The organism is Mycobacterium sp., assembly GCF_019247635.1.
Classification (GTDB): Bacteria; Actinomycetota; Actinomycetes; order Mycobacteriales; family Mycobacteriaceae; genus Mycobacterium.
In genome coordinates, this window is sequence record NZ_JAFBAR010000128.1 from 1 (window position 1) to 57,671 (window position 57,671).

General features: G+C 65.3%; 54 protein-coding genes, 1 tRNA gene and 2 pseudogenes (1 of these 57 running past the window's edge). 33 read left to right on the plus strand and 24 right to left on the minus strand.

Annotation, left to right across the window (positions count from 1 at the left end):
• The 6 genes and pseudogenes from JO236_RS21385 to rdgB all read left to right on the plus strand — a co-directional run.
• Positions 1-153, plus strand: a pseudogene (locus JO236_RS21385) (hypothetical protein); the annotation flags it as partial.
• Between the two features lie 58 nt (positions 154-211).
• Positions 212-901: a rhomboid family protein gene (locus JO236_RS21390; protein ID WP_293335670.1), complete on the plus strand. Its 690-nt coding sequence runs from the start codon at positions 212-214 to the stop codon at positions 899-901.
• Complete coding sequence (murI, locus tag JO236_RS21395; RefSeq protein ID WP_293335292.1) at positions 898-1,716, plus strand: glutamate racemase; 819 nt, start codon at positions 898-900, stop codon at positions 1,714-1,716. The genes JO236_RS21390 and murI overlap by 4 nt, the downstream gene beginning before the upstream one ends.
• Positions 1,717-1,787: 71 nt before the next feature.
• Entirely contained in the window at positions 1,788-2,573 is a 786-nt protein-coding gene (locus JO236_RS21400; RefSeq protein WP_293335295.1) for a cyclic nucleotide-degrading phosphodiesterase, read from the plus strand.
• Between the two features lie 23 nt (positions 2,574-2,596).
• Positions 2,597-3,376: a ribonuclease PH gene (gene rph, locus JO236_RS21405; protein ID WP_293335298.1), complete on the plus strand. Its 780-nt coding sequence runs from the start codon at positions 2,597-2,599 to the stop codon at positions 3,374-3,376.
• Positions 3,373-3,987, plus strand: coding sequence for an RdgB/HAM1 family non-canonical purine NTP pyrophosphatase (gene rdgB / locus JO236_RS21410; RefSeq protein ID WP_293335673.1), 615 nt, complete (start codon positions 3,373-3,375; stop codon positions 3,985-3,987). Before rph ends, rdgB begins: the two co-directional genes overlap by 4 nt.
• Before the next feature lie 224 nt (positions 3,988-4,211).
• On the opposite strand, the gene JO236_RS21415 is transcribed toward rdgB, so the two are convergent.
• Both JO236_RS21415 and JO236_RS21420 read right to left on the minus strand, forming a co-directional pair.
• The gene (locus tag JO236_RS21415; protein WP_293335301.1) at positions 4,212-4,529 is read right to left on the minus strand and encodes a DUF3817 domain-containing protein; all 318 of its coding nucleotides are present in this window, start codon (positions 4,527-4,529) and stop codon (positions 4,212-4,214) included.
• The gene (locus tag JO236_RS21420; RefSeq protein ID WP_293335304.1) at positions 4,526-4,906 is read right to left on the minus strand and encodes a hypothetical protein; all 381 of its coding nucleotides are present in this window, start codon (positions 4,904-4,906) and stop codon (positions 4,526-4,528) included. Before JO236_RS21420 ends, JO236_RS21415 begins: the two co-directional genes overlap by 4 nt.
• A 109-nt stretch (positions 4,907-5,015) precedes the next feature.
• Between JO236_RS21420 and JO236_RS21425 the strand changes: the two genes are divergently transcribed.
• Positions 5,016-5,099 (plus strand) — tRNA-Leu (locus JO236_RS21425).
• 94 nt (positions 5,100-5,193) lie between these two features.
• Here JO236_RS21425 and JO236_RS21430 read toward each other — a convergent pair.
• On the minus strand, positions 5,194-5,415 hold the full coding sequence (locus JO236_RS21430; protein ID WP_293335307.1) for a hypothetical protein: 222 nt from the start codon (positions 5,413-5,415) through the stop codon (positions 5,194-5,196).
• 225 nt (positions 5,416-5,640) lie between these two features.
• On the opposite strand from JO236_RS21430, the gene JO236_RS21435 reads away from it, so the two are divergent.
• From JO236_RS21435 to JO236_RS21455, 5 genes are all read left to right on the plus strand, one after another.
• A complete protein-coding gene (locus JO236_RS21435) occupies positions 5,641-6,771 on the plus strand; it encodes a ferredoxin reductase (RefSeq protein WP_293335310.1) in 1,131 nt (376 codons plus the stop codon).
• A 13-nt stretch (positions 6,772-6,784) separates the two neighbouring features.
• Positions 6,785-8,014, plus strand: a complete 1,230-nt coding sequence (locus JO236_RS21440) for a fatty acid desaturase family protein (RefSeq protein WP_293335313.1) — start codon at positions 6,785-6,787, stop codon at positions 8,012-8,014.
• 134 nt (positions 8,015-8,148) lie between these two features.
• A complete protein-coding gene (locus JO236_RS21445) occupies positions 8,149-10,713 on the plus strand; it encodes an ABC transporter ATP-binding protein/permease (RefSeq protein ID WP_293335316.1) in 2,565 nt (854 codons plus the stop codon).
• The gene (locus JO236_RS21450) at positions 10,710-12,458 is read left to right on the plus strand and encodes an ABC transporter ATP-binding protein (RefSeq protein WP_293335319.1); all 1,749 of its coding nucleotides are present in this window, start codon (positions 10,710-10,712) and stop codon (positions 12,456-12,458) included. The genes JO236_RS21445 and JO236_RS21450 overlap by 4 nt, the downstream gene beginning before the upstream one ends.
• Before the next feature lie 44 nt (positions 12,459-12,502).
• The gene (locus JO236_RS21455) at positions 12,503-13,579 is read left to right on the plus strand and encodes a phosphotransferase family protein (RefSeq protein WP_293335322.1); all 1,077 of its coding nucleotides are present in this window, start codon (positions 12,503-12,505) and stop codon (positions 13,577-13,579) included.
• Between the two features lie 80 nt (positions 13,580-13,659).
• On the opposite strand, the gene JO236_RS21460 is transcribed toward JO236_RS21455, so the two are convergent.
• Entirely contained in the window at positions 13,660-14,823 is a 1,164-nt protein-coding gene (locus JO236_RS21460; RefSeq protein WP_293335325.1) for an acyl-CoA dehydrogenase family protein, read from the minus strand.
• Positions 14,824-14,886: 63 nt separating this feature from the next.
• Here JO236_RS21460 and fabG point away from each other — a divergent pair, with 63 nt between their 5' ends.
• From fabG to JO236_RS21490, 6 genes are all read left to right on the plus strand, one after another.
• Positions 14,887-15,666 (plus strand): 3-oxoacyl-ACP reductase FabG, encoded by a 780-nt coding sequence (gene fabG, locus JO236_RS21465; protein WP_293335328.1) that lies wholly within the window; start codon positions 14,887-14,889, stop codon positions 15,664-15,666.
• A gap of 96 nt (positions 15,667-15,762) precedes the next feature.
• Complete coding sequence (locus JO236_RS21470; RefSeq protein ID WP_293335331.1) at positions 15,763-16,980, plus strand: acetyl-CoA C-acetyltransferase; 1,218 nt, start codon at positions 15,763-15,765, stop codon at positions 16,978-16,980.
• On the plus strand, positions 16,977-18,173 hold the full coding sequence (locus JO236_RS21475) for a CoA transferase (RefSeq protein ID WP_293335334.1): 1,197 nt from the start codon (positions 16,977-16,979) through the stop codon (positions 18,171-18,173). Before JO236_RS21470 ends, JO236_RS21475 begins: the two co-directional genes overlap by 4 nt.
• Positions 18,170-19,363: an acyl-CoA dehydrogenase family protein gene (locus JO236_RS21480; protein WP_293335337.1), complete on the plus strand. Its 1,194-nt coding sequence runs from the start codon at positions 18,170-18,172 to the stop codon at positions 19,361-19,363. Before JO236_RS21475 ends, JO236_RS21480 begins: the two co-directional genes overlap by 4 nt.
• Before the next feature lie 4 nt (positions 19,364-19,367).
• The gene (locus JO236_RS21485) at positions 19,368-20,045 is read left to right on the plus strand and encodes a GntR family transcriptional regulator (protein ID WP_293335340.1); all 678 of its coding nucleotides are present in this window, start codon (positions 19,368-19,370) and stop codon (positions 20,043-20,045) included.
• 377 nt (positions 20,046-20,422) lie between these two features.
• Positions 20,423-20,791, plus strand: coding sequence for a hypothetical protein (locus JO236_RS21490; protein WP_293335343.1), 369 nt, complete (start codon positions 20,423-20,425; stop codon positions 20,789-20,791).
• Here JO236_RS21490 and JO236_RS21495 read toward each other — a convergent pair.
• From JO236_RS21495 to JO236_RS21520, 6 genes are read right to left on the minus strand one after another with little or no spacing between them, the layout of a single operon-like run.
• A complete protein-coding gene (locus tag JO236_RS21495; RefSeq protein WP_293335345.1) occupies positions 20,788-22,308 on the minus strand; it encodes a class I adenylate-forming enzyme family protein in 1,521 nt (506 codons plus the stop codon). The genes JO236_RS21490 and JO236_RS21495 overlap by 4 nt on opposite strands.
• A complete protein-coding gene (locus JO236_RS21500) occupies positions 22,301-23,851 on the minus strand; it encodes a class I adenylate-forming enzyme family protein (RefSeq protein ID WP_293335676.1) in 1,551 nt (516 codons plus the stop codon). The genes JO236_RS21495 and JO236_RS21500 overlap by 8 nt, the downstream gene beginning before the upstream one ends.
• Positions 23,841-25,322 carry a class I adenylate-forming enzyme family protein gene (locus JO236_RS21505; RefSeq protein WP_293335348.1) on the minus strand — a complete coding sequence of 494 codons (1,482 nt, stop codon included), beginning with the start codon at positions 25,320-25,322 and terminating at the stop codon, positions 23,841-23,843. Before JO236_RS21505 ends, JO236_RS21500 begins: the two co-directional genes overlap by 11 nt.
• A complete protein-coding gene (locus JO236_RS21510) occupies positions 25,322-26,113 on the minus strand; it encodes an enoyl-CoA hydratase/isomerase family protein (protein ID WP_293335349.1) in 792 nt (263 codons plus the stop codon). The genes JO236_RS21505 and JO236_RS21510 overlap by 1 nt, the downstream gene beginning before the upstream one ends.
• Positions 26,110-26,922, minus strand: a complete 813-nt coding sequence (locus tag JO236_RS21515) for an enoyl-CoA hydratase/isomerase family protein (protein ID WP_293335350.1) — start codon at positions 26,920-26,922, stop codon at positions 26,110-26,112. Before JO236_RS21515 ends, JO236_RS21510 begins: the two co-directional genes overlap by 4 nt.
• A 23-nt stretch (positions 26,923-26,945) precedes the next feature.
• Positions 26,946-27,767, minus strand: a complete 822-nt coding sequence (locus JO236_RS21520) for an enoyl-CoA hydratase/isomerase family protein (protein ID WP_293335352.1) — start codon at positions 27,765-27,767, stop codon at positions 26,946-26,948.
• A 143-nt stretch (positions 27,768-27,910) separates the two neighbouring features.
• On the opposite strand from JO236_RS21520, the gene JO236_RS21525 reads away from it, so the two are divergent.
• Both JO236_RS21525 and JO236_RS21530 read left to right on the plus strand, forming a co-directional pair.
• Complete coding sequence (locus JO236_RS21525) at positions 27,911-28,600, plus strand: hypothetical protein (RefSeq protein WP_293335354.1); 690 nt, start codon at positions 27,911-27,913, stop codon at positions 28,598-28,600.
• The gene (locus tag JO236_RS21530; protein ID WP_293335357.1) at positions 28,597-29,475 is read left to right on the plus strand and encodes an enoyl-CoA hydratase/isomerase family protein; all 879 of its coding nucleotides are present in this window, start codon (positions 28,597-28,599) and stop codon (positions 29,473-29,475) included. The genes JO236_RS21525 and JO236_RS21530 overlap by 4 nt, the downstream gene beginning before the upstream one ends.
• Positions 29,476-29,506: 31 nt before the next feature.
• Here JO236_RS21530 and JO236_RS21535 read toward each other — a convergent pair whose 3' ends face one another.
• Positions 29,507-30,304 (minus strand): TetR/AcrR family transcriptional regulator, encoded by a 798-nt coding sequence (locus JO236_RS21535; RefSeq protein WP_293335359.1) that lies wholly within the window; start codon positions 30,302-30,304, stop codon positions 29,507-29,509.
• Between the two features lie 408 nt (positions 30,305-30,712).
• Here JO236_RS21535 and JO236_RS21540 point away from each other — a divergent pair, with 408 nt between their 5' ends.
• Positions 30,713-31,720, plus strand: coding sequence for a dihydrodipicolinate synthase family protein (locus JO236_RS21540; protein WP_293335361.1), 1,008 nt, complete (start codon positions 30,713-30,715; stop codon positions 31,718-31,720).
• Between the two features lie 31 nt (positions 31,721-31,751).
• Here the strand turns inward: JO236_RS21540 and JO236_RS21545 are convergent, their stop codons facing one another.
• The gene (locus tag JO236_RS21545) at positions 31,752-31,985 is read right to left on the minus strand and encodes a hypothetical protein (RefSeq protein WP_293335363.1); all 234 of its coding nucleotides are present in this window, start codon (positions 31,983-31,985) and stop codon (positions 31,752-31,754) included.
• A 190-nt stretch (positions 31,986-32,175) separates the two neighbouring features.
• Here JO236_RS21545 and JO236_RS21550 point away from each other — a divergent pair, with 190 nt between their 5' ends.
• The 7 genes from JO236_RS21550 to JO236_RS21580 all read left to right on the plus strand — a co-directional run bounded on the left by JO236_RS21550 (position 32,176) and on the right by JO236_RS21580 (position 39,425).
• Positions 32,176-32,448: a GlsB/YeaQ/YmgE family stress response membrane protein gene (locus JO236_RS21550; RefSeq protein WP_293335365.1), complete on the plus strand. Its 273-nt coding sequence runs from the start codon at positions 32,176-32,178 to the stop codon at positions 32,446-32,448.
• A gap of 180 nt (positions 32,449-32,628) precedes the next feature.
• Positions 32,629-33,465: an enoyl-CoA hydratase gene (locus JO236_RS21555; protein WP_293335367.1), complete on the plus strand. Its 837-nt coding sequence runs from the start codon at positions 32,629-32,631 to the stop codon at positions 33,463-33,465.
• A 28-nt stretch (positions 33,466-33,493) separates the two neighbouring features.
• On the plus strand, positions 33,494-34,699 hold the full coding sequence (locus JO236_RS21560) for an amidohydrolase family protein (protein ID WP_293335369.1): 1,206 nt from the start codon (positions 33,494-33,496) through the stop codon (positions 34,697-34,699).
• Positions 34,692-36,317 (plus strand): acyl-CoA synthetase, encoded by a 1,626-nt coding sequence (locus JO236_RS21565; RefSeq protein WP_293335372.1) that lies wholly within the window; start codon positions 34,692-34,694, stop codon positions 36,315-36,317. The genes JO236_RS21560 and JO236_RS21565 overlap by 8 nt, the downstream gene beginning before the upstream one ends.
• The gene (locus tag JO236_RS21570; RefSeq protein ID WP_293335375.1) at positions 36,314-37,144 is read left to right on the plus strand and encodes an amidohydrolase family protein; all 831 of its coding nucleotides are present in this window, start codon (positions 36,314-36,316) and stop codon (positions 37,142-37,144) included. The genes JO236_RS21565 and JO236_RS21570 overlap by 4 nt, the downstream gene beginning before the upstream one ends.
• Positions 37,145-37,147: 3 nt before the next feature.
• Positions 37,148-38,206: an acyl-CoA dehydrogenase family protein gene (locus JO236_RS21575; RefSeq protein WP_293335378.1), complete on the plus strand. Its 1,059-nt coding sequence runs from the start codon at positions 37,148-37,150 to the stop codon at positions 38,204-38,206.
• Positions 38,207-38,222: 16 nt separating this feature from the next.
• The gene (locus JO236_RS21580) at positions 38,223-39,425 is read left to right on the plus strand and encodes an acyl-CoA dehydrogenase family protein (protein ID WP_293335381.1); all 1,203 of its coding nucleotides are present in this window, start codon (positions 38,223-38,225) and stop codon (positions 39,423-39,425) included.
• 265 nt (positions 39,426-39,690) lie between these two features.
• Here JO236_RS21580 and JO236_RS21585 read toward each other — a convergent pair whose 3' ends face one another.
• From JO236_RS21585 to JO236_RS21605, 5 genes are all read right to left on the minus strand, one after another.
• Positions 39,691-40,836 carry a thiolase family protein gene (locus JO236_RS21585; RefSeq protein WP_293335384.1) on the minus strand — a complete coding sequence of 382 codons (1,146 nt, stop codon included), beginning with the start codon at positions 40,834-40,836 and terminating at the stop codon, positions 39,691-39,693.
• A complete protein-coding gene (locus tag JO236_RS21590; protein WP_293335679.1) occupies positions 40,833-42,047 on the minus strand; it encodes a CaiB/BaiF CoA transferase family protein in 1,215 nt (404 codons plus the stop codon). Before JO236_RS21590 ends, JO236_RS21585 begins: the two co-directional genes overlap by 4 nt.
• A 40-nt stretch (positions 42,048-42,087) precedes the next feature.
• Positions 42,088-43,296: a cytochrome P450 gene (locus JO236_RS21595; RefSeq protein WP_293335386.1), complete on the minus strand. Its 1,209-nt coding sequence runs from the start codon at positions 43,294-43,296 to the stop codon at positions 42,088-42,090.
• A 219-nt stretch (positions 43,297-43,515) separates the two neighbouring features.
• Positions 43,516-44,202, minus strand: a complete 687-nt coding sequence (locus JO236_RS21600) for a class II aldolase/adducin family protein (RefSeq protein ID WP_293335388.1) — start codon at positions 44,200-44,202, stop codon at positions 43,516-43,518.
• A 306-nt stretch (positions 44,203-44,508) separates the two neighbouring features.
• Complete coding sequence (locus JO236_RS21605; protein ID WP_293335390.1) at positions 44,509-44,988, minus strand: winged helix-turn-helix transcriptional regulator; 480 nt, start codon at positions 44,986-44,988, stop codon at positions 44,509-44,511.
• 94 nt (positions 44,989-45,082) lie between these two features.
• Between JO236_RS21605 and JO236_RS21610 the strand changes: the two genes are divergently transcribed.
• Positions 45,083-46,261, plus strand: coding sequence for a thiolase family protein (locus tag JO236_RS21610; protein ID WP_293335392.1), 1,179 nt, complete (start codon positions 45,083-45,085; stop codon positions 46,259-46,261).
• Here the strand turns inward: JO236_RS21610 and JO236_RS21615 are convergent.
• Complete coding sequence (locus JO236_RS21615; protein ID WP_323802187.1) at positions 46,258-46,983, minus strand: SDR family oxidoreductase; 726 nt, start codon at positions 46,981-46,983, stop codon at positions 46,258-46,260. The genes JO236_RS21610 and JO236_RS21615 overlap by 4 nt on opposite strands.
• Before the next feature lie 212 nt (positions 46,984-47,195).
• Here JO236_RS21615 and JO236_RS21620 point away from each other — a divergent pair, with 212 nt between their 5' ends.
• Positions 47,196-47,768, plus strand: coding sequence for a TetR/AcrR family transcriptional regulator (locus JO236_RS21620; protein WP_293335396.1), 573 nt, complete (start codon positions 47,196-47,198; stop codon positions 47,766-47,768).
• A 127-nt stretch (positions 47,769-47,895) separates the two neighbouring features.
• On the opposite strand, the gene JO236_RS21625 is transcribed toward JO236_RS21620, so the two are convergent.
• Positions 47,896-48,801, minus strand: a complete 906-nt coding sequence (locus tag JO236_RS21625) for a helix-turn-helix domain-containing protein (RefSeq protein WP_293335398.1) — start codon at positions 48,799-48,801, stop codon at positions 47,896-47,898.
• Between the two features lie 142 nt (positions 48,802-48,943).
• Between JO236_RS21625 and JO236_RS21630 the strand changes: the two genes are divergently transcribed.
• The gene (locus JO236_RS21630) at positions 48,944-49,861 is read left to right on the plus strand and encodes an alpha/beta hydrolase family protein (RefSeq protein WP_293335400.1); all 918 of its coding nucleotides are present in this window, start codon (positions 48,944-48,946) and stop codon (positions 49,859-49,861) included.
• 59 nt (positions 49,862-49,920) lie between these two features.
• Here the strand turns inward: JO236_RS21630 and JO236_RS21635 are convergent.
• From JO236_RS21635 to JO236_RS21650, 4 genes and pseudogenes are all read right to left on the minus strand, one after another.
• Positions 49,921-50,280: pseudogene (locus JO236_RS21635) on the minus strand (helix-turn-helix domain-containing protein); the annotation flags it as partial.
• A gap of 253 nt (positions 50,281-50,533) precedes the next feature.
• Positions 50,534-52,186 (minus strand): acyl-CoA synthetase, encoded by a 1,653-nt coding sequence (locus tag JO236_RS21640; protein ID WP_293335682.1) that lies wholly within the window; start codon positions 52,184-52,186, stop codon positions 50,534-50,536.
• Between the two features lie 73 nt (positions 52,187-52,259).
• A complete protein-coding gene (locus JO236_RS21645; RefSeq protein WP_293335403.1) occupies positions 52,260-52,889 on the minus strand; it encodes a PaaI family thioesterase in 630 nt (209 codons plus the stop codon).
• A gap of 189 nt (positions 52,890-53,078) precedes the next feature.
• A complete protein-coding gene (locus JO236_RS21650; protein WP_293335406.1) occupies positions 53,079-54,095 on the minus strand; it encodes an aromatic ring-hydroxylating oxygenase subunit alpha in 1,017 nt (338 codons plus the stop codon).
• A gap of 170 nt (positions 54,096-54,265) precedes the next feature.
• Between JO236_RS21650 and JO236_RS21655 the strand changes: the two genes are divergently transcribed.
• Together JO236_RS21655 and JO236_RS21660 are read left to right on the plus strand one after the other, a co-directional pair.
• Positions 54,266-55,402 (plus strand): PHB depolymerase family esterase, encoded by a 1,137-nt coding sequence (locus JO236_RS21655; protein ID WP_293335409.1) that lies wholly within the window; start codon positions 54,266-54,268, stop codon positions 55,400-55,402.
• On the plus strand, positions 55,399-56,439 hold the full coding sequence (locus tag JO236_RS21660) for a TIGR03857 family LLM class F420-dependent oxidoreductase (protein ID WP_293335412.1): 1,041 nt from the start codon (positions 55,399-55,401) through the stop codon (positions 56,437-56,439). The genes JO236_RS21655 and JO236_RS21660 overlap by 4 nt, the downstream gene beginning before the upstream one ends.
• Positions 56,440-56,518: 79 nt before the next feature.
• Here the strand turns inward: JO236_RS21660 and JO236_RS21665 are convergent, their stop codons facing one another.
• Positions 56,519-57,671: the 3' portion of an acyl-CoA carboxylase subunit beta gene (locus tag JO236_RS21665; protein ID WP_293335685.1), read on the minus strand. Its footprint extends 344 nt past the window's final position; 1,153 of the gene's 1,497 nt are visible here — the last part of the coding sequence; its start codon lies beyond the right edge, outside the window — the gene reads right to left on this strand; it ends in the stop codon at positions 56,519-56,521.

The window sequence follows — 57,671 nt, forward strand, 5'->3', positions numbered from 1 at the left end:
ACCCCGCTGATCACCGCGGTGGGTGCCGCCGGGGCGGACTGCCTGGCCCGCGCCGTGCTGGCCGGTGTGCTGACCGCGGAGTCGGTGGCCGGCATACCGACCTACCGCGACGTGGTGCCGGGAGCATTCGGGGGCGGACCCGCGGGCGGGTGAGCGCAGCGATGAGGAGGAGCGGCGCCTGCACGTGCGCCGGTAGCCTTGATGCGAAGCGATAAGGAGGAGCGGCGCCATTAACAGGTCAGGCCATCCGCGCACGCCGGCTACGCAGCCGGACAAGCGGCCGCGCTGGGTGGTGGGCGGAGCGACGATCCTCACCTTTGTCGCGTTGCTCTACCTGATCGAGCTGGTCGACCAGTTGATGGGCAACAGGTTGGACGCCAACGGCATTAGGCCGGATACCACCGACGGCCTGTGCGGGATCATCTTCGCCCCGCTGCTGCACGCCGGTTGGCCGCACCTGATGGCCAACACGGTGCCGATGCTCGTGCTCGGGTTCCTGATGACGCTGGCCGGATTGTCCCGGTTCGTCTGGGCCACCGCGATCGTGTGGATCCTGGGTGGCTTCGGCACCTGGCTTATCGGCAACTGGGGTAGTAACTGCGGCCCGACCGATCACATCGGTGCCTCCGGCCTGATCTTCGGCTGGCTGGCCTTCCTGCTGGTGTTCGGGTTGTTCGTGCGTAAGCTGCGGGACATCGTCATCGGCCTGGTGGTCTTGCTCCTCTACGGCGGTGTGCTGCTCGGCGCGATGCCGGTGTTGCACAGTGGCTGCGGCGGCATCTCCTGGCAGGGCCACTTGTGTGGAGCGATCGCCGGGGTCGTGGCCGCGTATCTGCTATCCGCTCCGGAACGCAATGCACGGGCGCGCAGAAAAACCGACGTCTCGCGTCTGAAGACATGAATTCGCCACTGGCGCCCGTCGGGATCTTCGATTCCGGCGTCGGGGGGCTGACCGTGGCGCGGGCCATCATCGATCAACTGCCCGACGAGGACATCATCTATGTCGGCGACACCGGCAACGGCCCCTACGGCCCGCTGACCATCCCCGAGATCCGCGCGCACGCTCTGAGGATCGGCGACGATCTGGTGGCCCGCGGCGTCAAGGCGTTGGTGATCGCATGCAACTCGGCGTCCGCGGCATGTCTGCGGGACGCTCGGGAGCGCTACGACGTGCCCGTCGTCGAGGTGATCCTGCCGGCGGTACGACGAGCCGTCGCGGCCACTCACAACGGCCGCATCGGCGTCATCGGCACCCGCGCGACCATCACCTCGCACGCTTACCAGGACGCGTTCGCCGCCGCTCGTGATACCGAGGTCACCGCCGTCGCGTGTCCACGATTCGTCGACTTCGTGGAGCGCGGCGTCACCAGCGGTCGGCAGATCCTGGGCCTGGCCGAGGGCTATCTGGAGCCCCTGCAGCGTGCCGAGGTGGACACCCTCGTGCTCGGCTGCACGCACTATCCGCTGCTGTCGGGGCTGATTCAACTAGCGATGGGTGACAACGTCACGCTGGTCTCCAGCGCCGAGGAGACCGCCAAGGAAGTGCTGCGTGTGCTTACCGAGACGGATCTACTGCGTCCGCACGGCGCGCCCCCCGCTACCCGGGGGTTCGAGGCGACCGGCGATCCTGAGGCATTCACCAGGCTTGCCGCGCGATTCCTGGGACCCACCGTGACCGGTGTGCAACCAACACACCCTCGCTCTCGTGTCAACTAGGTGTGCCAGATGAATCGGTCAAGCGAATGCGGCAATGTTTTCCCTATCGTGCTATCGGACATGGCACAGTAGTGTCCGTGCGGATAACGGTGCTCGGCTGTTCCGGCAGCGTCGGGGGTCCGGATTCGCCTGCCTCGGGTTACCTCCTCCGGGCGCCGGACACGCCGCCCTTGGTCATCGACTTCGGCGGGGGAGTTCTCGGTGCGCTGCAACGACACACGGATCCCGCCTCGGTGCACGTGCTGTTGTCTCATCTGCACGCCGACCACTGCCTGGACATGCCCGGTCTTTTCGTCTGGCGCCGCTACCACCCCTCGCGTCCCGCCGGGAAGGCCCTGTTGTACGGGCCGAGCGACACGTGGTCGCGGTTGGGCGCGGCATCGTCGCCGTATGGCGGCGAGATCGACGATTGCTCGGACATCTTCGAGCTACATCATTGGGTCGACGGTGAACCGGTAACACTGGGCGCCCTGACGGTCGTGCCGCGCGTGGTGTCGCACCCGACCGAGTCGTACGGCCTACGAATCACCGATCCCGGTGGCGCGTCGCTGGTGTACAGCGGCGACACCGGCCCCTGCGACCAGCTTGTCGAGTTGGCGCGCGGCGCCGACGTCTTTCTCTGCGAGGCCTCCTGGACGCATTCTCCGGACCGCCCGCCCGCCCTGCACCTGTCAGGCACCGAGGCCGGTCGCGCCGCCGCGCAGGCCGGCGTCCGTGAGCTGCTCCTGACGCACATTCCGCCGTGGACGTCCCGCGAGGATGTGATCAGCGAGGCGAAGGCCGAGTTCGACGGTCCCGTGCACGCGGTGGTGTGTGACGAGACGTTCGACGTCGTCCGGCACACGCAGCCGGTCTGATCGACACGTCTAGTCTTGGCTGCGTGTCCAAACGAGAAGACGGCCGCCTCGACGACGAGCTTCGCCCCGTCGTCATCACCCGCGGATTTACCGAGCACCCTGCGGGTTCGGTACTGATCGAATTCGGCCACACCAAGGTCATGTGCACCGCCAGCGTGACCGACGGAGTGCCGCGCTGGCGCAAGGGCTCCGGCCTGGGTTGGCTCACCGCCGAGTACGCGATGCTGCCGTCGGCCACCCATGATCGGTCGGATCGCGAATCGGTGAAAGGCCGGCTGAGCGGTCGCACCCAGGAGATCAGTCGGTTGATCGGCCGATCGCTGCGGGCGTGCATCGACCTGAGGGCGCTGGGGGAGAACACGATCGCCGTCGACTGCGACGTGCTGCAAGCCGATGGCGGCACCCGGACCGCCGCCATCACCGGCGCATACGTGGCGCTGGCCGACGCGGTGACCTACTTGTCGGCGGTGGGCAAGCTGTCGGATCCCAGGCCGCTGTCGTGTGCGATCGCGGCTGTCAGCGTCGGTGTGGTCGACGGCCGGGTTCGCGTGGACCTGCCCTACGAGGAAGATTCGCGCGCCGAGGTGGACATGAATGTTGTCGCCACCGACACCGGCACCCTGGTGGAGATTCAGGGCACCGGTGAGGGCGCGACGTTCCCGCGGTCGACGCTGGACAAGCTGCTCGACATGGCGCTGGGCGCCTGCGATCAGTTGTTCACCGCGCAGCGCGAGGCGCTGGAGCTGCCGTACCCGGGTGTGCTGCCCGAGGGCGCGGCGCCGCCGAAGGCGTTCGGAAGCTGACCCGGCTGTTGGTCGCCAGCCGCAACCGTAAGAAGCTGGCCGAGTTGCGCCGGGTGCTGGACGGCGCCGGCTTGTCCGGGTTGACTCTGGTGTCTCTCGACGACGTGGCGCCGTTCGACGAAGCGCCGGAAACCGGCGCGACATTCGAGGACAACGCCTTGGCCAAGGCGCGCGACGCCGTTGCCGCGACCGGTCTGGTTACCGTCGCCGACGACTCAGGTTTGGAAGTGGCCGCGCTCAACGGCATGCCCGGTGTGCTGTCGGCGCGGTGGGCGGGCAGCCACGGCGACGACGCCGGCAACACCGCGTTGCTGCTCGCGCAGTTGCGTGACGTGCCCGACGAGCGGCGCGGTGCCGCGTTCGTGTCGGCCTGCGCGCTGGTCTCGGCGGACGGGGGGGTCAACGAGATCGTCGTCCGCGGTGAGTGGCCCGGCACTATTGCCCGGGAGCCCCGTGGCGACGGCGGCTTCGGGTACGACCCCGTCTTTGTTCCCGTGGGGTCCGATCGCACCGCGGCGCAGCTCAGCCCGGAGGAGAAGGACGCGGTGTCGCATCGTGGTCGCGCGCTCGCGCTGCTGCTGCCCGCGCTGCGCGCTCTGGCGGCGCCGTGAAAGGTGAGGCCAGTCCAAACCTGACCCCGTGACCTCACCTGACCCGGTGGCCTCGCGGAGAGGGGATATCGACGATTTGCCCGGCTCCGAGCGACTGGCGCTATAGCCGCTACGGCTTCAGCTGACGGTGTCGCTCGAAGCCGGGCAAAAAGTGTTGCCCCCCGCAGAGCTCGCTGCGGCGGATGGGACTTAAGGGCAGACCCATGGATGCGTCAACCGAGTCCTTAAAACCCGAAGCGGGCCTTGACGTCTTTGGTCTGGAAGTGTTCGACGACGATGCCCAGCAGCGGGATGGTTCCGGCCAACAGCACGCCGACGGCCTTGAGGATCGGCCACCTGACCTTGATCGCCAGGTTGAACGCGGCCAGCACGTAAGCGAAATACACCCAGCCGTGCACCACTTCGATCCACCGGATCTCGTGCTTGTACACCACGTGCGACACGATCTCGTAACACAGCGCAATCAGCCAGATCCCCGTCGTCCAGGCCATGATTCGGTAGGCGAGCAGCGCGGTGCGGATGTTGCCGGCGGGTGCAGTCATGCGGTGGTCCTGTTCTGCTTTTCGGCATCGTTCTTGGCGAGCTCGGTGAGGTAGGCGTTGTACTCCCGCAGCGCGGGGTCCTCCGGTGGCACTTGTGCGGGCTTGGGGCGTTCCGGCAACAGTCCGGCGGGGAGCTCGGTCACGGTGCCGCTCCGGTGCGGATCGGGTGGCTCCTCTTCGTAACGGACGAACTTGCGATACGCGTAGACGCAGAACCAGGCGAACAGCGGCCACTGCAGCGCGTAGCCCAGGTTCTGGTAGGTCCCCGACACCGACTGAAATCGTGTCCACTGCCACCAGCCCAGGGCCAGGCAGCCACAGGAGGCGACGATCACCAGAGCGATCGCCGCGGGCCTCCGACGGTGTGTAGTGGACACCCCATGACGGTACAGCGCGCGGTCATGACGTCGGCTCGAACTTTCAATCCGCGATGCGCCGGTCACACCAGTTTCGTCAGCACCCACAACCGGTACGATCAGCAGCGCCGCGGGCGTGATGAAATTGGCAAACATGATGGCTTTAGGTGCCATTGCTCGTGAGAGCTTGAGGGTTCGAGTCCCTCCGCCCGCACCGAGGCGGTATGCGTGTTTACCCAGTTCGACGGGTCTCTTCAGTTGAGCCAGCAGCGGTGGTCGCAATTAATCGAACCGCGTACCTGACCGCCCTACTGACCCTCGCCATCGTCGGCCAAGTAGGTGACGCTGTACCACCGCCGAGGCAGTCGGCCATGTGTGTCGTACCCGTCGGTTGGGCTTGCCTGCTCCACCCGGATGTCCGTCAGATGCGGATTGTGCACGCGGAGATAGCCATCGAGCTCAGCGAACAGCGCTTCGCCGGTGAGCGCTAAATTCGCGAGCGCCCTTCCCTCACGCCTCGTCCAACTCACGACTCACATCTTGCCCCGGCCCACCTAGGCTGCAACCCGCGAGGTGAACAGGTCAGAGCGCTCGGCATGCGCTCGTCGCCGCCCCTGCGCCTTGGAAGCCCCACGACGCGACTCGCGCATTTCAGCGAACAAGTGTTTATCGAACGGTGCGATGGGGAAGCCGTCAGAAATCGTGGTTCGTTACTGCCGCGGAAAACCGTCAACCAGATCACTGAGAGAAGAACTATGGGTTCGACACTTCGCAGCCTCATGCGGTGGAGCAAGGCGCCAGCGAAAGGCGTCCAGACCGGTTCTACGCCCTGGGTGAACGTGCCACGCGGACTCGCCGCGCGCGCGACCACGCCGTTGCTCCCCGACGACTACCTCAAACTGCTCAATCCGTTGTGGTCCGCGCGCGAACTGCGCGGCGCCATCGTCGACGTCCATCCCGAAACGGCAGACTCGGCGACCGTGACGATCAAACCGGGTTGGGGCTTCTCGGGTAACTACCGCGCGGGCCAATATGTCGGCATCGGACTGCGGATCGACGGTCGCTGGCATTGGCGCTCGTACTCGTTGACGTCAATTCCGCGCCGCGACAACAACAACATCACCATCACCGTCAAAGCCACTCCCGAGGGCTTCCTGTCGACCCACTTGGTGAACGGCGTGAAACCGGGCACCATCGTGCGTTTGGCGGCTCCGAAGGGAGATTTCGCGCTGCCCGACCCGGCGCCGCAGAAGGCTCTCTTCATCACGGCGGGCAGCGGGATCACCCCGGTGATGGCCATGTTGCGCACGCTCAAGTCCCGCGGAGAACATCCGGACGTGGTGCACATTCACTCGGCGCCCAGCGCGGACGACGTGATCTTCCACGACGAGTTGCGCGAACTGGAAAGTAGCGAGCCGACTTATCAACTTCACCTGCAGCTCACCGAAGCTCAGGGGCACTTCGACTTCGACAAACTCGAGGATATCGTGGCGGACTGGAACGAACGCCCCGCCTGGGTATGCGGCCCTTCCGCCCTGCTGGACGCCGCCGAGAACCTCTGGAAAAGCGCGGATTGCAGCGATCTCCTGCACATGGAGCGGTTCACCATCGCTGCCACGGACAAGGGCGGCGAAGGGGGAACGGTCCACTTCGCGATATCCGACAAGAGCATCGAAATCGACGGTGCCACATCAATTTTGGAGGCCGGCGAGAAGGTCGGCATTCAAATGCCCTTCGGTTGCCGGATGGGTATCTGCCAGACCTGTGTGCTTCCGCTGGAGGGAGGACACGTGCGCGACTTCCGATCCGGGACCGAACACGGCGAAGGCGATCGCATCAATACATGCATCTCCACCGCATCCGGTGACTGCACCATCAAGATCTGAGGAGAACGAACCGATGGCCATTACTGACATCAAGGAATACGCCCACCTGACCACCGAAGACGTGGAGCAGCTCGCGCGCGAGCTGGACGCGATTCGCGCCGATATAGAGGAATCCCGCGGTGACCGCGACGCGCGGTACATCCGCCGGTCCATTCAGCTACAGCGTGCGCTGGCGGCGGGCGGCCGAATTGCGTTGTTCGCCAGCCGGAACAAGCTGGCGTGGCTGGCCGGGACGGGGATGCTCGCGATGGCCAAGATCATTGAGAACATGGAACTCGGGCACAACATCACCCATGGTCAATGGGACTGGATGAACGACCCGGAGATCCACTCCACCGAATGGGAGTGGGACAGCACCTGCCCAAGCGTGCAGTGGAAGCGTTCGCACAATTTCGTGCACCACAAGTACACCAATATCGTCGGCCTCGACGAGGACGTCGGGTACGGCATCATGCGCGTCACCCGCGACGACCCTTGGGAGCCTTGGATGTTGGGCAACCCCTTCTACAACCTGTTGCTCGGCACACTGTTCGAGTGGGGTGTGGCGTTGCATCACATCGACTCGCGCAAGATCCGCAAGAAGGAGAAGACCTGGGCCGAGGCCGGCAAGGACCTGCGGGTGATTGGCAAGAAGGTCGCCAGACAGGCCGGAAAGGACTATCTGGTGTTCCCCGCGCTCACCGGGCGCAACTGGAAGCACACGTTCAAGGCCAACATGACGGCGAATCTGATCCGCAATTACTGGGCCTACATGGTGATCTTCTGTGGTCACTTTCCCGACGGCGCCGAGAAATTCACCGTCGAGGAGTTCGAGAACGAAACCCAGGGGGAATGGTACCTGCGCCAGATGCTGGGATCGGCGAACTTCAACGCCGGGCCGCTGATGGCGTTCATCAGTGGCAACCTGTGCTATCAGATCGAGCACCACCTGTTTCCGGATCTGCCCAGCAACCGGTATGCGGAAATTTCGGTGCGGGTCCGCGAGCTGTGTGAGAAGTACGACCTGCCCTACACCACGGGCTCCCTTGGCCGGCAGTACTGGCAGTCGTTCTGGACCATTCTCAAGCTCGCGTTGCCAGACAAGCTGCTCAGGGCGACATCCGATGACGCGCCGGAGACCCGTTCCGAGTTGACGTTTCGGGTCCGCGACGGGTTACGGGAAAGCTTCGTCGACCCCGACACGGGGAAACGGCGCGGCCTGCGCACCGCACTGCGCGAACTACGCGGCGCTCGCGCGGCTTGAGGACGTGCCAGCCCGACACGGCTCGCACCCGGTTGACCGACGGGTAAGGTAACCCTTAGTTTGGGATGAGATCGCGCCCGGCGGCCCGATCGGACAGGTCGTGGCGCAACACACCGCCACGGGAGAGGTCGGTGATGGCACGCGGGCTGCAGGGTGCGATACTGCGCGGGTTCGGCGCGCGCGACCATATCGCGACCGTGCGCGAAACCGTAATGATCGCACCGCATTTCGTGCGCATACGGATGGAGTCGTCGACCCTGTTCGAAGACGCCGAAGCCGAACCGGCGGCGTGGTTGCGATTCTGGTTCCCCGACCCGAACGGGTCGAACGCCGAATTCCAGCGGGCCTATACGCTGTCCGAAGCGGACGCGTCGACCGGACGCTTCGCGGTCGACGTCGTGCTGCATGACCCCGCCGGCCCGGCGTCGACGTGGGCCCGCACCGTCACACCGGGCACGACCATCGGGGTCATGTCGCTCATGGGCTCGTCCCGATTCGACGAACCCGAGGAACAGCCCGCCGGCTACCTGCTGATCGGAGACTCGGCGTCGATCCCGGGGATGAACGGAATCATCGGCACCGTCCCCGAGGACGTCGCGATCGAGATGTACCTCGAACAGCACGACGACAACGACCCGCTAATCCCCATTACGCAGCATCCGCTGCTGCGGGTGCACTGGGTTCACCGGCGCGACGAGACATCGCTGGCCGAAGCGATCGAAACCCGGGACTGGTCGAACTGGTATTGCTGGGCGACACCCGAGGCCGGCGCGCTCAAAAACGTCCGCAAGCGGCTGCGCGACGCGTTCGGGTTCCCCAAATCCGAGGTACACGCCCAGGCGTATTGGAATGCCGGGCGCGAAATGGGCATCCGCCGCGAGGGCGAGCCGGACAACGGTCAGTCGGAAGCCGTTGCGGCGCAAGAAGAGACGTTGACCAAACCGCCATCCCGCGGCACTTGGCGTACCCAGGCCGCGGGCCAGTTGCTGGCACCGCTGCGCACGGCCCTGATCATCTCTGCGGTGCTGCAAGCCGTGCTCACGCTGCTGCAACTGGCTCCGTATGTGTTGTTGGTGGAGCTGGCTCGCCTTTTGCTGTCGGGTGCCGGCGAGTCCCGATTGTGGAACGTCGCAATCGCGGCCGTTTCGCTGCTCGGATTGGGCACCGTGCTGGGTGCCGCCCTCACGCTCTGGCTGCACGCCGTCGACGCCCGGTTCGCCAGCGACCTGCGCTCGCGGCTGTTGGGCAAACTGTCGCGGCTACCGCTCGGCTGGTTCACCGCGCGCGGCTCCGGGTCCATCAAACAGCTGGTGCAGGACGACACGCTGTCGCTGCCTTACCTGGTCACGCACGCCATTCCTGACGCCGTCAACGCGGTGGTCGCGCCGGCGACCGTACTGATCTATCTGTTCGTCGTCGACTGGCGAGTGGCGCTGGTGTTGTTCGGGCCGGTCCTGGTCTACCTGGTGACGATGTCGGCGCTGACGGTCCAGTCCGGCCCGCGCATCGTGCAAGCGCAGAGGTGGGCCGAGAGGATGAACACCGAGGCGGCCGCCTACCTGGAAGGCCAGCCGGTCATCCGTGTCTTCGGTGGTGCTGCGGCGTCGAGCTTCCGGCGCCGGCTGGACGAGTACGTCGGCTTCCTGGTCGCCTGGCAGCGCCCGTTTACGGGCAAGAAGACACTCATGGATCTGGCCACCCGGCCCTCGACCTTCCTGTGGCTCATCGCCGTCACCGGCACTCTGCTGGTCGTCAGCAATCAGATGGATCCGGTGAACGTGCTGCCGTTCTTGTTGTTGGGCACCACGTTTGGCGCCCGGCTGCTGGGCATCGGCTACGGGCTCGGTGGCGTCCGCGGCGGTATGCAGGCCGCTCGGCGCCTGCAGACCACCCTCACCGAGCCCGAACTCGCAGTGCAGGACCGGCCCGACGCGGATACGCCCGCGACGGTGGTGTTCGACCACGTCAGCTTCGGCTACCGTCCCGGTGTCCCGGTGATCCGCGACGTTTCGCTACAGCTGCCGCCGGGCACCGTGACCGCGCTGGTCGGTCCATCCGGGTCCGGCAAGTCGACGCTGGCCGCCCTGCTCGCTCGGTTCCACGACGTGGAGCAGGGAGCGATACACGTAGCGGGACAAGACATTCGGTCGCTGACCGCCGACCAGCTGTATACCCGGGTAGGTTTCGTCCTGCAGGAGACCCAGCTGGTGCACGGGACCGTCGCCGAGAACATCGCGCTGGCCGTCCCGGATGCCACCGCTGCGCAGATCGAGGCGGCCGCGCGAGCGGCGCAAATCCACGATCGTGTGCTACGCCTGCCGGACGGCTACGGCACCGTGCTGGGCGCCAGCACCGGACTATCGGGTGGGGAACGGCAACGCCTGACCATCGCCCGCGCGATCCTCGCCTACACGCCGATCCTCATTCTCGACGAGGCCACGGCATTCGCCGACCCGGAATCGGAATACCTTGTGCAGCAAGCACTCAACCGACTGACCCGGGACCGCACCGTCCTCGTGATCGCTCATCGGTTGCACACCGTTACCGGAGCCGACCAGATCGTCGTACTCGAACACGGACGCGTCGTCGAACGCGGCACCCACGACGAGTTGCTCGCAGCGGACGGACGCTATCGCCGGCTCTGGGAGACGGGCCGGGGCCCGGTGCCCGTCGGCGCGGCTCGGGAGGGGGCGCGATGATCCGCACCTGGATAGGACTCGTTCCAGCCGACCGCCGCGCCAACGTGCTCAGCTATGTCGTGCTCGCCCTCGTCTCCGTCGTGCTGCGCGCGGTGGGCGCGGTGCTGCTCGTCCCGCTGCTGGGCGCGTTGTTCAGCGACGCACCGCAACGCGCACTGGCCTGGTTGGGCTGGTTAACGGCCGTCACCGCAACCGGCTGGGCGGTCGACACCGTCACGGCGCGGATCGGTTTCGACCTGGGATTCGCTGTGTTGGACCGCACCCAGCACGACGTGGCCGACCGGATTCCGAATGTCCGGCTGGATTGGTTCACCGCCGACAACACCGCGACGGCGCGGCAGGCGATCGCCGCGGCCGGCCCCGAACTCGTCGGTCTGGTGGTCAACCTGCTGACACCGTTGACCAGCGCGATCCTGCTGCCGGCGGTCATCGCGCTGGCGCTCTTGCCGATCTCCTGGCAGCTCGGCCTGGCAGCGCTGTCCGGAGTGCCGTTGCTGCTCGGCTCGTTGTGGGCCTCGGTTCGCCTTTCGCGCAGCGCCGATGCCGCCGCTGGTAGAGCCAACAGCGCGCTCACCGAGCGGATCATCGAATTCGCCCGAACCCAGCAGGCGTTGCGCGCCGCCCGGCGCGTCGAGCCGGCGCGAAGCCTGGTCGGCAACGCGCTGAGCGCGCAGCACAGCGCGGCGATGCGGTTGCTGGGCATGCAAATTCCGGGCCAACTGTTGTTCAGCATCTCCAGTCAACTGGCCCTTATCGGGCTGGCCGGTGCGACTGCGGCGCTGACCGTCGCTGGCACGCTCACGGTGCTCGAAGCCATCGCGCTGATCATCGTGACGGCGCGCTACTTGGAACCTTTCACCGCTGTCAGCGAGCTGGCGCCGGCGCTGGAAAGTACCCGCGCGACACTCGACCGAATCCGCTCGGTGCTCACGGCGCCGGGCGTGTACTCCGGAGACGCCGCGTTGCCCGACAGCTTGCGGGACGGCACGGCGGCCCCGCGTATCACCTTCGAAAATGTCGCGTTCGGCTACCGCGCCGGTGTACGGGCGCTCGACGGCGTCAGCTTCTCCTTGCGCCCCGGCGGCACGACGGCGATCGTCGGCCCCTCCGGCTCGGGAAAGAGCACGATCCTCGCGTTGATCGCGGGCCTGCATCAGCCGACGGAGGGCCGTGTCCTGATAGACGGCGTCGACGCGACGGCACTGGAACCGGCGGCTCGCCGCGCGGCCAGCAGCGTGGTGTTCCAACACCCCTACCTGTTCCATGGGACGATCCGCGAGAACGTGCTCGCCGGGGACCCCGGCGCGGCGGACGATCAGGTCGCCGAGGCCGTTCGATTGGCCCGGGTCGACGAACTCACCGCACGACTGCCCGACGGGGCCGCCACTATCGTCGGCGAGGCCGGCTCGGCGCTGTCCGGCGGCGAACGGCAACGGGTCAGCATTGCGCGCGCGCTGCTCAAAGCCGCGCCCGTGCTGCTCGTTGATGAGGCGACCAGCGCGCTGGACACCGAGAACGAGGTCGCGGTGGTCGACGCGCTCACCGCCGATCCCCAATCGCGCACCCGAGTCATCGTCGCCCACCGGTTGGCCAGCATCCGGCACGCCGATCGCGTCTTGTTCGTCGACGACGGCCACGTGGTCGAGGACGGTACTGTCGACGAATTGCTCGGCGCCGGTGGACGTTTCAGCGAGTTCTGGCAACAGCAGAACGAGGCCGCGGACTGGCGGATACTCGCCGAGTAGCGGGCCTGGACGAGGCTCATGCGGTATGCCTTACAGTTGTCGTCGTGAGTGCCTTGCTGTCGATCCCGCGGCACCCCACCGACGTGACCCCCCAGTGGTTGTCGACGGTACTCAGCCGGCGAGGCGCGCCCGTCGAGGTGTCCGAAGTGGAGGTCGCGGCCATCGGCACCGGCCAAACCGGTGCCACGTATCGCGTGACGGCCAGCTACGGCACCGATCCAGCCGATTTGCCGTCGACATTTGTGATCAAACTGCCCGCCCAGGACGACACCGTGCGCGGCCGCGTCGTCATCGGGTATCGCAGCGAATGTGCGTTCTACACGTCCGTGGCGGATCGGGTGCGGGTACCGGTCCCCACCTGCTACTACTGCGAGATCAGCGAGGACGCAATGGATTACGCCCTGCTGCTGGCCGACCAGGCGCCGGCCGTGCAGGGCGATCAGCTCGCGGGCTGCGGTGAACGGGAGGCGCGGCTGGCGGTCGCCGCGATAGCGGGTCTACACGCGCCCAGCTGGTGTGATCCCGGTTGGCTGGATTTTCCCGCGATCGCGTTCGGCCGACCGGACGAAGCCGGCGCCCAGGGCCTGGGGGAGGTCGCGCGGATGGCCGCCGAAATCACGCTGGAGAAGCTCGGCGACCGAATGACTGCCGAGGACCGCGAGACCTTCGCCGCGACAATGGCTTTAGTGGCGCCTTGGCTGCTGACCGAGCATGATCGATTCGCATTGTTGCATGGTGACTATCGCCTCGACAACTTGCTGTTCGACCCCGAGCGAACGCGGGTGAGCGTGGTCGACTGGCAGACCCTCGGGGTGGGCCTGCCGACAAGGGATCTCGCCTACTTCACCGCTACCAGCCTGGATCCGGAGCTGCGCGCAAGCATCGAAAAGGACCTCGTCGCCGATTATCACCGAACCTTGTCGGGCTATGGCGTCGCCGACTACGACCGCGAAACATGTTGGCGTGATTACCGGCTCGGTGTTCCGCAGGCTCCGCTGATCTCGGCGCTGGGCTTTGCCTTCGCCGCCGCCACCGAGCGCGGCGACGACATGGTGCTGACCATGCTGTCACGGGGCTGTCGGGCGATCCGCGATCTCGGGACGCTCGAACTCATCAGTTGATCTCGGCCATCCGGACGGCGTGCGCGCGGCCCTGTCCGCGCGCGGCCAGATGCACGCGACCCTCTCTATGAGTCATTCGCTTATCGCTGGACCCCTTTGATCAGGTTCGAACCGACGATCAGCCGTTGAATCTCGCTGGTGCCCTCGTAGAGGCGCAGCAGGCGCACGTCCCGGTATATCCGTTCCACCGGGACACCGCGCATATAACCGCTGCCGCCGTGAACCTGAACCGCGAGATCGGCCACCTTGCCTGCCATCTCGGTGCAGAACAGCTTGGCCGCCGACGGGGCGATGCGTCGATCTTCGTCGGTGACCCAGAGCCGCGCCGCATCCCGGACGAGAGCCCGGCCGGCCAGCACCCCGGTCTGCTGGTCGGCCAGCATCGCCTGCACCAGCTGAAAGCCTCCGATCGGCGTGCCCCCCTGGGTCGCGGTGGCGGCATAGGCGACGGATTCGTCGAGGGCACGCTGGGCCGCACCCACGGCGAGCGCGGCGATGTGGACCCGGCCGCGCGCCAACGAGGTCATCGCCGCCCGGTAGCCGATGTCTTCGCTGCCCCCGATCAGCGCGTCATCCCCGAGCCGCACGTCGACGAAGTTCACGTCGGCGGTCCACGCCCCTTCCTGGCCCATCTTGGCGTCCTTGGCGCCCACCTCCACACCGTCGCTGTCGCCGGCGACCAAAAAGACCGCGATGCCCGAGCCCTTGTCGTCGGCCGGGCGGGTGCGTGCGAAGACCACGAACAGGTCGGCGACAGGAGCATTGGTGATGAACCGCTTCTGGCCGTTGATCACCCAATCGCCGTTGTTGCGAACGGCTTTGGTCTTCAAGCCGGCGGGGTTGGATCCCGCGCCGGGCTCGGTCAGCGCGAACGAGGCGACGACCTCCCCCGTCGCTATGGGCTCCAGCCAGCGGGCCTTCTGCTCCTCGGTGCCAAAGCCGACGAGCACCTGGCCGGCGATGCCGTTGTTGGTGCCGAACATCGAGCGCAACGCCAGCGACGTGTAGCCCAGCTCCATCGCCAGCTCGACGTCTTGCATGAGGTTCAGGCCCAGCCCGCCCCACTCCTGGGGGATCGCGTATCCGAACAACCCCATCTTCTTGGCTTGGTCGCGCAGGTCGTCCGGGACTCGGTCGTCGTCGAGGATCTCCTGTTCGCGAGGAACCACGCAGGTCCGCACGAAGTGGCGGGTCTGGGCCAGGATTTCCCGAAAGTCGTCGTCGGAGACTTGTCCAGCGGTCATAGGCTCCGCACTCCTCTTGGTGGCTGGTTTGTCGTCGGGTACCGTGTTTGGGAAATATCGTATATGAAATATGAAAATGGAAACGAAGGGTGTGTGGTCCAGTTGCCATTGCTGAGCGGTCAGACGGCGGTCATCACCGGTGGAGCACAGGGACTCGGCTACGCGATCGCGGAGAGATTCATCGCCGAGGGTGCCCGGGTGGTGCTCGGCGATGTGAACCTCGAGGCGACCGAGGTCGCGGCCAAGCAGTTGGGCGGGGCGGACGTGGCTCTGGCGGTGCGCTGCAATGTGACTCAGGCCGACGACGTCGACGCGCTGCTCAAGACGGCCGTGGACCGTTTCGGTGACCTGGACATCATGGTCAACAACGCGGGGATCACCCGCGACGCGACCATGCGCAAGATGACCGAAGAGCAGTTTGATCAGGTCATCTCGGTGCACCTGAAGGGAACGTGGAACGGCACCCGGCTCGCCGCCGCGATCATGCGGGAAAACAAGCGGGGCGCAATCATCAACATGTCCTCGGTGTCGGGCAAGGTCGGCATGATCGGCCAGACCAACTACTCGGCGGCCAAGGCCGGAATCGTCGGCATGACCAAGGCGGCCGCCAAAGAGCTGGCCTACCTGGGCATCCGGGTCAACGCGATCGCCCCGGGCCTGATTCGCTCGGCCATGACTGAGGCTATGCCGCAACGCATTTGGGACTCGAAGGTGGCCGAGGTGCCGATGGGTCGGGCCGGCGAGCCCAGCGAAGTCGCCAGCGTGGCGCTGTTCCTGGCCTCGGATCTGTCGTCGTACATGACCGGGACCGTCATGGAAATCACCGGCGGCCGGCACCTCTGATGGCGAGCAGACGCAAAAGCACCCTTCTTGGGCCCATTTTGGGTGCTTTTGCGTCTGCTCGGCCCCTTTACACTCGCCCACAACCCGGGAGTTGCCATGCCTGCAGCCGTCATCTGTGAACCCGTGCGGACCCCTATCGGTCGATACGGCGGAATGTTCAAGTCCCAGACCGCAGTCGAGCTTGGGGTAGCGGCCCTGAAGGGCCTGTTGGACCGAACCGGCATCGCGCCGGACACGGTGCAGGACGTCATCTTGGGGCACTGCTATCCGAGCAGCGAAGCGCCCGCGATCGGCCGCGTGGTGGCGCTGGATGCCGGCCTGCCGGTGACGGTTCCGGGCATGCAGGTCGACCGCCGCTGCGGGTCGGGCCTGCAGGCGGTGATCCAGGCGTGCCTGCAAGTGAGCAGTGGCGACAACGATCTCGTCGTCGCCGGCGGCTGCGAGAGCATGAGCAACGTTGCCTTCTATTCCACCGACATGCGTTGGGGTGGCGCCCGTTCCGGTGTTCAAGTGCACGACGGACTCGCCCGCGGTCGCACGACCGCCGGCGGCCGCGACTACCCGGTGCCGGGCGGAATGCTGGAGACCGCCGAGAACCTGCGCCGCTCGTACGGCATCTCCCGCCAGGAGCAGGACGAACTCGCGGTGGCGTCGCACCAGCGCGCCGTGGCCGCGCAGAAGGACGGCATCCTCGCCGAGGAAATCATTCCGGTTGCCGTACGCGCCCGGCAGGGCGAGGATCTGATCGACACCGACGAGCATCCGCGCGCCGACGCTTCGGTGGAATCCTTGGCCAAGCTCAAACCCGTTCTACTGAAGGACGATCCGGATGCGACGGTGACCGCCGGCAATGCCAGCGGACAGAACGACGCGGCCTCCATGTGCGTGGTGACCACACCTGCGAAGGCCGAGGAATACGGCCTGACGCCGTTGGTCCGCATGGTGTCCTGGGGCCAGGCCGGTGTGGCACCCAACATCATGGGCATCGGCCCGGTGCCCGCGACCAAGGTCGCGCTGGCCAAGGCCGGGCTGCAACTCGGCGACATCGACCTGATCGAGCTCAACGAAGCGTTCGCCGCCCAGGCACTTGCGGTGATGCGGGAGTGGGACTTCGGTGCCGCCGACCGCAACCGGACCAATGTGCACGGCTCGGGAATCTCGTTGGGCCACCCGGTCGGCGCGACCGGCGGCAGGATGCTGGCCACCCTGGCGCGCGAACTCAACCGCCGCCAGGCCCGCTACGGGCTGGAGACGATGTGCATCGGCGGTGGCCAAGGCCTAGCCGCGGTCTTCGAACGGGTCGCGCCGGCGTGAACCCGCTGACCGGGATCACCGTCGTCGAGGTGTCCAGCTTCGTCGCCGCGCCCCTGTGCGGTATGACGCTGAGTCAGCTTGGCGCGCAGGTGATCCGCGTCGATCCGATCGGCGGTGCCTCCGACGTCCAGCGCTGGCCACTGAGCGCCGACGGCACCTCGATCTACTGGACCGGGCTGAACAAGGGAAAGCACTCGGCCACAATCGATCTGCGTTCTCCGGAGGGCCAGGAGCTGGTCCGGCGTCTGATCGTCGAGGGCGACGGCGTCGTCGTCACCAACGCCGTCCTGCCCTGGCTGAGCCATGACCTCCTGGCTGCCGAGCGTCCTGACGTCATCCACGTGCAACTGCTCGGGCGTGGCGATGGATCAACCGCGGTGGACTACACCGTCAACGCGGGCATCGGATATCCGCTCGTCACCGGTCCGCCCGGTCACGCCGGTCCGATCAACCACGTGCTGCCCGCGTGGGATGTGTCCTGCGGCCTGTATGCCGCGCTGGCCCTCGTCGCAGCGCTGCGTCATCGTGATCAGAGCGGTGCGGGCGCGCGAATCAGCTTGGCGCTGGAGGACGTCGCGCTGGCCACCGCCGGAAACCTGGGGCTGCTGACCGAGCCCCAGGTGATCGGCACTCAACGAGAGCGGCTGGGTAACGCCATCTACGGCCAGTACGGCCAGGACTTCACCAGTGGCGACGGTGTCGCGTTCATGGTTGTGCTGTTGACCGGCAGGCACTTTCGCGACCTGGTCAAGATCACTGGCGTCGAGACCGCGGTGTCGGCGCTCGCCGAGGCGCTGAGCGTGGACTTCGCCATAGAGGGTGACCGCTACCGGTACCGCGACGTGCTGTCGGGCCTGTTCGCCACCTGGTTCGCCGATCACACGGCAGAGGAGATCAGCGCGGCGCTGTCCGAAACGACAGTCTTGTTCGAGCGTTACCGGACGTTCGCGGAGGTCGCCGCAGATGCGCGGGTTACCGCCAACCCGCTGTTCGCCCTGCTGAGCCAACCGGGCGTCGGTGACTATTACGCCCCGGGTCTGCCTGCCGCGTTCGACGGCGCCCATGCCGCCGCCGCGCCGGCGCCCGCGCTGGGCCAAGATACCGTCGACGTGCTCACGCAGCGGCTCGGATTGACGGCTGCCGACATTGCGCGTTTGACGGACGCAAAAACGATCGGAGGCAACGGAGCATGACCAGGCTCGCTCAGACGCTCGGGCTGACCGAATTCCAGAGCGAGATCGTGGCTACGGTAAGGCAATTCGTCGACAAAGAGATCATTCCCGCTGCGGCGGAACTCGAGCGCGCCGACACCTACCCGCAGCACATCGTCGACCAGATGCGCGAAATGGGCCTGTTCGGACTGATGATCCCCGAGGAGCATGGCGGCCTGGGGGAGTCGCTGCTGACCTACGCGCTGTGTGTCGAAGAGCTGGCCCGCGGCTGGATGAGCATCTCCGGGGTGCTCAACACCCACTTCATCGTCGCCTACATGCTGCGCCAACACGGCACCGACGAGCAGAAGCAGCGCTTCCTGCCGCGGATGGTGACCGGCGAGGCCCGCGGCGCATTTTCCATGTCGGAGCCCGAGTTAGGCTCCGATGTCGCCGCGATCCGCACCCGCGCCCAACGCAACCCCGAGGGGGGTTACACGATCAACGGGCAGAAGATGTGGGTAACCAACGGCGGCAGTTCGACGCTGGTTGCCGTGTTGGTGCGCACCGACGAGGGGTCGGACAAGCCACACCGCAACCTGACCGCGTTTCTCGTTGAGAAGCCAACGGGTTTCGGTGAAGTGATGCCGGGGCTGGTGATCCCGGGCAAGATCGACAAGCTGGGCTACAAGGGCATCGACACCACCGAGTTAATCTTCGACGGTTACCAGGCCGGCGCGGACGACGTCCTCGGCGGTACACCTGGGCAGGGCTTTTTCCAGATGATGGATGGCATCGAAGTCGGGCGGGTCAACGTGTCGGCGCGGGCGTGCGGTGTCGGCATTCGCGCATTCGAGCTCGCGGCGCGATATGCCCAGCAGCGGCGGACCTTTGGCAAACCGATCGCCGACCACCAGGCCGTCGCTTTTCAGCTCGCCGAGATGGCCACCAAGGTCGAAGCGGCACACCTGATGATGGTCAACGCGGCGCGGCTCAAGGACTCCGGCGAGCGCAACGACGTTGCCGCGGGAATGGCCAAATATCTTGCCAGCGAGTTCTGTTCGGAGGTCACCCAGCAGAGCTTCCGGATTCACGGCGGTTATGGCTACTCCAAGGAGTACGAGATCGAACGCCTGATGCGCGACGCGCCGTTTCTGTTGATCGGCGAGGGGACCAGCGAGATCCAGAAGCAGATCATCAGCAAGCGACTGCTCGCGGAGTATCGGATCTGACGCAATGACAAACCCGGATTTCGCTGTGCGGCCCCAGCTTTCGGAGGATGTCGCGCGTTTTGTCCGACGCAGGATATTCGACGGCACCTATGCGGCGGGACAGTACGTTCGGCTGGACCAATTGGCCGCGGAATTGGGGATCAGCGTCACCCCGGTGCGCGAGGCGCTGTTCGCGTTGCGTGCCGAGGGTTGGGTTGCCCAACAGCCGCACCGTGGTTTTATGGTCTTGCCGGTGACCGGCCGAGACCTGGCCGACGTCGCGAACGTGCAGGCGCATGTCGGTGGCGAGCTCGCCGCGCGGGCGGCGGTCAATGTGACCGATGACCAGTTGCGCGAACTCAAGGAGATCCAGGCTCAGCTGGAGAAGGCCTACGCCACCGATGACGAAGAACGCACGGTTCGGCTCAACCACGAATTCCATCGAGCCATCAATGTTGCCGCGGACTCGCCCAAGCTCGCCCAGCTGATGTCACAGATCACTCGTTATGCGCCCGAATCGGTTTTCCCGACGATCGAGGGGTGGCCCGACCAGTCGGTGCACGACCATCGCCGGGTGCTGTCGGCGCTGGAGCAGCGCGATGGCCAGGCCGCCCGTGTCGCGATGTCGGAACACCTTGCCGCCGGGGCGGTTCCGTTGATCGAGCATCTCGTTGAACGCGGGGTCGTTGCGGAAGGGGCGTAGCAGTAGGACCGCTGATCGCGGCCGGTCGTCACATCGGCACGTGTGCTTTGCCGTGTGTACCCGGCTCACCCGTACCCGCTCGGAGGCGACACGCTCTTTGCCCGGCTTGTAGCGACAACGTGGTTATCCGGCGCGACCGGGCTACCCTCATCAAACTATCAATGTGCCCGACGGACAACGCTTTTAGTCGGCCACAGACCTCGAAGCAACGAATTGTCGCTACAAGCCGGGCAAAAAGTGTTGCCATTCCGGACCGGAGATGCCGGACCGGAGATGCCGGGCCAGAGATGCCGGACCGGGCAGCTCGGCAAGGTTGTGGCTCGAGCACGCCTGGCATACGCTGCGATGAGGGTGGGCAATTTCATAGGGAGAGAGAAATGTCCCTAGAGCTTGCGCGCCGCGCAGCGGCCGGATTGGTCGCCTGCGTGGCCGCGATCGTGTTCGCGTCGCCTGCCGTCGCAGATCCGCTGGACCCGATCCCGGGGAATGGTGTTTTCCAGGTGGGACCCGACATAGTGCCCGGCCTCTACCGCACGAGCGGGTCGGCGTCGACCTTTGGGGTTTGGATAAACAATGTGCCTACCCAGGACTCGATGTGCTCATGGTTTACCTACAGCACGTCGGATGCGAACAAGGAGCATGTAGTCCAGGCGAATACTTCCGTCGGCCCGATGTACGCAAGTATTCCCTCAACGGTCAAGGCATTTGAGTCGCAGAACTGTCAACCTTGGACGCGGGTCCCTTAAGGCTGTTTCGCTTCGATCAACATCTCACGGAGCCGTCGAATGTCGACCTTGCCGGTGCCGCCGCGCGGCACGTCGTCGTCGCAGTCCAGCACCAGCCAGACCGTCGGTACCTTGAAGGAGCTGAGCAGCGCGCGGGCCGAGGCGCCCAGCTCCTCGACGCCGACCGCACGGTCACACACCACCGCCGCGCCGACGCGTTCCCCGTTTGCGCCCAAAACGTTGGTCACGAAGGCATTCTCAACCCCGTCGATGCTGCGCAGCGCCCGCTCGACCTCACTCGGATAGACGGTGGCGCCGCTGACCTTGAACATGTCGTCGGATCTGCCGTGGTAGAACAGGAAGCCGTCGTCATCTAGTCGGCCCAGGTCGCCGGTGGGGTAGAAGCCATCGGCGGTGAAAACCTCTTCGCGGCTGCGGCGGCAGATGCCGCGCAACGTGTGCGGCCCCCGGATCTGGATCATGCCAACGGCCTCCGCCGCCAAGGGCTCGCCGGTGTCGGGGTCGACGATGCGAACCTCCATGCCGGGGAACGGCTTTCCGCAGCTGCCCCAGGCTGCCCCGGGCATGTCCGTGTCCGCCGGGAACCCGCAGTACGGTCCGAACGCCTCCGTCATCCCGAACAGCTTCGCCCGCGCTCCGGGTTGGGTTCGGTACTCGGCGGGTAACAGGGCGTCCAGGCTGCCCGGCCGTAGCGCCGAGAGATCTACACCGGCCCGGTCCGGGTGCCGCGCCAATGCCTCGGCCTGGTCGGGCCAGCCGCGAAACAGGTTGACCCGCTCGGATTCCAGCAGACGCAGCGTGGTTTCGGGCCGCGGCAGTTCCTCGGTCACCAACGTTGCGCCGGCGGCCAGCGCCGACAGCACGCCGCCGCCGAGACCGCCCACCCAGAAGAACGGCATCGGCAGATACAGTCGGGTGCCGGAATCGATGCAGCGCGCCGCCAGGCCGGACCGGACCGCGCCCAGCGCACTGCCGTGGGAATGTATGACTCCCTTGGGCGATCCGCTGCTCCCGGAGGTGAAGATGATGACCAGCGGGTCGGCCGGGGTGACTGTGTCGGTCATGGCGTCGACGACCCGTCGTGCCCCTTCGCGCGCCAAGGCCTCGGGGAGGTGATCGGCCGCCCAAACCCGTTGTAACGCAGGAAGGTCCGCCGACCGCACATCATCGAGGTAGCGGTGGCCGCGAAATTCCTCGACGCCGATCAGGAACTGCACCGACGCCACCCGCAGCTGCGCGACGAGTTCGCCCGCCTGCAGCAGCGTGCTCAACGGCACCAGCACGGCGCCGATGCGCGTCAGCGCGACGGCGAGCTGCACCCAGCGGGCGCTGTTCGGCATGATCAGCCCTACCCGGCTGCCCTTGCCAACGCCAGCCTCGACCAGACGCGCCGCCAAATCCTTTGTCGTGGAGTCGAGTTCGTAATAGCTGAGGCGGGAACCCGGATCGATGACCATCGGCTTGGGCCCGTGCTGGCGGGCTTGTGCCCGCACCAGGCGATCAATGGTGTCAGGCATCGAACAGCTGCTTCAGTCGGTGCGAGTCGACCTTGCCGCTGGACAGCAGCGGCAAATCGGCGCGAGCCAAAGCGACAAACCGTTTCGGAATCTTGTACGCCGAAAGCTCCGTGATGAGCCGCTCGCGCAGCGTCGCTTCGTCCAGATCCGGGTCGATAACGACGGCTGCCACCAGCTGTCCCCGCCCGGGGTCGGGGATGCCCACGACGTGAGCCTCGGCGCCGGCGACCTTCGCGATGGCCTTTTCCACCTCGGCGGCAGAGACATTGGCGCCGGCTGTTTTGATCATCCCGCTGCGTCGGCCGATGAAGTACACGTATCCGTCGCCGTCGGCGCGCACCAAATCGCCGGTGTGGAACCAGCCGTCGGCGTCGAAGCACTCTTCGCGGCTGCGCTTGTGGTACCCCTGCATTACGTGCGGCCCCCGAATGCAGAGCTCGCCGACCCCGCCGACGCTGACGCGCGCGCCAGTCTCCGGCTCGACGATCAGGGTTTGAAATCCGGGTGCCGGCTTGCCGAACGAGCCGCGCCGATGTTCGGGCTGGTCGGATTCGTCGTCGCCGATCAACACGACACTTCCGGCTTCCGTCATGCCCAACATGTTGTGGCGCAACCCAGGATCGGCCGGGCGGGTATCCAAGGCCATGATCGGATAAATATTGCCTCGGCGCATCGACGACAGGTCGCGCGAAGCGACGCTCGGGTGCTGCGCCAGCGCAGCGATACCGGCGGCGAAACCATTGGTCATGGTCGGCTTTTCGGCTTCCAGCAAGTCAAGTGTGACGGCGGGATCGCTGGCGTTGGAGCACACGAGTGTCGCACCGGCGACCAGGGTGGCCAGCAGCGCGAAGGCGAACCCGCCGATCCAGAAGAACGGTGAATTGCAGAACAGCTTCTCGTCGGCGGTCAGACCGCGAATTCGGTTGAGGTTTTGCTGATGTCCCAGCAGCCCAGCGTGCGTGTGCACGACGCCCTTAGGGGCGGCGGTGGAACCCGACGTGTAGACGATGGCCAGCGGATCGGCGCCGCACACATCGTCTTCCAGCGCGCACACCAACCCGGGGTCGACGGGGCCGCCCGCGGGACCCTCGCCAATGAAGACCTGCCGCAAGTGCGGTGCGGCGGTAGCAAAGAGGCGACTCCGCAACGTAAGGTCGCAACCACCCAGCACCTGAGCCACGCGTTGCGCGTAGTCGTGAGAGCGAAAACCCGGGGCACTCAACAGGATCGCCACATCGCTGTCGACCAGCTGTTCGCGCAGCTCGCGGGCGGTGGCGAAGGTAGAGAAGGGCACCACCACCGCACCGATCCGGGCTGCCGCGAGCATCGCGACGATAAACTCGGTACCGTTGGGGTACAACAGCCCGACATGGGTGCCCTTGCCAGCGCCGAGCGCGATCAACCCGCAGGCGAGTTCCGCCGAACGGCGTTCCGCGTCGGCGTACCCCAATCGATCACCATCGCAGACCAGAAGCGGGTGCGTTGCCCGCGAGCGGGCTTGGTGTCGCAGGACTTCCGCGAGCGTCTGGAAATCACCGGGCATGATCACGGTGGACGGCGGCATTGAAGAAACTACGGACCGCACCCAGATCGGCCTTGCCCGATGGGGTTCGGGGAATTTCATCGACGATCGCGATGTCGGTGGGAATCTCGTAGCGGGCCAACCGCGTTCGCAGATATTCGGTCAAGTCGCCTGCGTCAGCGGATGTCGGATCGCGCAGTTCCACCATGGCGACCGGGGTCTCGCCGAGACGATCGTCGGTTCGGCCCACCACGGCCGCGCCCGCAACCGCGGGGTGGCTCTCCAGCGCGGTACGGACGTCGTCGGGCATGATCTTGAACCCACCGCGGATAATTGCCTGGTCGGCTCGCCCGACGATCCAGAGGAAGCCGTCGGCGTCGATGCGCGCGATGTCCGTCGTCCGCATCCACTTCGCCGACGGCCCCAATTGTCCCGGTTTGACCTCCAACTGCCCTATCTGGTCCGGGCCGAGCGGTGTGCCGTCGTCGTCGACTGTCCGCAGTCGCGCACCGCCGGTGGCCCGGCCGACACTTCCGCGCTTGGTCCGCCAGTACTGCCGGTAATCGGGCAGCGTCCAGCCCGCGACGCCACCGCCGAATTCAGTTGCGGCATAGGATGTTAGGACGGGAATCCCGTACTTGTCGGCGAAAGCGTCGGCGTCGTCGGCCGACAGCGGTGCGGTGCCGCAGGTGACGGCATGGATACTGGCAAGATCGGCGCGCGGCAGATCGGACTGCAACACCGTGCGCAACGCGGCAGGCACCAGCGATACGGTCCGGGGCCGATGCCTGCGCACCGCGGCGACCCACGCGTTCAGCTCGAATCGTTCCAGCAGCACAAAGGGTCTCGCGTCGGTGACACACTGCAGCACCCGGAACACGCCGCCGATGTGCACCAGCGGCGAGTTCACGATAGCGACGCCGCGCCGTATCTCGGTGGGCGCCGGTGCACGCTCGTAGTCGGGGCCCATCACGCTGTGCGCGAGCATTCCGTAACTGAGGTCAACCCGTTTGGGGGGTCCGGTGGTTCCGCTGGTCAGCATGCGCACCGCCACACCAGCATCGGACCGTCCCGTCCGCGGTTGCGTCGGCGGCTCGTCAGGGTCGTCAGGCTCGTCCAGACGACCAGAAATAGTCAGCGTGGCGATGTCCGGCGAAGTCACCAATGTCGCCAGGTCATCGGCTTCGCCGATGATCATCCGCAGTCGCAGCGCGGCGATGTCGGCCCGGGTGCGGTCGTCGCCGCGAGAGGGGTTGATGGTCACCACGGTTGCACCACCCAGGAGGACACCGAGAAACGCCGCGACGTGACCGGGCCGGTTGCGCAGCAGCATCCCGACCAGGCGGTGCTCGGCCGTCGCGGTCGCTGCGCGCCGTGCCGCGCCGCCGAGTCGAGCCCACGTGAGCCATTGGCCCTCGTACTCGATGGCATTGGATTCGGGTTGCAGATCCAGCACATGGCCGATGCGTTGACTGAGCGGGTGCGCGGTCACTAACGGATCTTCGGATTGCGCGCGGCAGCAGCCACGGCGGCGTTCTGGGCGGCCAGTTCCGCCTTGCCGAGCGGGTTACCCAGCCGGGTGTAGATCAGCCCCTGCTCCAAAGCGGCGCGATAGGGCTTGTCCAATGATTCCCAAATCGCCTTCACGGTGCCCTGGGTTGCCGACGGCGGCTTGGCCGCGATGGTGGTCGCGATCTCCCGGGCGCGCGGCCATAACCGCTCCGGGGCAACAACTTCCGAGACCAACCCGATCCGCAGCGCGGTATCGGCGCCGATGCGCTCGTCGTTGCCCATCAGCGCCATTCGCAGCGTCTCGCCCAAGCCGATCCGGCGCATCAACCCGATCGGCTCCAACGCGCAGACCAAGCCGGCCGACACGTGTGAGTCGAAGAACGTTGCGTCCGTCGAGCAGATGACCACATCGGACTCGTTGACGAAATAGAACGCGCCCGCGGTACAGATACCCTGCACCGCGCACACCACCGGCTTCCACATCTTCTGCCACTTCGGGCTGAGATATTCGCCGGGATCCTCGTGGTTCCAGATGTTTTCAGGCTGGCCATACGGCGTTTTGACGTCCAGACCCGTGCTGAACGCTCGGTCGCCGGCCGCCCGCAACACCACCGAGTGCACCGAATCGTCGAGCTTGACCGTGCGCCAGGCCTCGGCCACCTCCATGCACATGGTGCGGTTGAATGCGTTGAGTTGCTGGGGCCTGTTGAGAGTGATCGTGGCGACGTGATCGGTCGAGTCCACTTCCAACAGGATGGTCTCGAAACTCATCGGCACTGCCAATCGGGCTTGCGCTTTTCGACGAAAGCCTTCGGCCCCTCCTGCGCGTCCTCGGTGCGCAATACGCGTTCGCGGAATGTCTCGGCCAGGATCTCGGATTCGTGCAACGGCAGGTCCAGGCTCTTGAGGATGGCCAGGCGGGTTCCCCGGACCGCCAGCGGCGCATTGGAATTGACGATTTCGGCGATCTCGCGGGCACGCTCCAAGAGTCGATCGTGCTCGACGATTTCGCTGATCAACCCGAGATCGAAGGCCCGCTGTGCGTTCATCCTTTCGTGCTTGCCCATCAACGCCATTCGCAGGGCGACCGACCGGGGCAGCACCTTGGCCAACCGCACCAACTCGCGCCCGGCTACTAGCCCGATGCTGACATGCGGATCGAAAAACGTCGCCTGTTCGGATGCGATGACGATGTCGGACGTCGTGACCCAATCCAGGCCGGCGCCACAGCACAGCCCGTTGACGGCGGTCAACACCGGTTTGGCCATGGTGCGAAACGGGGGGGTGCCCTCCTGCGGGGCCTCCCACTGCTCGAACGTCGACAGATACGGCCGCTCGTAGATCACCTTGCCGTCGCCGGGTATGGCTTTGACGTCGGCACCGGTACAGAACGCGCGGCCGGTGCCGGTGACAATGGTCAACCACACCTTGTCGTCGTTCTCTGCCTCGTCGTAGGCGGCGCGTAGCTCGGTGATCATGCGTGGGCTCAGCGCGTTGAGGGCGTCTGGGCGATTCAGTGTGATGGTGGCGGTGTGCCCGTCGACCTCGTACTTGATGGTGGCGAACGAGTCAGTGGCCATCGGCATTCCTTCCTGCCTACGGGTCATCGACCCTCGAATTTCGGTGTGCGCCGGTCCCGAAAGGCTGCCAGGCCCTCCCTGAAATCGCTTGTTCGGCAGGATAATTCCAGGTTGAAGAGTTCTTGCGCCATCGACTGGCTCAGCGTTGTGTGCAGGCCGTTGTGCACGGCCTGCTTGGCCAGCCCGATCGCCACGGTCGGCCCGCTGGTCAGCTGCGCCAGCAGCTGCTCGACGGTGTCGTCGAACTCTGTCTGACTGGCGCTTTGGTGAATTAAACCCCAGTCGGCCGCCTCGGCGGCGGTGACTTTTTGGCCGAGCAGCAGCATTCGCCGGGCCCGGGCGAGCCCGATCAGGCGCGGCACCAGCCAGGTGGATCCGGAGTCCGGGCTGAACCCCCGGTCCACGAACGGTTCCCAGAACGTGGCGTCGGTGGCTGCCACGGTGAAGTCGGCGGCTAGCGCAAGATTGCAGCCCAGGCCGACGGCCCAGCCCCGCACGCCGCAGACCACCGGCAGCTGGATGGTGTGGACGAGTTCGATCACGCGGTGCGCGGCGTGGGGCACCCGCCGCACCAGATCCCCGGTTCGGGGTCGCTGGCCGTCGGGTTTGTTGGTGGCGATCCAATCGACGCCTGCGCAGAAGTCGGGTCCGGCGCCGCGGATGTGGATTGCGCGCAGCGAATCGTCGGCGGCGGCATCGGTCAACAGTTGGACGAGGGCGTCGATCATCAACTGACTCAACGAGTTACGCCGAGCTGGACGATCCAGCGTGATCCGCAGTACGTCGCCGTCACGGCAGGCCGCCACCGAACCGTCGACTCCGGCCGCCTCGGCCTCGTGGCTCACCCTGAAATCCGGCCTTTCTCCGCTACGGTTACCCATACAGTAGGCAATACGATTGCTACGGTGTATAAGTTAGCAAGGAAACCCTACCGGCGGAAACGGGCCGTTAGGAACCCGGGAAATCAGAGCAGAAATTGAGGCGAAGCATGGCCGAGGGCCCAAGCCCCGAGACTCCCGGTGACCGCAAGTTCGGCGAGACGCCACTGGCCCAGACCGTCGCCGCGGCGGGCGCGATACGGCGTCTCAGCTCACTTCTCGTTTCGTTGGAGCAACCCCACCCGACGGTGGACTCGATGCTGGCCAAGTTCGCCGAATGGGAAGGCGAACTTAGTGCCGCGGCTCCTCGGGACAGCGCGCCGCGCATCGGCGTGGCCGGCCAGGATTGTCCGGACCATCGCCGGGTCTATCTCAACCACGCGACCGACATCGGCGCGTACAACCCGTGTTTTCCCGAATACCGGTTCGATCACCTCGACGCCGAGAACGCCTCCGGCCGGGTTGCCTTCCCTTTGGTGTATGAAGGGCCGCCGGGTCTGGTGCACGGCGGTTTCCTGGGTGTCTTCTTCGACTGCGTGATCCAGCACCACAACTGCGTCATCGGGTTGTCCGGCAAGACGCGATCACTGACCGTGACCTTTCGCCGGCCGACCCCGCTAGTTACCGAGCTGCGTTTCGATATCGCGCGGACGCGGGTGGAACGCGGTATCGCCGCGACGGCGCGGCTACTGCTCGACGGCGAAGTGCTCTGCACCGGCGAGGTCGAGACGTTGGCCTCTCCGCCGCAGCAGCTGGCCGGACACCAGTTCGGCAGGCGCAGAACGGAGGCCGACGCATGACCGCTTCGGATGACCGGGTGCTCTTCGACGTCGATCCAGAGCGGCGGATCGCCACCATCACGTTCAACAACCCCGCGCAGCGAAACTCGTATGACGCCGCCATGCGCGACGCCGTCGCCCGCTGTCTGGACCGCGTTGCCGAGGACGACGATCTCAGCGTGGTGCTGCTGCGCGGGGCAGATGGTGTCTTCAGCACCGGGGCCGACATGAACAATGCCTACGGTTGGTATGGCGGGTCCGGCGAACAGACCGAGCAGCGCCGACCCAGTCAGCGCCGGCGGCTTACGGTGGACCGCAAGTCATTTGGCTTCTACCACAACTTCATGGGCTTTCCCAAGGTGACGGTGGGACAGATCGAAGGGTACGCGCTGGGCGGCGGTTTCGAGTTGGCGCTGATGACCGACATCTCCGTCGTCGCCCGCGACACGAAAATCGGTATGCCGGCGACGCGATTCCTCGGGCCCGCGCTCGGGAGCCTGCACATGTTCTTCCATCGCTTGGGACCGGTGCAGGCGCGGCGGCTGTTGCTGACCGGCGACATCGTCGAAGCGGGCGAACTCGAGCATCTCGGAATCTTCACCGAGACTTGCGATCCCGGCTCGGTCGCGGCGCGCGCGGGGTACTGGGCCGAGAAGGCCGCGAAGATGCCGGCCGACGGTGTCGTCATCGCCAAGGAGGCATTCCGACTGGTTGAGCAGACCCAGGCCTACCAGGGCGAGGAAGTCGCGAGTTACCTGTTCCACGCGTTTGGCACCAACCTGCAGTTCGCGCGGGGCGAATTCAATTTCGTCAAAACGCGCGCGCAGCACGGAACCAAGGAAGCGTTCCGGCTGCGCGACGAACACTTCCACGTGCCAGAACCGCCCGGAAGTTAAGTAAGAAGTCGATCCAGGGGACTATCGTGCGCTAACGCGCCGCGCCCCGGCCGCGCTGAGCCGTCGACGTGGTGGCCTTGCGTTGCCCCGACGGCGTCGACTTCGTGGCTTTCGTGCCCTCGTCGATCAACCGTCCGGCGTGGTCGAGGATGCAATCGAGGCCGTATTCGAAGTTGGTCTCGTCCGGCGCCCCGATGCGGTGGCCTTTTCCGGTCACCTGCGCGATCAGCGGAGTGGCTTGGGGATCGATGGCCACCGCGTCGTCGATCGCTCGCGGCCCGGTCTCCGAAGACTGGTTCTTCTCGTAGAGCCGCTGCAACACGACAGAGCCGCGCACGTGCACCGAAACCGCGGAGTAGGTGTCGAAGGCATCCTCGGGGGACAGCCCGGCCTCCACCAGGTTTGAGATAGCCCGCTCCATCTCCTGAGCACCAAGGCGCGCCGCGCGAGGACTAAGCGCGGCGCGAATCAGAATCAGGTCGCACAGTATTGGGTTGCCCATGAACGTCTTACGCATCGAGCGGGCATGGTTGCGCAACGTCTCGCGCCAGTCGCTGGCTTCCACATACGGGGTGGCAAACACGTACTTGCTCAAGGCGCGGTCGGTCATCGCATTGAGCAGGTCGTCCTTCTTGCGGAAGTACCAATAGATGCTGGTGACGCCTACGCCCAAGTGTTTGCCGAGCAGCGGCATGCTCAGGTTGTCTATCGATACCTGCTCGGCGAGTTCGAAAGCGCCGCTGATGATGTCATCAGGATTGATGGAACCGCGTTCGCGTCGCGGACGCTTCTCGGCGGTTGCCTGCTTTGCCACTACGGGCACCTCCATCAGGATATGGCCGGCGTTCGCGGTTGGGGGAACCGTGCCGCCGGTGGCAACGAATCTACCGGCAGTTCCGCTCTGACCTGCGTATACGTGCGCGTGTCGGCGCTGCGCTGTGCCCATCAACCTTAACGGTGGCCACGTGGTCGCATACGTGAACGGCCGTGCGGCACCGCCGGCCGGGGGTTCTAAATGTCGATTTCATACGGTTCATCGTCTGCTACTGTAATACCTATCGTAGGCTTTTTGATAACCATCACTTGTTTTGGAAGCAGAGCAGTTTTCGCAGGGGAGATCGGACCGCTCGCCGCGTTCCTCGCCTCGCGGCGCAACTCCTGGATGACCGGAGCCAAACGGCGGTTCGGGTCTCGACTTGAGTTCTCGAAAAGTATTGTCTGACAGAAGGAGTGCGCTGTGGCGACGGCGGCGGAGGCGCGTATTTGGGCGCGCGATGCGTTAAGAGGAATCGGCGACTCCCTCTATACACCGTTCTGTGGTGAGGACGGAGACGACATCGACTGGGATGCCTACCGGACCTTGGTGCGCTACTGCGTCGGCGATCTGGGACACCCAATGTTGTGGTGTACCAGCGGAATCGCTGAGTTCTGGTCCTTGACCCTCGACGAGCGCAAGCGGTTGCTGGAGGTCGCGATCGAGGAGGCGCGCGGCGCCAATCCGGACGTCGTCATCCAGGCCTGCACGGCGGCCATGTCCGCTAAGGATTGCGTGGACCTGACGCTGCACGCGCAGCGGGCGGGCGCCGACATCGCGTATATCCAAACGCCGATGATGGAGGCGCACGGTGGCGAAGGCGTGCTCAGCTTCTTCAAATACGTGGCCGCGCGCACGGACATCGCGCTAGGCATGTTCAATTCCCCGTCCTCCGGCTATGTGCTCACACCCGCCGAAGGCGCGCGGATCTACGACGAGGTGCCCGCAGTCTGTGCCACCAAGGAGGGCGCGTTCCGGCCGGAGAGCAGCCGGCTGCTGCACCAGCTGGCGCCCGGTCTGGTGCTCTGGGAATGCGACAGGACGGTATATCGCGCCGGTTGGTTACGCGATGGAATCGTGTGCCCGGCCCAGTTGGGCACCGCGGCCTATCTGTTGGAGACGCCGCAACGGCGACTGTTTTCCCGGTACTGGGATCTCATTCTGGAGCACAAACTCATCGAGGCGATGGACTACGGGCGCGATTCCGGTCTGGACGAGTTCGACATGGACGTGGGACCGTGGCGGACCTGCTACCCCGGGCGACCGGATTACTTCACCCACTGGGGAGGTGCGTTCAAGTACGCCGCGTCGCTGCTGGGTCTGCCCATCGGTTCGTATCCGCATTCCCGGCCGCCGCAGGCGCAATTGCCACCCGAGGCTAAGACCCAGATCGAGAGCGCTTACCGCAAGGTCGGGCTGATAGATTCGTAACCGCGCCTGAAAACGCGTGCCACACAGCCGATTACGCCTGAAACCCAGGCTGCCCTGAGTCGGGCGGACGGGCTGCCCCGCCGTCGGCGTGGTCCATTGGCTCGGCGCGGGTGAGGCGATGACGCGCCCACAGCGCGAGACCCGTCGCTCCGCCAATCAGTGCCGCCCAGAACAGGATCTGAGCCAGCGTCAGCGCCAATTCTGTGCGCAGCAGCGCGATGCGCGCCTGACGCGCGCGGTGCACAAGGGCCTTAGTGGTATCCACCCTGTTCGTTCCTTGTTCGTTCATCCCCGGCAGGAAAATCATTTGATGCGGTCTGCTATTCGGTACCCGGGCATGCTGCGCTGAAACACTGCGGATCCGACCAGCGCCGCGGTGCGCTCCCTCTTGGATTACTCACGCGGGAAACGGGCATTCGGATAACCAACACGGGCCGTAACTGGAAAGGAAAGAAATGCTCACTTTGAGTGTCATTGGCTGGATCATTATCGGTGGTCTGGCCGGTTGGATTGGCAGCAAGATCATGGGAACCGACGGGCAGATGGGTCTCGTTCTCAACATCGTGGTCGGCGTCGTCGGGGGACTGATAGGCGGTTTTCTGCTGCGGGGCTTCGGCGTGAACGTGGCCGGCGCCGGTCTGTTGTTTTCGTTCCTGACCTGTCTACTGGGTGCGGTGATTCTGCTGGCGATCGTCAAGCTCGTCACTCGGCGGCGGGTCTCTCGGTAGGGGCTTGACAGCCGGTTACTACGGACGGTGATGACGCCCGTCCGGTAGGCGGAATCGCCACGTCGTCCAGGCTCTGTAGCCCTCTCGGGCAGTTGTGGAATGCAGTACCGATAGGTATACAGTATGGGTACATAATCTCTCGCTCACGCCCCTGTATCCGCACGCCGCGAGGAGTTGCCGATGACCATCGCTGACGCCGAAGACGCGGTGCTGTACGAGGCCACCGCCACCGGTGTCGCGATCGTGACGCTCAATCGTCCTGAGCGACTCAACGCGTGGGGTCCTGATATGGCGCCCGCCTTTTACGCGGCGATCGATCAGGCCGAACAGGACCCGGCCATTCGGGTGATCGTGCTGACCGGCCGGGGTCGCGCCTTTTGTGCCGGCGCCCATCTTGGCTCGTCCGGTTCGGCCGGCGGCGTCGGCGAATCGTTGGAGGACGCCGGTCAGAAGAGCATCGCGGATCTGGTCGGCGAACGCCCGCCGCATTTCGTGACGGAGTTGCGCAAGCCCGTCATCGCCGCCATCAACGGCGCCTGCGTCGGCATCGGTCTGGCTCAGGCGCTGATGTGTGACGTCCGGTTCGCCGCCGCCGGGGCCAAGTTCGCCGCGGTGTTCGCCCGCCGCGGACTGATCGCCGAATTTGGCATCTCGTGGATCCTTCCGCGCCTGACCGGTTTGGGCGTCGCCCTCGACCTGTTGCTGAGCGGACGCACCTTTCTTGCCGACGAGGCCGCACAACTCGGGCTCGTCAAGGAAGTTGTGGTGCCCGAAGACCTGATGACGCGCGTGCTCGACTACGCCGAGGATATTGCCCAAAACTGTTCTCCCACTGCGATGGCGGTGATCAAGCGGCAGGCGTACAGGGACGCCAATCGCGATGTCGCAGCGGCTACCGCCGATGCCGAAGCGCTGATGTGGGCGGCGCTGCCACGGCCGGACGTCATCGAGGGAATCATCAGCTTTTTGCAGAAGCGGCAACCGCAGTTTCCCTCGCTCACTGCATCTGACGCGTAACGGCCTTGGGTACTGGAAAGGAAGAATGATGGGGAACTTGACTTATAAGGCGATCGATGTCGACAACCATTACTACGAATCGTTAGACGCCTTCACCCGGCATCTGGACAAAAGGTTCCGCAAACGTGGCGTGCAGATGGTCAGCGACGGCAAGCACACCACGGCGATCATCGGCGACCGGGTGAACCGCTTCATCCCCAACCCGACCTTCGATCCGATCATCGTGCCCGGCTGCCTGGACCTGCTCTTCCGCGGCGAGATTCCCGAAGGCGTGGACCCCGCGTCACTGATGAAGGTCGAGGAGCTCGAGCTTCGGCCCGAATACCAGAACCGCGATGCCCGGGCCGCGGTAGTCGAAACCCAGGGAATCGAAACGATTTTCCTGTTCCCGACCTTCGGTTGCGGGGTCGAAGAGGCGCTCAAGGGTGACGTCGAGGCGACCATGGCCTCGCTGCACGCCTTCAATCTGTGGCTCGACGAGGACTGGGGCTTCGACCGGCCCGACCATCGGATCTTATCGGCGCCGATGATCTCGCTGGCCGATCCCGAGAAGGCGGTCGAGGAAATCGATTTCGTGCTCGACCGCGGCGCGCGGATGGTGCACGTGCGGCCCGCCCCGGTGCCCGGAATCCCGAAGAACCGCTCGCTGGGGCACCGCTCGCACGATCCGGTCTGGGCCCGCCTGGCCGAAGCCAACATCCCCGTCGCGTTCCATCTCGGCGACAGCGGCTATCTGAAGATCGCCGCCATGTGGGGCGGTAAGGAAACCTTCGAGCCGTTCTCCGCGCCTCCCGACCCGCTCGACAAGATCCTCGTCGACGACCGCGCGATCCACGACACCATGGCGTCGCTGATTGTGCACGGAGTCTTCGATCGCCATCCCAAGCTGCGGGTCGCCAGCATCGAGAACGGCTCCGATTGGGTACATCGACTGATCAAGCGGTTGAAGAAGCTGGCCAACCAGCATCCGCGTGCGTTCCCCAACGACCCTCAAGACACGCTTCGCGAGCACGTGTGGGTGGCGCCGTACTACGAGGAGGATGTCGCGCAGTTGGCCGACATGATCGGTGTCGAGCGCGTCCTGTTCGGTTCGGACTGGCCGCATGGTGAGGGCCTGCTGTCGCCGCTGTCCTACACCGAGGAGCTGACCGCATTCAGCGACGAGGACGTCCGAAAGATCATGCGCGACAACGCCTTGGACTTCCTGGGCGTCACGGTGGCTTCCGTTGCCTGAATGGACGATTGGCGCGGTGCTCGACGCCATCGCCGAGGTGATTCCCGACCGTTTGATGACCGTGTGCGGCGCCCGTCGCAGCACCTTCGCCGAGTCGGCGAGCAGAACCGGCAGGCTGGCGAACTATCTGAACGCCAAGGGCTTGGGCGTCCACCGGCCCCGTGCGGAACTCAACCGTTGGGAATGCGGCCAAGATCGGGTCGCCCTGATCATGCACAACGACCTGTATCCGGACGTGGTGATCGGATGCCTGAAGGCGCGCACGGTGCCGGTCAACGTGAACTATCACTACTCGCCCCGCGAGCTCGGTGAGCTGCTCGATTACGTGGGACCCCGCGCGGTCATCTATCACCGCTCCCTGGGCGCGAAGTTCGCCGACGTGTTGCCGCCCGCCAGTGCCGAGCTGTTGGTGTCGGTCGGCGACGGAAGTGAAGTTCCCGAACTGGCGGGCGCCGTCTCTCTGGATGATGCGTTGGCGCAGGCGGACTCGCAGCCGGTCCCGGCGGGATCACCCGACGACCTGATCATGATGTGCACCGGCGGAACGACGGGACGCCCCAAGGGCGTGCTGTGGCGACAAAGCGACATGTACGTGGCGTCGATGGTGGGGGCCGACCACGATGACGTCGGTCAGATCCACGACAGCGTGCGCGCCGGCGGGCCGTCGTGGTTCGCGGTGTCACCGTTGATGCACGCCGCCGGCATGTGGACCGCATTCTCGGCGCTGCTGCACGGCCTGACCGTGATCCTGTACGACGGCCGGGCAAAGCTCGACGTGCGTTCGGTGTGGGAAACCGCCGAGCGGGAACGTGTCGGCCTGATCACCATGGTGGGCGACGCCTACGCGGGTCCGCTGGTCGCCGAATTGCAGCGCGGTTCCTACGACCTGTCTGCGCTGGCCTCGATCGGCACCGGCGGGGCGGCCACCAACCCCAAGTACAAAGACGCACTGATGGAAGCGCTGCCTCAGGTCACCATCATCGACGGCTACGGTTCTTCGGAATCGGGGAACATGGGGTTCGGGCACAGCCGGCGCGGGACGCAGAGCGAGACCTTTCTGCTCAGGCCCGGCGGCACGGTGGTGTCCGCGGATCGCACCAGGTTCCTGCGTCCCGGGGATTCGGAGATCGGCTGGACGGCCAGAACCGGCCGGATCCCGTTGGGATACTTCAACGATGCGGAGGCCACCGAGCGCACCTTTCCCGAGATCGATGGCCAGCGTGTGGTGATTCCCGGTGACCGTGCCAGACTCGAAAAAGATGGAACCGTCCGCCTTTACGGCCGGGATTCGTTGGTGGTCAACACCGGTGGCGAAAAGGTCTTCGTCGAAGAGGTCGAAGAAGTGTTGCGCGCGCACGCCGGAATAGCCGACGCGTTGGTGGTGGGACGTCCCAGCGACCGGTGGGGCGAGGAGGTCGTCGCGCTGGTGGCGCTGCGTCCCGGCCCAGAGGTCGACGAGCGCGAGTTGTCGAAGCTGTGCACATCGCGTCTGGCCCATTTCAAGGCCCCGAAGGCGTTCTTGTTCGTCGAGGAGATCCAGCGGCTGGGCAACGGCAAGCCGAATTACCGCTGGGCCAAACAGGTGGCCACACAACAATATTCGAGGCATCCGGCATGACCGGGTCAGTCATCGACTGCCTGGTGAATGTCCACTTCGGCGAAACGGGCTCACAACCCACCTGGATGCTCAAGGTCCGTGACGACTACTTCAAGGGCCCGCGGTCCATGTTCGACCCCGTCGACCTGGGCGAGCTGATCGACGAGATGGACGAGCTGGGTGTGCGGCGAGCGATCCTGATGGACTCGCTGGCCAGCCCGTCCACCACCGCGCGCAAGTTCGTCGAGGCCAAGCCGGATCGGTTTGCGCTGGCCATGGGTGGGGCCAACCTGCTGCGTCCGGTCCGGTCATTGCGCGAATTGACCGCGATCGCGGCCGAGCTGCCGGTTGCGTATGCCGTAGTTGGGCCGAGCTTTTGGGGGGACGGCCAGTATCCGCCCAGTGACGCCGTCTACTATCCGCTCTACGCCAAGTGCGCCGAACTCGAGCTGCCGCTGTGTGTCAACACCGGTATCCCCGGGCCGCCGATCCCGGGGGAGGTGCAACATCCCATGCACCTCGATCGGGTATGCGTGCGCTTTCCCGAGCTGAGGCTGTGCATGATCCACGGAGCCGATCCGTGGTGGGACGTCGCCATCCGGTTGCTGCTCAAGTACGCCAACCTACGACTGATGACATCGGCCTGGTCGCCCAAACGGTTGCCGGAAAGCCTGCTGCACTATATGCGCACCCGCGGCCAGAACAAGGTGATTTATGCCTCGGACTGGCCGGTGCTGCGTATGCGCCGGGTGGTACCCGAAGCTCGTGCGCTGGACCTGCCCGCCGACGTGCTCGACAACTACCTCTACAACAACGCGCAGGCTTTCTTCTTCGGACAGGAGAACTGACCCATGGACCGTTTCGAACTGCGCAGGCAGGACTACAGCCTGACCGAGGACCACAAGGACCTGCAGGCCGCCTACAAGCAATTCTTCAAGGCCCACTGTCCGATCGAAACCGTCCGTGCCGCAGAGGCTTCCGGCTTCGACAAGAACTTATGGGAGCGGTTGTGTGCGATGGGCGCAACGACAATGGCGCTACCCGAATCCTGCGGCGGCGACGGCGCGACGTTGGTCGATCTCACTCTGGTTGGCGAAGAGATCGGCCGCTCGCTTGCCCCGGTCCCGTGGATCGACCACGTCTGCGCCGCGCGGCTGCTGGCCAACCTTGGGGCGCTGGACGCGGACTCGGCCGCGCTCGCGCATGGTGAGCAGCTCGCTGCCTTCGATACGCGGATCGACGATGCGCCCGGCACCCGGCTGATCCCTACGGGATCGATCGCCGACCACATCCTGATTCGCGACGGCGACCGGATCGTCCGCCTGACGTTCGGTACCCGGCCGGCGAAGGTCGACAACATCGGTCGACTGCCGATGGCCTGGGTGGACCCGGCCGCTGCCGACTCCCGCACGATTGTCGCCAGCGGCTCCGAAGCGCTGGCGAAATACCAACGGGCGCTGGATGAATGGCGGCTGCTGACCGCCGCGGCGCTGGTGGGACTCGTCGAGGAGACCATGACGATCGCGGCGGAATTCGCCAAGTCCCGTTACACGCTGGGCGTGCCCATCTCGACGCTGCAGGGCATTTCACATCCGCTGGCGAACATGGCCATCACCGTCCAGGGCGGGCGCAACCTTGCCCGGCGGGCCGCCTGGTTCCTGGACAACGAACCCGACGAGCGCCCCGAGTTGGCCCCGTCGGCCTTCGTTTTCATGGCCGAAGAGGCCGCCAAGGCGGCCACGATGGCCGTCCACATCCAAGGCGGCCTTGGGGTTTCGGCCGAAGCGGCCGCGACGGCATATCTCGTGCGCGCCAGGGGATGGCCGTTGGCCGGTGGCGACCCGGCTGCGAGCGCCGTGCGGATCGCCGAGATCGTGGCCGCCCGCGAGACCGCGGCGCAAGCGGTCTAGGGCAGGAGCGAAAACGATGGATTTCTCCCGCGTCGAACTGGCCGACGACGACCAGGCCTTCTTCGACGAGGCGCGCAGCTTCTTGGCCACGCACATGACCGAGGAGGTCAGGCGCCGCGACCGCGAAACGGGCGACAACTTCGACGAGGGCCTCCATCTGAAGTTCGGCGCCGCAGGCTATTTGGAAGGCGAGTGGAAGGCGACGGCCGACGGCGGGTTCAGCCGTGTGCGGCGGCGGATTTGGGAGCAGGAGAAGCGCCGGGTGCACGTGCCGTGGGTGACGTGGGGGACCACGGCCATGGTGGCGCGCTCGGTCGCGAAATTCGGCAGGCCCGAACTCGTCGAGGAGGTGTTACCGGGCGTCTTCAGCGGTCATATCCGGATGTGCCTGGGCTACACCGAACCCGAAGGTGGCTCCGATATTGCCACCTGCAAGACGCGTGCGGTGCGCGACGGCTCGGGAGAGGGAGTCTGGGTTATCAACGGCTCGAAGATGTTCACCACCGGCGCGCACAACTGCCAATACGTCTTCTTGATCACCAACACCGACCCCGGTGCGCGAAAGCACAAGAGCCTGACCATGTTTCTGGTTCCGCTCGATTCCCCGGGCATCGAGATTCAGGGCATCCGGACCGTCGACGGGGACCGCACCAACATCGTCTATTACAGCGATGTCCGGGTCGACGACAAATACCGACTGGGCGACGTCAATGGTGGTTGGGCGGTATTACGCGAGCCACTCAACGTGGAGCACGGCGCGGTCACGGCCGCACCCGACGGATTGCAGGACACGTCGATCATGATGCACCAAGCGGGTTATATGGCCGAGGCGGTCGACAAGGCCGCGGCCCGGGTGGGGCGGCCGGATCCCAACGGGCGTCGGCTCATCGACGATCGATCGGTGGCCTATCGGCTGGGGCGCAGCGCGGCTCGTATGGAGGCGGCACTGAGCGCCCCGAGTATCTTCGGGCGCGTCGCGCTGGCGCAAACCATGCGGGACATCTCCCCGGAGTTGATGGACCTGCTCGGCGCGGCGGCGACGCTCCCGGTCGGGACGGACGGGGCCGCCGATGACGGCAGTGCCGAATACGTCTACCGCTTCGCACCGCTGGTGGGAATCTACGGCGGCACGTTGGAGGTGTTCCGCAACATGATCGCCGAACATGTCCTGGGCCTGGGCAAGCCCGCCTACGCCCCGCCGCTGAAGAAGACGTCTTGATCCCGACAAGCCGGAGACGGATTATTTTTCCCGGCCAAGGCGTGCATCCGGTTGCTGGAGCATGTCCTGAAGCCGGCTGGGCGACTTGACTTCGCCCTTCGCCGAGATGTTCGGTGACCCAGCCCTTCGCCGAGCGTGAAATGAGGGCGAAAAAGTTCGCGGATTTTCGCCCTGAGAACACGCTCGGCGAAGGGGCTGGGTCGACAGGCGAAGGGCTGGGTCGACAGGCGAAGGGCCAGCGAAGGGCTAGGTGGACAGGGGAAGGCTAGGTCGACAGGATGGTCGCCGCGGCGGTGCCGGGCGCGCCGTAAACCTGCGCAAAGCCGACCTGCGGACTGCCCGGGATCTGCCGCTCGCCGCCCTGGCCCCGCAGCTGGCGCACCAGCTCGTGCACTTGGCGCAGACCCGACGCGCCGATCGGCTCACCGTTGGCGATCAGTCCGCCGTCGGTATTGACCGGCATCGCCCCGCCGATCTCGGTGGCGCCGTCGGCAAGCAGCTTCTCTTGGTCGCCGTCGGCGCAGAAGCCCGCCTCGGCCATGTGGATCAGCTCCGCGCCGGCGTCGGTGTCCTGCAGTTGGATCACGTCGACGTCGTCGGGTCCGACACCCGCCCGTTCGAAGGCCGCTTTGGCGGCATAGACGGTCGGTGACACGTCCTCCTCGACGGGTGCGTAGGTGGTGTTCACCTCGTAGGCGCCGTAGCGGCGGGTCCGGACTTCCACCGCGCGGACGTACACGGGTTTGGCGGTGAAACGCCGCGCGATGTCGGCACGGCACATGACGACGGCGGCGGCTCCCTCGTCGGGCGTGCAGAACATGTATTGCGTCAGCGGGTAGTTCAGTATCGGCGAGTTGAGGATGTCTTCTTCCGAAATAGCTTTCCGGCGAAAGGCGTTGGGGTTCAGCGCGCCATTGCGGAAGTTCTTGGCGGCGACCTTGGCCAGGGTGGCCGTCGAGATGCCATGGTCATGCAGGTAGCGGTTGGCTTTCATGCCGAAGAACTTGGTCGTGAGGTACTGACCGTTCTGCGCATACCAGCTCGGCATCCCGACCAGCGCGGGGTCCTCGGTGAAGGCCCCCCGCGGGTGCTTGTCCATGCCCACCGCGATGCCGATGTCGTAGTCGCCCAGCCGGATGCTGTCGGCGCACAGTTTGGTCGCGCTCGCCGCCGTCGCGCACGCGTTGAACACGTCGGTGAACGGGATGCCCGTCAGACCAACCATGCCGACGATCGCGTCCGGGTTGGCCACCGTCCAGCTACCGCCGACCGCGAACTGGACGTCCTTCCATTCCACGCCCGCGTCGGCGAGCGCGAGCCCGATGGCGGCGGCCCCCATCTCCATGGCGGATTTGCCGTCGAAACGACCGAACGGGTGTAGGCCGACACCAATGATCGCAACGTCGTTCACGCGATGGCTCCCGCTTCCTTGAGTTCGGCGATGCGATCCCAGTCCATTCCCAGTTCCATTAGCACGATTTCGGTGTGCTCCGATGCTTGCGGGGCTCGCGTCGTCACCAGTGGCTCGTGATTGAACTGGATTGGGCCGCGCACGACTTTGAATGGCGCGCCGCCGCTGGCAACCTCGACTTCGGCGATCATGTCGTTGGCAAGTGCCTGCTCGTCGTTGGCCAAGTCGACGAGACTCTGGAACGGCGCCCACTGGCCTTTCATCGTTTTCAGGTGCTGACGCCAGTAGTCAAAAGGTTTGGCGACAAACGCTTTCGCGATCAGTTCGGTGGCCGCATCGGCGTTTTGGATCAACGGCAGCACTTCGGAGAAGCGCGGGTCGTCCGCCGCCTCGGGGATGCCGAGATGCTCGAAGGTGTCACGGATCAAGCCGGTCGGGCTGATGATGCACAGGTTGATAGTGCCGCCGTCGGAGGTTTGAAAGTTGTTCATGAATGGATTGACCGACGGCGCAGCCGAGCCCGGCATCGGCGAGCGCATTACCTCACCGGCCTCCATGCCTTGCGTCACACTCGCCCCGGCCGCCCACCACGCCGTGCTCAGCAGGGACACGTCCAGCTCCAAGGCTTCGCCGGTGCGCTCGCGATGCAGCAGTGCGGCAGAGATGCCGCCGGCGATGAACATGCCGCCAATGGAGTCACCAAACGCCGGAATCCCTTGCGACAGTGGAGCACCCAGCTCCTCTGGCGTCAACGCGTAGCCCACCCCGCTGCGGGTCCAGAACACGGTCCCGTCGTAGCCGCCGACGTCGCGCTCCGGTCCTTTGTCGCCGTAGGCCGAACCACGGGCGTACACGATGTTCGGGTTCGCCGCGCGGATGTGCTCCACGTCGAACTTGTGCTTCTGCCGTTGTGCGGGCATGTAGTTGGTCAGGAATACATCCGAGGCCTTGGCCAGTTCGTAGATCACCTCCTGGCCGCCCGGGGTGGAAACGTCGATCCCGACGCTGCGCTTGCCCCGGTTGGGATGCTCCATCAGCGGATGCCGATTCGGGTCGACTTGGATACCCCCCATGTTGAGGAAACCGCGTTGGGTATCACCGCGCAGCGGGTGTTCGACCTTGATGACGTCTGCTCCCCAGTCGGCAAGGATGGCTCCCGCCGCCGGCACGAACGTGAACTGCGCAACCTCGAGGACCCGAAAGCCCGCCATCACCTTGACCATGTGAAGACCCAATCCATCCGCAGAGCAACTACTTCGCGTCGAACGTTACCGGCAGGGCCGTCGGGGAACGGAACGGCTGACCGTGGATATGCGGGTCCTGGTCAGTTACCAACTTGATGTTGGTCAGACGATTCAGCAGGCATTCGAGTCCAACCCTGGTCTCCAGGCGCGCCAGGTGCAGGCCCAGGCAGGTGTGCTCACCGGCGGCGAAGGAGATGTGCGGAAGTCGGTCCCGGAAGATGTCGAATTCGTCTGCGCGCTTCCAGCGCTTCTCGTCGCGGTTCGCCGAGCCCATGCACACTCCGACCATCGAGCGCGCCGGAATCGCAACTCCTTCCAACTCGGTGTCCTCGGTCGTGTGCCGCTGCACGGTGGTCAGCGGCGTCTCGAAGCGCAGGCCTTCCTCGATCGCCTGCGCGATCAGCGAGTGGTCGGCTTGCAGCGCGTCGAACTGGTCCGGGTGGGTGAGAAGCAGATATAGCAGGTTCCCCGAGGACCGGTAGGTGGTTTCCAGGCCGGCGGGCAGCAGCAGCCGCAGAAAGGAGTAGATCGCCTCCTCACTGAGCCGTTCGCCGTCGATCTCCGCTGCGACCAGATCGCCGATAATGTCTTCGGTGGGCTTGGATTTGCGCTTGTCGATCTGTTCGAGGAAATAGTCTTTCAGCGCCGCGGACGCTTCGAAAGCACGTTTGTAGTTGACGTGGTAGCTGATCACCTCGACAGCCCGCTTGCGGAACATCGGCAGGTCTTCGTCCGGCAGCCCGAGCAGTTCGGCGATGATGCGCGTAGGAAACTCGAAGGTGAATTGCCGGACCAGGTCGGCCTCGCCGGCCTCGATGAACTCGTCGACCAACTTGTCGCAGACCGGCCGCACGATCGCCGGTTCCCAGCGGGTCAGCGCCTTGGACTTGAACGCGGCTGACACCAGGTTGCGGTGATCGCGGTGCTCTTTGCCGTCCATCGCCAGAATGGTCGGACCCATGAACAGCCCGATCGTCTTGTCATACAGCTTGGAGGTGAACACCCGGCTGTTGCGAAACACCGTGTTGACCGCGTCGAACGACATCGCCGAGTACTCGCTCTTGGGCCGGAATGCCTCTGGCGTCTTGGCGTAGTCCATCACGGTTCCCTGGAACACTCCGGCCGCCTGCCGCTTCCTGGCGAAGAAGGGGTAGGGGTCACGCAGGTCGACAGCTAGCTCGTCGCTGTCAGCGTCGTCGTGAACTTGGCTCGTCACCTAATTCTCCAGGGTTTCCGGCGTCTTCGAGCGGACTGGGCGCTCTTTCTGCAAGATCATACTGTAATTCTTACAGTTAACGATATGGCGGCGGCTGACCGAAATTTCTCAAGGGCGCGGCCAGCTGGGTATTCCAGCCACGTCGCGTCGATCTGACGACCGACCAGCGCCTCCGGGAAGCTGCATCGTCCGAGCTGGACGCCAACAGAGCGGCTGTCGCTAGCGGCCGCACCGGCGAACGAGATACTGCCAGCCAGCGGTGATCTGGCTGTGGTTCCATACCTGGTCTCGTTTGAATCGTGTCTCGTCGGCGTCCGACCAGCGCGCGGGGCCGCCGGCGCTGGCGGCCAACAGCTCAGTGCGACACGCTTTTTCCAATAGGACTGACAACATCACGGCGGTGGGGGCGTCGGCGCCGACCGTCACCGCGCCGTGATTGGGCAGCAGGATCGCATTTGCGTCGCCCAGCGCGGCGGCCAATGATTGCCCGAGGCGGGGCGTGGCGATCAGCGCTCCCGTCTCAGTGAACCGCGGAATCTGCGGATAGGCGAACGGCACGCCATCGTGGGAGATCGGATGCAAATCGTGCTCGAGCGAAGCGAAAGCGTTCACCGCGGCGGCGTGTGTATGGACCACGCTGTTAACGTCCGTCCGGGCAGTCATGATCTCGGTGTGAATGGGAAATTCCAGATGCCGCTTGCCTTCCCCGTGCAGTACATTGCCCGCGCTGTCCACAAGGACCACCTTGTCGGCGTCAATCTCTTCGAAACCCCAACCGGCAGCCTTCATCCACACGCCTCGCCCGTCCGGATCGCGGACCGAAACATGTCCCCACACCATGTCGCTCAACCCAGCGACCGCGAGGACTCCGCTGGCCTGCACCACGATGTCTGCCGGAGTAACCATGTGATTAACTGGTGGTAACTGCGAGCCGCTCGGAAGTCGTTGCCGCTAAGGCCTTTACGGTCACCTTCACGAAGTTGAGTCCGCTACGCAGAATCCGCGGAGCGATCTGGGCCCAACCCGACGCCGGTTTCTGGTCGGTGCGGAGCGGCAAAATGTCAAGCGTGCGACCGCCAGTGTGGTTTCGGTCTTGGTAGGAGCCGGAATGCACTCGTGATGCTGACATGCAGGGATGCTAGCTGACGGAGGGGCACGTATGGGGGAGTGTGCCACGCTCCGTGCGGTGGCAGCCGCCCGCGCCCAGACGGCCTAGCGCGGATTGGCTTTCGCCAGCCGCATGCCCACCTCGTCGTGCGGCACGACATGCCCTTTATCGCAACAGATTTCGACGGTCGCGTCGGCACCGCAACCCAGATGGGTGAGCCGCAATGGGTTGCGATTCGGTATGTGGCGCAGCCCCCACTGAAACAGCGCGAAGACCACCGGCATCAGATCTTGGCCGGACTCGGTCAGCACGTACTCATCGCGGGTGCGCTGCCCGGGCTCGCGATACGGCCGTTTGGTCAACAAACCCAAGTCGACTAGTTCCGACAGCCGAGCCGAGGCGGCCGCCTTCGTGATGCCCACCCGTCGGGCGAAGTCGTCGAACCGGGTGGTGCCGTAATACGCCTCGCGCATGATCAGCATCGCGGACTTGGTGCCGATGAGCGCCAAGGTCTTCTCGATCAGGCACTCACCGACCGCCGACCACGCATCGCGGTCCTTGAGGGGGCCTTGTAGGACTGTCACGCAGATCACCTCCGGTCTGGGTTGCTATCAGTATATCCAGGTGTTATAGCTGGATATAGCTTTACATACCCAGCTACGGGCTCAAGGAGGAGCAATGGGACATCGAGACGCCGTCATCGTGGGTGCGGTGCGTACCCCCGTCAGCAAGGGCAAGGCCAGTGGCGCCCTGCATGACGTGCTGCCCGCGGATCTCCTCGCTCACAGCCTGCGTGAACTGGTACAACGCACGGGGGTGGACCCGGGTCTGATCGACGACGTGATTGCCGGTGCCGTGACACAGGTGGGCGACCAGGCGGTCAACATTGCGCGTAATGCCGCGCTGGGTGCCGGGTTCCCGGAATCGGTTCCCGGTACCACCGTCGACCGGCAGTGCGGCAGCAGCCAACAGGCCGTCAGTTTCGCCGCGCAGGGCGTCATCTCCGGCGCCTACGACGTGGTGGTGGCGGCCGGCGTGGAGTCGATGAGCCGGGTGCCCATGGGCACCTCGGTCCTGCCGGGCAGCAACCCGTTCGGCGAGGGCATGACGGACCGGTATCCCGAAGGGCTGGTGCCGCAGGGCATCAGCGCCGAGCTGATCGCCGCCCGGTGGGGCTTTTCTCGCACCGAACTCGACGAGTTCTCCGCTGCCAGCCACGAAAAGGCCGCGCGGGCAACCAAAGAGGGCTTGTTCGACAACGAACTCGTCCCGATTGCCGGGCTGAGCGCCGACGAGATCATCCGGCCCGGGACCACCGTGGAGACACTGGCCGCTCTCAATCCGGCGTTCTACAACCCGGCGGTGGCGGCCCGCTTCCCGCAGATCACTTGGCAGATCACGCCGGGCAACTCGTCGCCGCTGTCCGACGGCAGCGCCGCTCTACTCATCACGAGCGGAGAGGCGGCCAGGAAGTTAGGGCTGCGGCCGCTGGCCCGGATTCACACCACTACCGTCGTCGGCTCGGACCCGCTGTACATGCTGACCGGCGTAATTCCGGCCACCGAGAAGGTGCTGCGACGCTCCGGCCTGAGCCTGGGCGACATCGATCTGTTCGAAGTCAACGAAGCGTTCGCTCCGGTCGTGCTGGCCTGGGCCCGTGACACGGGAGCGGACCTGGCCAGGACCAATGTCAACGGCGGCGCGATCGCGATCGGACATCCGTTGGGCGCCAGCGGTGTTCGCATCATGACCACGCTCGTCAACGCTCTTGAGCAGGGCGGCGGGCGGTACGGCCTGCAGACCATGTGCGAAGGCGGCGGAATGGCCAACGCGACCATCATCGAACGTCTGAACTAGAGGAGCCTGCGTACGACGCTCAGTGGCGCGAATCGAAGTATCAGCGCCACTAATGCGTATGGCCACGTGGGGACGTAAGCCTTCGCCCGGCGCTTCTCGATCGCGGCGACGATGTTGCGGACACCGTCGGCAGTATCGACCATCATCTTGTTGCCCTCCATGTGGGCGCTGATCTCACTGCGGATGAGTCCGGGGTAGATGACCGTGACATCCACGCCGGGAATGCGTTCACTTCGGAGTCCTTCGCCGAGCGAGGCGACAGCGGCCTTAGACGCGGCGTAGACCGCTCGAAAATCGCGAAAGCCACGCAGTGCGATCATCGAGGAGATCAGCACTAGCTGCCCGTGTCCCTGCTTGCGAAAGATCTCCAGTGCGGCCTCGCACTGCGCCAGGGCACCGAGGACGTTGGTGTGGATAATGTCGTAATTGGCTTGAGCGTTTCCGGTCCCGATCGCAGTGCCCTTACTGATACCGGCGTTAACGACAACACGGTCGATCGAACCGAAGCTCTCGGCGAAGCGGTGAAACACCGTGTTGACCGCTTCGGCGTCAGTGACATCGAGAGAAGAGGTTTGTACGAGCCGACCTGTGCTGCTGTGGATTTCGTCGGCCAGCACGGCCAGCCGCTCGGTGCGCCGGGCACAGAGGCCCAGGTCGTAGCCGCGGACGGCGAACTGGCGGGCCATTTCCGCGCCGAGGCCCGAACTCGCGCCGGTGATCACGATGACGCCACGCGCTGGTGGTGTCCTCAACTCCTGAGGACCGTTCGCTGACCCGTTCGACATTTCCGATCTCCTCGCTCTGGGGAGCTGTGTTGCCCGCCCCTCGATAGCTACCTGCGCTAAGCTGAATAATCGGAGTAACGACTCCGGTTGCCCTTACCCCGACTATACGGAGTTTGCACTCCGTTTTGTCAACTGTTAGGCGGTGAAAGATGGCACAGGCCGCTCGGCCTTTGCGCGCCGACGCGGCCCGCAATCGTCAGCGCGTGCTCGACGTTGCCTACGAAACCTTTGCAAGCGAAGGCTTGTCGGTGCCTGTCGATGAGATTGCTCGGCGTGCTGGCGTCGGCCCAGGCACTCTCTATCGACATTTTCCGTCTAAAGAAGACCTGGTCCGGGCGATCATCACCGACCGGCTCAAGCACGTCATCGAAGAAGGGCGTGCGCTGCTGCAGACCGGCGACCCAGGCGAGGCGTTGTTCACTTTTCTGCGCTCACTATTGTTCGAGTGGGGTGCCGCCGATGTCGCACTCAAGGTCGCTGTCGCCGACTCTGAGATCAAGATCAGGACCAAGGAGGTTCGCGACCCGTTCCTCAGCCTCATTAACGAATTGCTAAGCGCCGCAAAACAAGCAGGCACTGTCCGAGCCGATGTCAATGCCACGCAGGTAAAGACGCTGATAGTCGGATGCCAAACTATGCACAGCTACAACGCCAAAGCCTCCAGCCAGGCCATCGCCGTTGTCTTCGACGGCCTCCGCACGCCATCGCCCCCGAATCCCTGAAAGAGGCTGGACCGCCTCACTGCCACGTCGTGGTTGTAACGCCTGTCGCGCTCGCGTGAGGCGCAGTGCTGGCGGCTAGAGGGGCACCGCCCACCCCCTGGCGCACGCGCTTCGCCCGGCAATGCCGCTACTCAGTCGCCGCCGTTGGAGTCTCCTTGCCAGCGGGAGACGGGTTCTCACCCGCGTGCTCGGTGACACTCCAACTGGACAGGATGGTCAAAGCCTGCGCGGAGGGCGTATTCGGTTCTGCCGTGTATCCGACGAGCCGCAGCCCCGGTGCCGCAGTGACTTCGAAGACGTTGTAGGTCAACGTTAGGCGGCCGAACTCAGGATGGTTGAACCGCTTCGTCCCATGCCGGTGGGCGGTGACATTGTGGGCTGCCCAGCGAGTGCGGAACTCAGTGCTTTGGGTGGCGAGCTCCCCGACGATTTGAGTTATCGCAGTCGAGTGAGGCGCACGAACCGCCTCCGCCTGTAGCAGCCCGACTGCCTCGTCTGCCATCGAGGTCCAGTCTGGGAACACCTGTGCGGCAGTGGAATCGAAGAAGATGAATCTTGCTAAGTTGGGCCGTCCGACCACCCTGTCGTATACGGGTGCATACAGTGCTCGGCCCAGCGGATTGGCGGCGAGGATGTCAAGGTTCCCGTCCATCACGATGGCGGGTGATGTGGTCATCCCGTCGATGAGCGCCTGAACCCCGTCGGGCACCTTCTGCACCGCTCCACGCTTGGTCCGTGATGACGTGCGCGTTTCAATTAAGGCGCGGACGAGGTCGAAAAAGCGGGCCGTTTCGTCCTCGGAGAGTCGCAGCGCCCTACTGACCGCGTGCAGTACGTCGTCAGAGACGCCGGTGACGTTGCCGCGCTCGATCTGCGTGTAGTACTCGGTACTGACTCCAGCTAGTTGAGCGGCCTCCTCACGCCGCAAGCCAGGGACCCTGCGTCGCACGCCGGGGCTTAGTCCGGCCTGCTCGGGCGTGATTCTCGCTCGGCGGCTCATCAGGAACTCTCTGATGTCCTTCGCGATGTCCATGCCCCAACAGTAGGAAAGACCGCGCCTCATGGGGAGGGAGTGCGGGTACCCCCTATAACCAGCGTCTCCCCAACATCGAGGGCCGGATCGTAGCGTCGAGGTATCGGCACAGCCGTCCTATCCCGAAAGTGAGGTCATCACCGTGCCCAACGAAGACCAGGCCCAGGAAGCATTCGACAACTTCGTCCAGTTATGGACCACCGGCACCACAGCGGGCCGTCGCGCACCCATCTACCGACGCCCCGATGAAGTTGGTTTGGAGTACGAAGACGTGGTGTTCCCGTCGCTGGATGGCGTCCCTCTGGAGGGATGGTTCATCTCCGCCGACTCCGACAAGCTCATCATTCACAACCACTTTCTGCCTGGTAACCGCTACGGCTACCCCGGTCACCTACCTGAGTTCGGCGGTCTCGGTGGATTCGAAGTGAACTTCCTGCCCGAGTACAAGGCACTGCACGACGCCGGATACAACGTGCTGGCCTACGACATCCGCAACCACGGCATGAGCGGCCAAGGCAACGGGGGAATCGCCGGCATCGGTCTCACCGAATACCGCGATGTCATCGGATCGCTGCGCTACGCCGCCAACCGACCCGACACGAAGGGCATGAAAAAAGCACTGCTGTCGGTGTGCCTCGGCGCGGACTCCACCGCCGTCGCCTGGTCCAAGCACCCTGAGGAGTTCTCAGAGATTCAGGCCATGGTCATGCTGCAACCCGTCTCCGGCAAATACATTGTCGAGGAGTTCGTCAAAGGCATCGGCATGGACGACGGCTATGAGAAGTTCGACCAAGCCGTCCACGAAAGGACCGGATTCCACCTCTCCGAGCAATCACCGCTCGAACACGTCAAGGCCGTCACCGTGCCCACACTGGTCGCCCAGGTCCACGACGACACCATGACGCGACCACAAGACGTCCAAGACATTTACGACGCCATTCCCGTCGCGGAAAAGAGCCTGTATTGGATCAAGGGCACCGACCGGCGATTCGACGGCTACAACTTCTTTGGTGTCCATCCCGAGTTGCCTATTGAGTGGTTCGACAAGCACGTCCACTGAGGGCTACGGAGAGGCGACCCGCTTGCGCCCCAAGTCAACTGACCGCTGGGGCACGCGGGTCACTCGCCGTCGCTCGCCTCCGCCAGCACCCGATACACCGTGGCACGGCTGACGCCGAGCGCCGCAGCGATGGTGGTGGCCGACTCACCGTTGTCATGCATACGACGAGCCAATGCAGACTTGTCATCGGACAATGCCTTCGGGCGACCGATGGACTGTCCGCGTGCTCGCCGTGCGTCCCGCGCTGCGGTGCGCCGCTCTTTGCCGAGTTCTAGCTCAAGCTCAGCGAGACTTGCGAGAACGCCAGCGACCATGCGACCCGAAGCGTTCGATGTGTCGATGCCTTCGCGCAGCGAACGCAAGACGATTCCGCGCTCCCCCAGGTCGCGAATGGTCGTCATCACCTCGGCGGCATTGCGGTACACGCAACAGCGAACCGGCAATCGACACCGCTTGCTGCCGAACCCAACGTCCGTATCGGTCCAGCCCACGAACCTGCACAGCTTCACGAATCCTAAAGATCGGCGAAGATATGCGGACAGGAAAGCTGTAGATCGGGTCCCCCGACTGGGCTCGCGGTTGGTGGCACGGGCTGGCGCAGGCCGTGATCTGCGGATCTGCTTCTCTCGTGGCTTTGGGGCAGGTTCGTTCCGAGAACCGGACTCAGGGAAGTTAGCCGGTCTCGGCCTGCTCGCGCGCCCACCGGTAGTCGGCCTTACCCGACGGGCTGCGCTCGATGAGCGGACGGAACACGACAGCTTTGGGAAGTTTGTAGCGCGCCAACGACTTTGCGGCATGTGCGACCAACTCGTCGGCGTCGGCGCTGGCGCCCTCGGCGAGCGCGACGATGGCGACGACCTCCTGGCCCCACCGCTCGCTCGGCCGTCCGGCAACTACCACGTCGACCACCGCAGGGTGTGATGCCAGCGCGCTTTCGACCTCCTCGGCGAAAACCTTTTCGCCGCCGGAGTTGATGGTCACCGAGTCGCGCCCGAGCAACTCGATGCAGCCGTCGTCGCGGTGGCGTGCCCGGTCGCCGGGCACCGCGTACCGCACGCCGTCGATGACCGGGAATGTCTTGGCGGTCTTGGCCGCGTCGCCCTTGTATCCGAGCGGCACGTAGCCGCGTTGCACCAGCCAGCCGAGGCCGTCGTGCCCCGGCGGCAATATGGTGGTCAGGTCCTCGGCGGCGACGAAGGTGTCCGGTCCGGCGTTGAACGTCCCGGTTGACACCCCCGCTGACGTCGACAGGTGGTGCATCTGCGCGCCAGTCTCCGAGGAGCCCACTCCGTCGGCGACGACGGCGCCGGGCAGGACCTCGATCACGCGCTGCTTGACGAACGGGGTCAACGGGGCGCCGCCATTGGCGACCACCGCCAGCGACGACACGTCGGCTGTTCCCTGCTCGATGGCGGTGATCAGGGGCCGCGCCATCGCGTCGCCGACCACCGTCACCGCCAGAACCCGCTCGCGCTCGATGGTGCGCACGACGTCGTCGGCGTCCAAGTGATCAACCACGGAAGGGAAGACGATGGTCTGCCCGGTGCTCATCCCGGTCATCACGGCCCACTGGGCGGCGCCGTGGATGAGTGGCGGCAACACCATCAACTTGGTGCCCGGGCCGGCGGTGACCCGCGTCGCGATCTCGTCGATGGAACCGACGGGCTCGCCGGTGTAGAGATCGCGCCCGCCAAAGGACGTCATGAAGATGTCATGCTGGCGCCACAGCACACCCTTCGGCATTCCCGTCGTGCCGCCGGTGTAGAGCACGTACAAGTCGTCGGGAGAGTGCTTGACCGGCGGTGGTTCGGCTGGAGCCGTGGCCAGGGCACTCTCGTAATCGACTGCACCGTACAACAATTCGTTACCCGAGTCGTCGGCGATCTGAATCAGGACACGCAGCTGGGGGAGGTCGGGCAGCACCTCGGCCACCCGGGGCGCGAACGCGGCGTGGTAGACCAGCGCGGTCGCTCCTGAATCGGCGAGTAGATAGTGCAGTTCGTTCTTGACGTAGCGGAAGTTGACGTTGAATGGCGCGACCCGCGCGGCGAAGGAGCCGAGCAGCGTTTCGACGAACTCGTTTCCGTTGTAGGCATAGACGCCGAGCAGATCCTGGCCGGCTTCGTGGCCGGGCAGGGCGGAACGTTCGATGTGGCAACCCAGCCCGCGCGAGTGCAGATAGGCGGCGAGGCGGTTCGATCGCTCGACGATCTGGGCGTAGGTGTAGCGCCGGTCACCCTGGATGATGAATTCCCTGTCGCCGATCGCAGCCGCGACAGCCTGCGCGACTGCGGGGACCGTGAATTCCGTTGTGGACAAGGTCAATTCCTTCCCGTCGAGCAGACACAAAATCGCGGCCACGAGCCTCTTCAGTGCGAATTTGCGTCTGCTCGCGCCGTCACGGTTGGTGGGGTAGCAAGCGGACCATCAGGCCGGTGGCCTCACTCAACAGCGCGCCATCAGCCGCCGTCATGGTAGCGGTGATGAAGACCTTCCTGCCGTCGACGTCTGAAATGCGGCCGTGGGCGGTCAACGGTTCCTCGATCGGGGTGATCTTGCGGTAGTCGACGTGCAGATACGCGGTGCGAGTGGGCCGGATCCCGGCGGAGGTGACCACCATCCCGAACAGCCAGTCGTAGAGCAGGGGAATCATCCCGCCGTGCACTGCCCGGTTTCCGCCCACGTGGGATTGGGTGAAGTGTCCCTGCATGGCCACACCGTCAGGCCCGGAGTCGGCGACGGTCCACGGCGGCAGCAGGGGATGGCCCAGCCCCGGCAGGCTGAGGACTCGTCCCGCTACCACCTCACTCGCCGGAACCTGGTGGTCATCCAGCAACGCGCACGCCTTCTCGACATGCTCGGCTGCCGCGGTCAATACCGCAGCGCCCGGGTTGGTGGAGACGGTCAGGTCCTGCAAGCGGTGCATCGCGGCTACCAATCTGCCCAGCCCGGGCGGCGCGTCGTCGACCGGTATGACTTCTGGGAAACCGCCACGGGCTTCGCGCGCGGTGTCGGCGGTGTCGGTCACAGGGTCCCCTCACCCAGCTGGCCCCAGGCCGGGAGCAGGTCGTCGGTCGTGGTGATAGTTGCCAGAAGTGGCAGCGTGTGGGCGATCATCGCAGCACCAAATCCGTTGGCTCGGGCCCTAGCTCGGGCAGCAGCGTAGCGCAGGGCGTGCCGGGCGCGGCCGGGTCCACCAAGCCGCCCAGTTTGGCTGTCATGCCGACGCGGTCACCACCTCGGTCGGCGGGACGTCGTAGAACTGCGTTGCCCACTTACGAAGCGCCATATAAGGTTTCGCGTCCTCGCGGGATAGCGCGGGATGCTCGACGTAGTTCTGATACCGCCAGATGTTCAGGTCGTCCCACACGGTGACCAGGAGCTGCTTCTCCACGCGCTCGCGCACCTTGTCGGGTGGCACGTCGGAGGTGTCGCCAGGGACGCGCGGCCACCAGATCGAATAGAACATGTTGGAGGTCTCGTCATCGACGGGCGTGCAGGCGAAGATCAGCCGGTGGTTCTGCACTCCTTCGAATGCGCTGATCGCGCCGCCGAGGCCGAACATGTGACTGTGGATGCGCAGCGCCATCTTGTCGGGATCGTCGCTGCCGGCATCCGGCCACCCGGTAAGGAAGCGCCACTCCTGGTCGACGATCTTCCAGTCCAGCATCTTGGGCGTCACCGTGGCCCGATGCACATACCGGAAATGCGCGCTGTCCGGGCCGTTTTCCGCCACGATCTGCGGGTGGACGGGCTCTGCGCCGGCGAACCGGGAAAACTCCGGATACGGCCGGTAGTAGGCGGCGGGGTCGGTGTCGAACTGCGGGAACGAGGTGAAGATATCCGGCATGTCCCACTGCGCGTCCTTGCCGTGCGGATGGTGCCAGGCGAAGACACAGCCATACTGTTCTAGCACCGGGAACACTCGCAGCCGAAGTCCACGGTTGGGCCGGTCCGGTTGATACGGGATGTAACGGTTGGTGCCGTCCGGGCCCCAGCGCCACCCATGAAACGGGCACTCGACGCAGTCGTCGACCACCGTGCCTCCATGACCCATGTGCGCGCCCAGGTGTTTGCAGTGCGCTTCCAGCACATGTAGCGCGCCGGACTCGTCACGGTAGGCCACCAGATCCTCGCCGAAGTACCGCAGCGGACGGGCTTGGCCCGCGGGAAATTCGAGCGACCACCCGATCATGAACCATCCGGTGACCTTCCAGGTGAACGGAACTTTCACGCCGGTGCCTCCTGCGCTCGTTGATACTAAATCCGTTACAGTATAGATTTCAGCAGTTCGGTTGGTGCGGCAAGGAGTGGAATGACGGAAGCGGCACCGAATACCGGCGCCGCTGCGATGTAATCGCGGCCGACGGCTACACCGGTTTCAAGCTGACCTAGGGAGGCGACATGTCGTGGGCAACGCGTGGTCGGGACGTCACTCGCGAGATGGCCCGCGTGTTGCCGCGGACGGTGGCCGGCCTCAACGAATCGACGGGGTGGGTCCCGGTCTCGCGGCGCGGCGTCCGGCAGTTCGGCGAGGTCATGCTGGACGAACTGGTGCTGAGCGGTTTTACGCTGCTGAGCGGCGGCCTGAGCGCGGCGGTGCGGCCGCTGAGTGCCTGTACCGCGGCGGCCGACGAATTATCGGAGCTGGGCATTGAGGGCGCGCATGCCGATCCAAAACCGTTGCGGCCGACATCGATACGTCGCGGACGCATCGCCGGGTTGACGTATGAGCGCATGACGTTCGAGCATGATCCCCCGTTGCCGAAAACGTTGGCGGCCGAGGGTTTCGGCGGCCCGGCCAGGGCGATCGTGCACCTGTGCCGGCATCGCGACGGCCCACGGCCATGGCTGGTGTGGGTGCACGGCGCCGGCCAGGGCGGCACCTCGGACCTGTTGCTGTCCGGGATCGGTCGGATACACGGCAAGCTGGGATTCAATGTCGCAATGCCGGTGCAGCCCGGCCACGGCAGCCGGCGTCGCGAATGGCCGACCTATCCCGACATGGATCCCCTGGGCAACGTCGCGGGCATGATTCGCTCGGTATCAGAGGTACGCGCGGTTGTGCAATGGGTGCAGCGGCACGCCACTCCGGTTGTGGTGGCAGGGATTTCGATGGGCACCCCGGTGGCCGCGCTGGTATCCCATTTAGAGCGGGGGGTCGATGCGGTTGGCCTGTACACGCCGATTCTCGGGCTCAACGCGATGATCGCGCGGCACCTGACGCGCGGCGGGGCGTCTGGCGACGAATTCCGGGAACTGCTCGGATCGCCGGTGGTCTCGCAGCTGACCTCGGTGATCGATCCGCTGGCGGTCGAGCCGGCGCCGCCGCCGCAGCGCCGGCTCATCGTAGGGGCCTGGCACGACCGGATGGCGATGCGCGAGCCCACGGAAGCGTTGCAGGAGCGTTGGGGCGGCCAGCTGTACTGGTATGACGGCGGCCATGTCGGACACGTTTTCTCTCGGCGGGTGCAACGAGTCACGGAGCGATTCCTGCGGAGCGTGGTGTCTGAAACGAGCGACGGAGAAGTGGCCAATTGACCGATCGCACGCTTGACGAGTTGGGGTATTACCTGCTCGCCGGCGCCGGGGGAGAGGGCCCGGCAACGCTGATGGACGAGGCCCGGCGCGGCGAAGAATTGGGCTTCGGCACCGGGTTCATCTCCGAACGGTGGAACGTCAAAGAAGCGTCGTCGTTGGTCGGGGCCGCCTGCGCGGTCACCAACCGCATGCAGATCGCCACTGCCGCAACGAATCACAACACCCGCCATCCGCTGATCACCGGATCGTGGGCGACCACGATGCACCGCCTGTCCGGTGGCCGCTTCACGCTGGGTATCGGCCGGGGCATAGCGGCGATATACGGTGCGTTCGGCATACCGGCGGTGACGACCGCCCAGATGGAAGACTGGGCTCAGGTCATGCGCCGCCTGTGGCACGGCGAGGTGATCTTCAACCACGACGGCCCGATGGGCAAGTACCCGATCCTGTTTCTCGACCCGGATTTCAACGAAGACATCCGGTTGGCGTTGGTGGCGTTCGGACCCCACACACTGGCGTTGGGGGGCCGGGCATTCGACGACGTCATCCTGCACACCTATTTCACCCCGGAGACGTTGCAGCGCTGCGTGAAAACCGTCAAGTCCGCCGCGGAGAAGGCGGGCCGCGATCCCGATGACGTGCGGGTGTGGTCGTGCTTCGCCACGGTCGGTGATCACCTGCCCGAGCCGTTGCGGTTGAAGAAGACCGTAGCGCGGTTGGCCACCTATCTGCAGGGTTATGGCGACCTGCTGGTGCAGACGAATAACTGGGATCCCGCTGTGCTGCAACGGTTCCGGGAGGACTCGGTGGTGAAATCAGTGCCCGGCGGGATCGATCACAAGGCCACACCCGAGCAGATCGAGCACATCGCGACGCTGCTTCCCGATCAATGGCTGGAGCCTTCCGCGACCGGGTCGGCCCGGCAGTGCGTGGATCGCATTCGTCAGGAGTTCGACTACGGTGCCGATGCCGTGATCATGCACGGCGCCACGCCCGACGAGCTGGAGCCGATCGTCGCGGCGTATCGGGCCGAGTAGCCGCCGCGAGTGCGCAAAATGCCAGCCACGCCGGCGTGTCACCGTACAGACGCGCACGCTCGCCGGGAAAAGGGGAGGGTCAAGGGAGGATGACGGTGCGGGTCACCGGCTCCGCGGCGGCCTGCCGACTGTAGACACCCCTGCGCAGGGCGGCCAACAGCGCATCCCGCGTCTCGCGGGGGTCGATGAGCTCGTCGAATCCCATGCCCTCGGCCGACCGGTACGACGCTTGCAGCTCGGCGTTGCGCAGCTTGCTGGACAGGTCATCGCCCGCGTGCGATGCGCGACTGAGGGCGGCTGCGCTCATGGCGCCCATCGTGGCGCCCGGGTAGGCGAAGGTGGCCGTCTGGTGATCGAAGCTGAGCAACGACATGACCATGGAGCCAAAGCCGTACGCTTTGCGCAGCGTCACATGCAGCTTGATCGTAGTGGCGGCCGTCTGGGCGGCGAACATCCTTGCCCCACTGCGTAATACACCCTCACGCTCCGACCGGCTGCCCGGCAGCATGCCGGGGTTGTCGGCCAGGAACACGATCGGCAGGTGAAAGGAATCGGCCACCATGATGAAGTGCGCTGCCTTGTCGGCGGCGGCGGCGTCGATGGACCCGGCCAACACCTGCGGCTGATTGGCGACGACCGCGACGGGGTGGCCACCGAGATGGGCCAGGGCGCAGATCATCGCCTTGCCGCACTGCGGTTGCACCTCGAACCAGTCGGGGCGGTCGAAGACCACGTCGAGCACCGCGCGCATGTCGTACACGCGGCGGTTGTCTCGGGAGACGATCCCAAGCAATTCCGGCGTCGGTCTCGGCGCGGTCGTGTCGTCCTCCGGCAGCACCGGCGGGTACGACCATGCGCTCGGCGGAAAGTACGACAGATAGCGACGAATGTCGTCGAGCACGGCTTCGTCGTCCTCGGCGACGTTGTGGATCACCCCGCTGAACGCCGCAACGTCCGGTCCGCCCAGATCCTCCTTCGAGATGTCCTCACCGGTGGACTCTTTGACGACGGGTGGCCCGGCGGTGAAGATCGCGCCCTGCCGGCTCATGATCCTGAAGTCGCACACGGGGGCAACGAGGGCACCGTGTCCGGCCGACGGTCCGAGTACCGCGCCGACGGTGGGCACCCGCCCCGAACACTGCGTCTGGGCAAGCAGGTCCGTTGGGGAGCGCCCGTAATGGCCGCCGGTCGGACGAAAGCCCGCGCCTTCGAGCAGCATCACCAGCGGAACC

Bases quoted from the DNA above. Each gene is read 5' to 3' on its own strand.
- murI (WP_293335292.1), top strand. From the start codon at position 898: ATGAATTCGCCACTGGCGCCCGTCGGGATCTTCGATTCCGGCGTCGGG.
- JO236_RS21415 (WP_293335301.1), bottom strand. From the start codon at position 4,529: ATGACTGCACCCGCCGGCAACATCCGCACCGCGCTGCTCGCCTACCGA.
- JO236_RS21435 (WP_293335310.1), top strand. From the start codon at position 5,641: ATGGGTTCGACACTTCGCAGCCTCATGCGGTGGAGCAAGGCGCCAGCG.
- JO236_RS21440 (WP_293335313.1), top strand. From the start codon at position 6,785: ATGGCCATTACTGACATCAAGGAATACGCCCACCTGACCACCGAAGAC.
- JO236_RS21445 (WP_293335316.1), top strand. From the start codon at position 8,149: ATGGCACGCGGGCTGCAGGGTGCGATACTGCGCGGGTTCGGCGCGCGC.
- JO236_RS21450 (WP_293335319.1), top strand. From the start codon at position 10,710: ATGATCCGCACCTGGATAGGACTCGTTCCAGCCGACCGCCGCGCCAAC.
- JO236_RS21460 (WP_293335325.1), bottom strand. From the start codon at position 14,823: ATGACCGCTGGACAAGTCTCCGACGACGACTTTCGGGAAATCCTGGCC.
- fabG (WP_293335328.1), top strand. From the start codon at position 14,887: ATGAAATATGAAAATGGAAACGAAGGGTGTGTGGTCCAGTTGCCATTG.
- JO236_RS21470 (WP_293335331.1), top strand. From the start codon at position 15,763: ATGCCTGCAGCCGTCATCTGTGAACCCGTGCGGACCCCTATCGGTCGA.
- JO236_RS21480 (WP_293335337.1), top strand. From the start codon at position 18,170: ATGACCAGGCTCGCTCAGACGCTCGGGCTGACCGAATTCCAGAGCGAG.
- JO236_RS21485 (WP_293335340.1), top strand. From the start codon at position 19,368: ATGACAAACCCGGATTTCGCTGTGCGGCCCCAGCTTTCGGAGGATGTC.
- JO236_RS21490 (WP_293335343.1), top strand. From the start codon at position 20,423: ATGTCCCTAGAGCTTGCGCGCCGCGCAGCGGCCGGATTGGTCGCCTGC.
- JO236_RS21495 (WP_293335345.1), bottom strand. From the start codon at position 22,308: ATGCCTGACACCATTGATCGCCTGGTGCGGGCACAAGCCCGCCAGCAC.
- JO236_RS21500 (WP_293335676.1), bottom strand. From the start codon at position 23,851: ATGCCCGGTGATTTCCAGACGCTCGCGGAAGTCCTGCGACACCAAGCC.
- JO236_RS21510 (WP_293335349.1), bottom strand. From the start codon at position 26,113: ATGAGTTTCGAGACCATCCTGTTGGAAGTGGACTCGACCGATCACGTC.
- JO236_RS21515 (WP_293335350.1), bottom strand. From the start codon at position 26,922: ATGGCCACTGACTCGTTCGCCACCATCAAGTACGAGGTCGACGGGCAC.
- JO236_RS21525 (WP_293335354.1), top strand. From the start codon at position 27,911: ATGGCCGAGGGCCCAAGCCCCGAGACTCCCGGTGACCGCAAGTTCGGC.
- JO236_RS21530 (WP_293335357.1), top strand. From the start codon at position 28,597: ATGACCGCTTCGGATGACCGGGTGCTCTTCGACGTCGATCCAGAGCGG.
- JO236_RS21535 (WP_293335359.1), bottom strand. From the start codon at position 30,304: ATGGAGGTGCCCGTAGTGGCAAAGCAGGCAACCGCCGAGAAGCGTCCG.
- JO236_RS21550 (WP_293335365.1), top strand. From the start codon at position 32,176: ATGCTCACTTTGAGTGTCATTGGCTGGATCATTATCGGTGGTCTGGCC.
- JO236_RS21555 (WP_293335367.1), top strand. From the start codon at position 32,629: ATGACCATCGCTGACGCCGAAGACGCGGTGCTGTACGAGGCCACCGCC.
- JO236_RS21560 (WP_293335369.1), top strand. From the start codon at position 33,494: ATGGGGAACTTGACTTATAAGGCGATCGATGTCGACAACCATTACTAC.
- JO236_RS21570 (WP_293335375.1), top strand. From the start codon at position 36,314: ATGACCGGGTCAGTCATCGACTGCCTGGTGAATGTCCACTTCGGCGAA.
- JO236_RS21575 (WP_293335378.1), top strand. From the start codon at position 37,148: ATGGACCGTTTCGAACTGCGCAGGCAGGACTACAGCCTGACCGAGGAC.
- JO236_RS21580 (WP_293335381.1), top strand. From the start codon at position 38,223: ATGGATTTCTCCCGCGTCGAACTGGCCGACGACGACCAGGCCTTCTTC.
- JO236_RS21590 (WP_293335679.1), bottom strand. From the start codon at position 42,047: ATGGCGGGCTTTCGGGTCCTCGAGGTTGCGCAGTTCACGTTCGTGCCG.
- JO236_RS21600 (WP_293335388.1), bottom strand. From the start codon at position 44,202: ATGGTTACTCCGGCAGACATCGTGGTGCAGGCCAGCGGAGTCCTCGCG.
- JO236_RS21610 (WP_293335392.1), top strand. From the start codon at position 45,083: ATGGGACATCGAGACGCCGTCATCGTGGGTGCGGTGCGTACCCCCGTC.
- JO236_RS21620 (WP_293335396.1), top strand. From the start codon at position 47,196: ATGGCACAGGCCGCTCGGCCTTTGCGCGCCGACGCGGCCCGCAATCGT.
- JO236_RS21625 (WP_293335398.1), bottom strand. From the start codon at position 48,801: ATGGACATCGCGAAGGACATCAGAGAGTTCCTGATGAGCCGCCGAGCG.
- JO236_RS21655 (WP_293335409.1), top strand. From the start codon at position 54,266: ATGTCGTGGGCAACGCGTGGTCGGGACGTCACTCGCGAGATGGCCCGC.